Origin of the sequence: Amycolatopsis melonis, assembly GCF_040064235.1 — a bacterium.
GTDB classification, from domain to species: domain Bacteria; phylum Actinomycetota; class Actinomycetes; order Mycobacteriales; family Pseudonocardiaceae; genus Amycolatopsis; species Amycolatopsis melonis.
On sequence record NZ_JBDZYD010000012.1, the window covers coordinates 1 to 54,406 of the forward strand.

Here is a 54,406-nt window from a genome sequence, read left to right on the forward strand (position 1 = left end):
GGATGGGACCGGCGGGCGGCTGGAAGCGGCGGGCCGGGGGGGGATCGGACGGGGGGTGACGGGACTGGCGGGCGGCCGGAAGCGGCGGGGCGGGGGGATGGGACTGGCGGGGTGACGGAACCGGCGGCGCAGGGGGCGGACGGGGTGATGGGACCAGCGGGGCGGCCGGAACCGGTGGCGTGGGTAATCGAGGTGGGGGCGGGACCGGGAGGGCGGCCGAATCCGGCGGCGCGGCACGCGGGACATCTGGACCCTGCGTGAGCTGGCCGATGGGGACGTGAGGGGTGATGGGACCGGCGGCGCGGCCGAATCCGGCGGCGCGGGAAACGAGGTAGTGGAGTGACGGGACCGGCGGAGGTGGCCGGAACCGGTGGCGCGGGAGATCGGACGGGGGTGATGGGCTCGGCAGGGCGGCTGGAACCGGCGGGGCGGGGATCGGGTGGGCGGTGACGGAACCGGCAGCGCGGCCGGAACCGGCGGCGCAAGAAATCACATGACCCGAGCGATATCCTGGGTTCGTGGCCGTCGTCGCGGAGTACCGCCGATTTACCGGCCCCCTGGCCCTTCTCGGGTGCCAGTGGGGTTCCGGTGCCACGTCCGCGGTCGGCGCTGCCTGAGCAGCGGTGCCGGCTGTTCCGCAGCGGCCGCCGTCCTCGCCGGGTGCCCGGGCCAGGGGGAGAACTCTCTCACCAGCCCGTTCACCCAGGAGGTTCCGTCATGCCCGCCACCCTCACCCCGGCCCAGCTCGCCCGTGACCTCGCCGTCCGGGATCTCACCGATCCCGGTGCGGGGCCGCATGCCCTCCAGCTCGTCGTCGACCGGGCCGTCGCCGCCTTGGCCGCCCGGTGGGGCTGCGAGGTGCGGTGGTGCCGCGGCGACCGGGTCGTCACCGTTGCCGACAACTACGACCACCTCGGCTACGACCCCGCCGACGTCACCCGCGACGCCCGCTACACCCGGTACGTCGACGACGGCCACGTCCTGCGCAGCCACTCCACCGCCCTGGTCCCCGCCGCGCTGCGGGAACTGGCCGCGCGCCCGGCCCGCGATGTCCTGCTCGTCTGCCCGGGCGTCGTTTACCGGCGCGACAGCATCGACCGGCTGCACAGCGGCACACCACACCAGCTCGACCTCTGGCGCGTCACCCGCGGCACCCTGACGCGCGCCGACCTCGAGGACATGGTCGCCACCCTCCTGCAGGGACGGCGATGGCGGCTGGAACCGCGGCGGCATCCGTACACAGTGGACGGTGCGCAGGTCGACGTCGAGCACGACGGCGCGTGGGTGGAAGTCGCCGAGTGCGGACTGGCCCATCCCGCCGTGCTCGCGCGGGCCGGGCTGGACGCGTCCTGGTCTGGGCTCGCCCTCGGCATGGGGCTCGACCGGATGCTGATGCTGCTCAAGGGCATCCCCGACATCCGCCTGCTGCGCGAACCCGACCCGGCGGTCGCCGTCCAGCTCACCGATCTCGTGCCCTACCGGCCGGTGTCCGCGCTGCCGCCGGTGCGCCGTGACCTGTCGATCGCCGTCGCCGCGGACGACCGGGCGGAGGACCTCGGCGACCGGGTCCGCGACGCCCTCGGCGACGACGCCGGTGTCGTGGAATCGGTCGAGATCAGGCAGGAGACGCTGTGCGCGCGGCTGCCGCAGCGGGCCCGCGACCGGCTGGGTGCCCGCCCGGACCAGAAGAACCTCCTGGTCCGGCTCGTGCTCCGGCCCCTGGACCGGACGCTGTCCGACCACGAGGCCAACGTCCTGCGCGACCGCGTCTACGCGGCGCTCCACCAGGGAACCACCCACCAGTGGGCCGCCCCGCACGGGCCCGGTGCCGCCGAGACCGCCGCGGGGTAACCGGAGCGCCCGCCGGCAGGCCACCCCGCACGGGCCGCCCCGCACGAGACCGCCGCGGGGTAACCGGAGCGCCCGCCGGCAGGCCGCCCCGCACGGGCCACCCCGCACGAGACCACCGCCGGTGACCCGAGCGCCCGCCGGCAGGCCGCCCCGCACGGGCCACCCCGCACGAGACCGCCGCGGGTGACCCGAGCGCCCGCCGGGAGGCCACCTCCTAGAGTGGGGCCATGACTGATCGGCTCTACTTCCGGCAGCTGCTCGCCGGGCGGGACTTCGCCGTCGGGGACCCGGTCGCCACGCAGATGGTGAACTTCGCCTACCTCATCGGCGACCGGGAAACCGGGGACGCGGTGATCGTCGACCCGGCCTATGCCGTGCGGGATCTGCTGGACGTTCTCGCGGCGGACGGGATGCGGCTGACCGGGGTGCTGGCCACCCACCACCATCCCGACCACGTCGGCGGCGAGATGCTCGGCTTCTCGCTGCCCGGCATCGCCGAGCTGCTCGCGATCGAGCAGGTGCCGGTCCACGTCAACGGCGCCGAAACCGAATGGGTGCGGCGGGTCACCGGTGTCTCGGGCACCGACCTGCGTGCGCACGACCACGACGACGTCCTGGAGGTCGGGGCGATCCCGATCCGGCTGCTGCACACACCCGGGCACACGCCGGGCAGCCAGTGCTTCCTCGTCGAGGACAAGCTCGTCTCGGGGGACACGCTGTTCCTCGAAGGCTGCGGCCGCACCGACTTTCCCGGCGGCGACGTCGAGGAGATCTACCGCAGCCTGCAGGCGCTCGCCGGCCTGCCGGGTGACCCGGTCGTCTATCCCGGGCACCAGTACTCGGCCGAGCCGTCGGCCGCGCTGTCGGCGGTGAAGCGGACCAACTTCGTCTACCGGCCGCGGTCGCTCGACGAATGGAAGCTCATGTTCGGCGGCTGAGCCAAGCCGTTCCACGGGCTGAAACACGCCGTGTTCACGGAGTGGGCACGGATTGACTTCGCCTCCCGGGGACCGGAGGGTCGGGCCACGCATTTCCCGAACGTCCCCGTCCCCGGGAGAAATCCGTGTCGATTTCCACCACGGGCGTGCTTCCGCGCGCCCGCTCCGCCGACCGGCCGCGCAAGGCCGTGCGGCGCCCCGATCTCAAACGCTGGATCAGCCCGGTGGTGCTCGTCGCCGCCTGGCAGATCGCCAGTGCCACCGGCGTCCTGCCGCCGGACAAGCTCAGTTCACCGTGGACGGTCGTGCAGGCCGGCGTCGAAGTCGCGCGCAGCGGCGAACTCGGCAACGCCTTCGCCGTGTCGCTCGGCCGCGTCGGTGCCGGGTTCGCGCTCGGCGCCGCCGCCGGTGTCCTGCTCGGCATCGTCTCCGGGCTCTCCCGCTGGGGCGAGGCGCTGGTCGACCCGCCCGTCCAGATGCTGCGCACGCTGCCGTTCCTCGGCCTGATCCCGCTGTTCATCCTGTGGTTCGGCATCGGCGAAGAGACGAAGATCGTGCTGGTCGCCCTCGGTGTGGCCTTCCCGCTCTACCTCAACGTCCACTCGGGAATCCGCGGCGCCGACCCGGACCTGGCCGAAGCCTCGCGTGCCCTCGGGTTCAGCAGGGCCGAACGGCTCTGGCACGTCGTCCTGCCCGGCGCGCTGCCGCAGGCCCTCGTCGGGCTGCGGCAGTCGCTCGGCCTCGCCTGGCTCGCGCTCATCGTCGGCGAGACGGTGAACGCCGACGCCGGCGTCGGCTACCTCATCAACAACGCGCGGGAGTTCCTGCGCACCGACGTCGTGGTCGTCGGCCTCGTCCTCTACGCCGTGCTCGGCCTGGTCACCGACGCCCTGGTGCGGCTGCTCGAACGGAAGGTGCTGCGGTGGCGGACCCGGTAGCCGAGGTCCGTGACCTCACCAAGCGGTTCGGCGAGCGGACCGTCCTCAAGGGACTGAACCTGACCGTGGCACGCGGCGAGTTCGTCGCCCTGCTGGGCCGCAGCGGGTCCGGCAAGTCGACGCTGCTGCGGGTCCTGGCCGGCCTCGACGGCGCCGTCGAAGGGCACGCGGACGTGACCGGGACCGTCTCGGTCGCCTTCCAGCAGCCGCGGCTGCTGCCGTGGCGGAAGGTGTGGCACAACGTCGTCCTCGGCCTGCACCAGGACGGCGTCGCGAAGTCGCGCAACCGGGCGCTGGCGGCCAAGGCGCTCGCCGAGGTCCAGCTCGCCGAGCGCGCCGACGCCTGGCCGCTCACGCTGTCCGGTGGCGAGGCCCAGCGCGTCTCGCTGGCCCGCGCCCTGGTCCGTGAACCCGATCTGCTGCTGCTCGACGAGCCGTTCGGCGCCCTCGACGCGCTGACCCGGCTCGCGATGCACCGGCTGGTGGCCGACCTCTGGCGGCGCCACCGGCCGGGCGTGCTGCTCGTGACCCACGACGTCGACGAGGCCCTGCGCCTGGCCGACCGGGTCCTGGTACTCGACGGCGGCCGGATCGTGGCCGCCCACCGGCCGCGCGAAGCGGCCGTCCTCGACGACGTCCGCCGCCGCGTGCTGGCCGACCTGGGAGTGACCGAAGATGTTGTGGCGTAAGACAATGGTGGCGGTCGCGGCCGCGCTGGTGGTGACCGCGTGCGGGACGGCGACCGGCGGTGAGGCCCCGGTGCCAGGACCGGTGAGCGCGGCGGACCTGGCGAAGGTGACGCTCAAGGTCGGCGACCAGAAGGGCGGCGTCAAGTCGCTGCTCACCGCGGCGAACCTCCTGCAGGGAGCGCCGTACAAGATCGAGTGGGCGACGTTCACCTCCGGGCCGCCGCTGCTGGAAGCCGCCTCCGCCGGGGCGATCGACACGGGCCGGGTCGGCAACACGCCGCCGATCTTCGCGGCCGCGGCGCAGGCGAAGATCAAGGTGATCAGCGTGTCACGCAGCAACGTCGAGCGCGAAGCCCTCCTCGTGCCGCCGGACTCGCCGCTGCAGGACGTCGCCTCGCTGAAGGGAAAGACGATCGGCGTCGCGAAGGGCAGCTCCGCGCACGGGCAGCTGCTGAACACCCTGCACCGCAACGGGTTGTCGACCAAGGACGTCAAGCTGAGCTTCCTGCAGCCGTCGGAGGCCTACGCCGCGTTCACCCAGCACACGATCGACGCCTGGGCGATCTGGGACCCCTACACCGCGCAGGCCCAGCTCGAAGCCCACGCCCGGGTGCTGGCCGACGGCCGGGGCGCGTCGAACGGCCTGGGCTTCCTGGCCGCGAGCACCGCGGCACTCGGCGATCCCGGCAAGAACGCGGCCCTGCGCGACTTCGCGGTGCGTGTGGTGAAGGCGCAGAAGTGGGCCGACACGCACCGCGACGCCTGGGCGCAGGCGTGGGCCAAGGAAACCGGCCTGAAGCTCGACGTCGCGCAGAAGGCCGTCGACGCGGGGCGCGATCTGCCGGTCGTGCTCGACGACTCCGTGGTGGCGTCCGAGCAGCAGCTCGCGGACGCCTTCACCGACGAAAAAACACTGCCAGGGAAGGTGGACTTCGCCGCGTATGTCGACCGGCGGTTCGCCGCGGACCTGGACCAGGCGAGGAGCAACGGATGAGCATCAGGCTGCACTGGTTCCTGCCCACCAGCGGCGACGGCCGCACGATCGTGGAACGCTTCCACGCCAACCGGTCCGCGGGCCCGGCGGCGCAGCGCGACCCCGACCTGGACTACCTGGCCCAGGTCGCCCGCGCCGCCGAACGGCAGGGCTTCGAAGCCGTGCTGACCCCGACCGGCACGTGGTGCGAGGACGCCTGGCTCACCACGGCCGCGCTGATCCGCGAGACGTCGCGGCTGAAGTTCCTGGTCGCGTTCCGCCCCGGCGTCATCTCGCCGACGCTCGCCGCCCAGATGGCGGGCACGTTCCAGCGGCTGTCCGGCGGCCGGGTGCTGCTCAACGTCGTCACCGGCGGCGACGCGGTGGAGCAGCGGCGCTTCGGCGACTGGCACGACCACGACGCCCGCTACGCGCGCACCGACGAGTTCCTGACGATCGTGCGCGGGGTCTGGTCGGGCGAGCCGTTCACCTTCGCGGGCGAGCACCTGCGCGTCGAAGGCGCGACGACGCTCGCCGTGCCGGACCCGCTGCCGCCGATCTACTTCGGCGGCTCGTCTCCGGCCGCGCTGCCGGTCGCGGCGCGGCACGCCGACGTCTACCTGACCTGGGGCGAGCCGCCGGCGCAGGTGGCGGAGAAGATCGGCAGGGTCAGGGCACTGGCGGGGGACCGGGACCTCCGGTTCGGCGTCCGGCTGCACACGATCTCGCGTGACACCTCGGCCGAGGCGTGGGCGGAGGCGCAGAAGCTGCTGGACGCGCTCAGCCCCGAGCAGGTCGCCAAGGCGCAGGCGCAGCTGGCCGCGAGCGAGTCGGTGGGCCAGCAGCGGATGGTCGCGCTGCACGGCGGGAAGGCCGCGGGCAGTGCCCGCGGGCTGGAGATCCACCCGCACCTGTGGGCGGGCATCGGCCTGGTCCGCGGCGGCGCGGGCACCGCGCTGGTCGGCAGCCACGCCGAGGTCGCCGACCTGATCGAGGAGTACCACGCGGCCGGGGTGACGGAGTTCGTGCTGTCGGGCTACCCGCACCTGGAGGAGGCGTACTGGTTCGGCGACGGCGTCCGGCCGGAGCTGGCCCGCCGCGGCCTGCTCGCCGGCGTCCCGGCCCTGCCCCGGCCGTCCCACCCGGAACGGAACGTCGCGGCGCTCTGACCGGTGGCCAGTGCGTGAAGGCCACCTCGGGGGAAGCCGAGGTGGCCTTCACGCACTACTGCTGGGACTCGGCGAGCAGCCGCAGCGCCAGTTCCTTGAGCTGCGGGCTCGCCGTCGCGGCGTTGCCCGAGTCGAACGGCGGATGAGGGTCGTATTCGACGGCGAGCTGGATCGCGCGGGCGACGTCCTCCCCGGCGAGCTTGCCCGCGAGGAACAGCGCCATGTCGATGCCCGCCGAGACCCCCGCCGCGGTGATCACCTTGCCCACCCGGACGTACCGCTCCGGCACGTACCGCACGCCGAACGTGCTCTCCAGATAGGGTGCCGCGGCCCAGTAGGTCGTGGCCCGCTCCCGCAGCAGCCCGGCGGCGCCGAGGATCAGCGCGCCGGTGCACACCGACGTCGTCCAGGTCGTGTGGCGGTCGACGCGGCGGATCCAGTCCAGCAGCACCGGGTTCTGCATTGCCGCGCCCGTGCCGCGGTTGCCCGCGCCGGGCACCAGCAGCACGTCGAGACGGTCCACTTCGGACACCGCGCGGTCGGCGACCACCGCCGTGGCGCCGGTGTCGGTGCGGACCGGGCCGCGGCGTTCGCCGATCATGGTGACCGTCGCGCCCGGCAGCCGGGACAGCACCTCCGCCGGGCCGGTCGGGTCGAGCAGGCTGAACCCGTCGTAGAGCAGGACGCCGATCTTCGGGCCGCGGCGTCCTTCCGCGGCCGCCGCCGTGCCGATGCCGGCAGCGGGAAGTCCCAGTGCGACGGCCGCGGTGAGCACGGTCCGGCGGGTCGTCTGTGTGTCGCTCATGCCCCCGGAGTCTGGCCGGGCGCGCCGGCCGCCGGGCGCGGCATGTCCGTCATCCTGCGAAGTGTGTCCCCGGTGACGCCGTAGTGATCGAGGAACGCCTTGCGCAGCGACTCGGCCGTGCCGAACCCGCACCGCCGCGCGACGGCGGCCAGCGGCAGTTCGCTGCCGCGCACCAGGTACGCGGCGGCTTCGGTGCGCACCGCCCGCACCGCCCGCGCCGGGGTGGTGCCGACGTGGGTGGCGAACAGCCGCGTCAGGTGCCGCGCCGTCAGCCCCGCGCGGGCGGCCAGCGCGGGCGGGCTCAGGTCCGCGTCCAGGTGCCCGGCGATGTACCCGAGCAGGTCCCGCACGACGCCGTTGCCCGGCGACGGCGCGGCGAGGAACATGCTGATCTGGGCCTGGTCGGCGGGCCGGTGCAGGTAGGTGACCAGCTCGCGGGCGACTTCGCGGGCGAGCGTCGGCCCGTGGTCGGCTTCGACGAGCGCGAGGGTCAGGTCGAGCGCGCTGGTGACGCCGGCGGAGGTGTAGACGTCGCCGTCGCGCAGGTACAGCGGCGCGGGATCGACGGTCACGGCGGGAAAGGCGGCCGCGAGCAGCTCGCCGTAACCCCAGTGCGTGGTGACCCGCCGCCCGTCGAGCAGCCCGGCCGCGGCGAGCACGAAGGTGCCGGTGCACACCGACGCGACCCGGCGGCTGCGCGCGGCCAGCCGCCGGATCTGGGTCAGCAGCGGCTCGTCGACGACCGCGGCGCGGGCACCGGCGCCGCCGACGACCATGAGGGTGTCCAGCGGGCCGGTGACGGCGGCGAGCCGCCGCGCCCCGGCCAGCACGATCCCGGCGGAGCTGCGCGCCCCTTCGCCGGACACGGTGGCCAGCTCGACCCGGTACGGCGGCGCGGCACCGTGCGAGTTCGCGATTTCGAACGCCCCGCTCGGGCAGGCGACGTCGAGGATCTGGACCTGGTCGTATGCGGCGATGACGACCCGCCGAGGTGCGCTTTCCTTCCCCACGAACGGAATCTAGCGTGCGCGGCAGACCACCCGGCCGGAGATCCGCTGGTTCGGCGTTCAGGATGCCGGGCCCAGCAGTCCCGGCGGGGCGAACAGCGGGTAGGTGACGAGCACGCCGCCGTCCGTGCGGGTCACCGAGGACGGCCGGAACAGGGCGCGCTGGCCCGTGTAGAACGTCGTTGCCGCGTCTTCCTCGCCCGTCAGCAGCACGCGGCGGCGCGGCTGTCCCGCCGGGTCCTCGCCCGGTACCTCCGGGAACGCCGCGATCCGGACCGGCTGCAGTGCCGCCAGCGCGGCGAGTGTCGCGATGAGCCGCGGGTCCGCGCGGCCCTCGCGCAGGACCGCGGCGGCGTCCGGGGCCGCGGTGATCCGGGCCGACGCGAGCAGGGACGCGCCCGCGCGGGCGCGTGCCGGGGCCTCCGGGGGGACGGCCGGGTCGGCCGGGGGCAGGCCCAGGCGCCAGACCGTGACGCGCCGGCCGCCGGTGCCGAAGACCGCCGTGGCGGAAGCGCCGTCGGGTGCCGGGCCCGCCGGGTCGCCGGTGAACACGGCCCACTCCGCGGACGGGCAGCCGGCCGCGCAAGCGGCGGGGGAGGTCAGCATGCCGGTCGGCCAGCCCGCGTGTGCCAGCTCGGCCCAGGCCGCGTCGTCGACGAGCAGCCGGGCGCCGGAAGCGTTGGCGCGCAGCCATTCCTGCGCGCCGGTGAGCGGCCCGGCCCGGTCGGCCGACGGCTGCAGCACCGGAAAGGCGAAGCCCCACGAGGCCACGGTGATCGCGGCGAGCGCCGCCGCGAACCCGGCGCGGCGCGGGCGCGCCGTGTCCACCCGGTGTGCCGGGGCGCGCTGCCGGACGACGGCCTGGACGATCCCGGCTACCAGCAACGGCGTCACCGGCAGCAGCAGCGCGAGCACGGCGGTGGCGGGGACGCCCGGAACGAGCAGCGTCGCCGCGAGCAGCAGCCCGGAGACCGCGAAGGGCCGCAACGCCGTGACAGCGAGCGCGGCGGGCAAGGCGACGGCCGCCAGCACCGCCCACGCCGGATCGAGGGCGAGCCAGTCGGCGAGGGACGGACGGCCGGGCAGCGCGAGGTGCGGCCGGAGCGCGCCGGCCGCCGGGCCGAACGCGATGCCGAGCCCGAGGTTCAGCAGCACCGCCACCAGCGCCGCCCGGACCGGGGCGCGGCGGACCAGCAGCCAGCCCGCGACCGGCAGGAAGAACAGCGCCAGCGGCGAGGTCAGCACCGCGGCCAGCAGGCAGCCCGAGGCCACGACGTCGTGGCGGATCCGCGCGTCCGGCCGGGTGATCAGCACCAGCGCACCCAGCACCCAGACCGCCGCGAGATGCTCGACGACGACCAGCCGCTGCAGGCCGAGTGCGAGCGGCGACGCCGCGAGCAGCAGCGCCGAGGCCGCCGCCGCCCAGCGCGTCAGGCCCAGCCGGCGGCCGAGGAACCACACCAGCACGACGCCGGCGACGCCCGCGGCGAGCATGGTCTCCCGGACCGCCACCAGGGCCGTGGCGGAGCGGCCGGACGCGTCGGTGACCATCGTCCACGCCGAGAGCTGCAGCCAGCCGAACGGACTGACCCCGGCGCCGCCCGTGCCGGTGAACGACGTGAGGTGGGCGAGCGCGTAGGCGTGGGCGACGTTCGCCGCTTCCGCGGGCCATGCCGGTTCCGGCGCGGCGAGGAAGAGCACCCGCAGGCCGCCGGCCAGTGCCAGCAGCGCGAGGAGGATGTCGAGCGACAGCAACCGGTGTGCGGCCCGGGAAGGGCTGTGCTGCGCCATTGGACGGATCGTAGCGGGTCGGGCAGGCCCGTCCAGCCCGGGACACCGGGACTCAGCCGGACGGCGTAGTGGCCGGGAAACCGTTGTCCCGCAAGATTATTTCTCACTGTCCGGAGTGGATCCGGACAGTGTCCGGGTCAATGCGAGTGCCACCGTGCGGACGGCGGGGGCCACCCGTTCGGTCCGCATCCGGTTGGCCCAGCCGGAAATCGACACCGCCGCCACCGCGACGCCGCGGGTGTCGAGCAGCGGGCTGGCCGCACACACGACCCCGACGCCGGATTCCTCGCGCTCCAGGGCGATCCCGTCCTCGCGGACCCGGGCGAGCTGACGGCGCAACAGCCCGGGAGCCGTGATGGTCCGCGCGCTCATCCGCGGCAATCCGGCGTCGATCACCTGGTTCACCACGGATTCCGGAGAGAACGCCAGGATCGCCTTGCCGACTCCGGTGGCGTGGGCGGGAAACCGGCCGCCGATGCGCGAGGGCAGGGTCGGTGCGTCCGGGCCGCGCAGCACGTCGAGGTACACCACTTCGGTGCCTTCGAGAATGGCGAGGTGGACGGTGTTGCGTGTCGCCTCGCGAAGGTCGGCCAGGTACGGCCGGGCGGCTTCGACGAGCCCCCGCCGCGGCGAGGCCAGCTGCCCGATTTCGAACAGCCGCAACCCGAGCCGGACCGCGCCGCCGCCGTCGCGTTCCAGCAGGCCGGTTCCGGTCAGGTGCCCGACCAGCCGGTGCACGGTCGTCTTCGCCAGCCCGGTCCGGCGGGCCAGCTCGGAGACGCCGAGAGTCTCGTCGCCCGGCCGGAACGCCTCCAGGAGCGCGGCGAGCCGGGCCGCGACGAGCCCGTCGCCGCTCGCGCCGTCGTTCCGCCCAGCGGTACGCATGGGTTGAGTGTGCCCGATCGCCGGGGTGACTGTCAGCAGGCGAACGGAGGTGGGTCAGTGGTCGTCGGCGCCGAGGACGAGCTTGACGCAGTGCGCGACGAGCCGCTCGCGGGAGACCTTGAGCGAGCCGTCGAGGTAGGCGATGAAGACGTTGCTCAGCGCGCCGACCAGCCCGATGGCGGTCATCTGCCGGTCGGTCTCGTCGCCGTGGGTCAGCTGCTCGCCGACGAGCGCGGCGAACACCGGCAGCAGGTGCAGGCCCCGCCGGGTGAGCGCGGGATCGGTCAGCGGCGCGAGCAGCAGGACCCGGCCCTTGCGGGGATCGTCGACGATCAGCTCGACGAACGCGCGGACGGCGTTCTCCGCGCGCAGGAGCGGGCTCGGGGCGTCGCGGACGGCGTCGACGAGTGCCTGCCGGGCCTGCTCGCCGACGTGCTCGTACACCGCCGCGACGAGTTCTTCGCGGTCGGTGAAGCTTTCGTAGAAGTAGCGTTCGGTCAGCTTCGCGTGCCGGCACACCGCGCGGACGCTGGTGCCGGCCGAGCCCTCGGTGCCCAGCAGTTCCAGGCCCGCGGCGACCAGCTGCCCGCGCCGCTGCGCCTTCCGGTCGTCCAGCGTCGTGCCCGCCCAGGTCCGGCCCGGCATCACAGCTCCTTGGTTGACTACAACTGTTGTCAGATCCTAGCCTGACAACAGCCGTAGTCAGTTCCGGACCCGACGAGGAGCGCGCCGATGACACCCGAACCGCTGGGTCCCGACTCGCTGACGTGGAAGTACTTCGGCGACTGGCGCGGCCTGCTCATCGGCCTGTGGGCCGGGTCGATGCAGAACATGCACCCCGGCCTCGGCGCCGGCGTCGAGCAGCACTCGCGGTTCTTCGAAGAGCGCTGGCAGCGGCTGTTCCGCTCGCTCTACCCGATCGGCGGCGTGGTCTACGACGGCCCGCGCGCGCACCGGACGGCACTGGAAGTGCGCGGCTACCACAACCGCATCAAGGGCGTCGACGCGCAGGGCCGCCGCTACCACGCCCTCGACCCGGACACCTACTACTGGGCGCACGCGACGTTCTTCGTCAGCACGATCCTCATCGCCGACCACTTCATGGGCGGGATCGGCGAAGCGGAGAAGCGGCAGCTGTTCGACGAGCACGTCCAGTGGTGGCGGATGTACGACATGACCATGCGGCCGGTGCCGGAGAGCTGGGAGGACTTCCAGCGCTACTGGAAGCACATGTGCACCGAGGTCCTGGAGGACAACAAGGCCACCCGCGACGTCCTCGACATCGGCGGGCTCGGCAGGCCGCCGTTCCTGCCCTGGCTGCCGGACGCGCTGTGGCGCCCGGTCCAGCGGGTGATCGCGCGCAACTTCGTCTGGCTGACCATCGGCCTCTACGACCGCGAGGTCCGCGACCTGCTCGGCTTCCGCTGGACCGAGCGTGACGCGCGGCGGCACCGGCGGTTCGGCAAGCTGGTCAACGCCGTGTTCAAGCTCGTCCCGCACGACCGCCGCTACCACCCGCGGGCCCGCGCCGGCTGGCGCCGCGCGCGGGGCGAGGTGGCTCCGGACGCCCCCGTGGTCGAGACTCCACGCAGGAACCTGCCCCCGCTTTCGGAGCGGGGCAAACCCGAGCACTACGCGCCGAACGTCTAGGAGGCCTTCGTGAAGCTGGGATTCCACATCGGGTACTGGGGCAGCGGCCCGACCCCGGGCGCGCTGGAAGCCGTCCGCAAGGCCGAGGAGCTCGGCTTCGACTCGGTGTGGACGGCGGAGGCGTACGGCTCGGACGCCTTCACCCCGCTGGCCTGGTACGGCTCGTCGACCAGCCGGATCCGGCTCGGCACGAACATCGTCCAGATGGCCGCGCGGACCCCGACGGCGACGGCGATGAGCGCGCTGACCCTCGACCACCTCTCCGGCGGCCGGTTCGTGCTCGGCCTCGGCGCGTCCGGCCCGCAGGTCGTCGAGGGCTGGTACGGCCAGCCGTACCCGAAGCCACTGGCCCGGACGCGGGAGTACGTCGACATCGTCCGGCAGGTGATCGCCCGCGAGGCGCCGGTGACCCTCGACGGCGACCACTTCCAGCTGCCGTTCAAGGGCGGCACCGGGCTCGGCAAGCCGCTCAAGCCCACCGTGCACCCGCTGCGCAAGGAGATCCCGATCTTCCTGGCCGCGGAGGGCCCGAAGAACGTCGCACTGGCCGCGGAGATCGGCGACGGCTGGCTGCCGCTGTTCTTCTCGCCCAAGAGCAACGGCTTCTACAAGGCCGCGCTCGAAGAGGGCTTCGCCCGCCCCGGCGCCAGGCACACCCTGGAGACCTTCGAGGTGCCGTGCTCGCTGCCGGTGATCGTGCACGACGACGTCGAGGAGGCGGCGAGCTGGATCAAGCCGTCGCTCGCGCTGTACATCGGCGGGATGGGCGCCAAGAGCGTCAACTTCCACCACGACGTCTTCGCCCGGCTCGGCTACGAGGACGTCGCCGACAAGGTGCAGGAGCTGTTCCTGGCCGGCCGCAAGGAGGAGGCCACGGCCGCGATCCCGACGTCGCTGGTGGAGGACACCTCGCTGATCGGACCGCCGGAGAAGATCCGCGACGAGCTGCAGGCCTGGGAGGAGACCGTGGTCACCCAGCTGCTGCTGCGCGGTGACGCCGCGTCGCTGGAGAAGATCGCCCGCGCGCTCGGCTGACGGGCCGCTCCGTGGCCGCCGTCACCTCGATGGCACGATTCCCCTCGACACCACCGGGTGCGGGACGGGCACTGCCGTCCCGCACCCGGTCCGCACTGGCGAGGAGGCCCTGTTGGCGACGCTGTCCGGCCGGACGAGGTTCCGCTATTCGCTCGGCTCGTTCGTCACCGGGTCCTTCGGCACGGTGCCCGGCCTCGTCCTGGTGAAGTACCTGACCGACACGATGGCGGTGCCCGCGGGCTGGGCCGCGGCGATCGTGTTCGTGCCCAAGGCCTGGGACGTGCTGTTCAACCCGGTCGCCGGACGGCTGTCCGACGCCGACCTGATCCGGACCGGCAGCAGGCGGCGGTTCCTGCTGGTCGGCGGCATCGGCGTGGCGATCCTGTTCGCGGCGATGTTCGCCCACCCCGGCTTCGGGAGCCCGCTGCCGGACGCGCTGTACGTGGCGGTCACGTTCGCCGCGTGCGCCACGGCGTACGCGCTGTTCCAGGTGCCGTTCAACGCGCTGCCCGCCGAGCTGACCGAGTCGGCGACCGAGCGCACGAAGCTCACCAGCGTCCGCATCGGCGTGCTGGCCGTGACGATCCTGGTCTGCGGTGGCGGGGCACCCGCGATCACGGCGGGGATCGAGGGGGTCGCGGGCTACCGGATCATGGCCGTGGTGATCGGGCTGATCGTGCTGGCCGCGACGCTGCTGGTGTACTTCGGCCTCAAGGACGCCCCGGTCGGCTCGCTGCGGCCGAACACCGTGAGCCTCAAGGAACTGGTGCGCACCCTGGCCGCCTGGCGGCCGTTCCGCTGGCTGCTCGGGACCTACTTCATCCAGGCACTCGGCATCGGCACGGTGCTCGCCGCGATCCCGTTCTTCGCCCAGCGCATCCTCGGCGACGAGCGCCTCGGCACGATCCTGTTCGTCATCTTCGTCGGCCCGGCGCTGGTCACCATGCCGCTGTGGCCGCGCCTGGGCGACCGGGTGGGCAAGCTCAACGGCTTCCGCATGGCCACCACGGCGTTCGCGGTGGGGCTGCTCGGCCTGGTCTTCGCCCGCGAGCTGCCGCTGGCGGCGTCGTTCGTCTTCGTGGCGCTGTGCGGCGTCGGCTACGCCGGGATTTCGGTGTTCCCGCTGGCGATCCTGCCCGACCTGATCACCGCCGAGGAGGAACGCACCGGCGAGACCAGGGCCGGGATCGCCGCGGGCGTGTGGACCGCGGGGGAGACGCTCGGCCTGGCCTTCGGCGGCGGCCTGTGGGCGCTCATCCTCGCCTTCGGCGGGTACGTGTCGAGCACGGACGCGACGGCCGACCAGCCGCACAGCGCGATCCTGGCGATCCTCTTCGGGGCCTCGGTCGTCCCCGGTGTCCTCATCGGACTGGCCCTGCCCCTGCTGCGGCGCCAGGTACTGGAGCCGCGTCCGTGAAGCCGCCCGAGGACGTCCTCGCGGAACTGCGCGCGCTGCGCGCGGGCGACCTGCCGACGCACGGCGGACGCACGCTGGCGTACGTGTACGACAGCGGTCTGTCCGAAGTGGACTCCCTCGGCGCGGCGGCGCACGCGCTGGCCTCGTCGGCGAACGGCCTCGACCCGACGGCCTTCCCCAGCCTGCTGCGGATGGAGAACGACCTCGTCCGGGCGGCGGCCCGGCTGCTCGGCGACGTCCCGGGTGTGGTCGGGTCGGTGACCTCGGGCGGCACCGAGTCGTGCCTGCTGGCGGTGCTTGCCGCGCGTGAGGACCGGCCGTCGCCGTCGATCGTGCTGCCCACGACCGCGCACGCGGCGTTCCACAAGGCGGCGCACCTGTTCGGGCTGCGCCGGATCGACGTCCCGGTCGACCCGGTGACCTTCCGCGCGGACCCGGCGGCGATGGCCGCAGCCATCGACGACTCGACGGTCCTGGTGGTGGCGAGCGCGCCGTCGTACGCGCACGGCGTGCTCGACCCGATCACGGAGATCGCGGCCGCGGCGGCCGCCCGCGGTGTCCGGATGCACGTCGACGCGTGCATCGGCGGCTGGGTGCTGCCGTACTTCGCGCGCCTCGGCGCCGACATCCCGCCGTTCGGCTTCCGCGTCCCGGGCGTGACGAGCATTTCGGTGGACCTGCACAAGTACGCGTACTGCCCGAAGGGCACGTCGGTGCTGCTGCACGCTTCCGCCGAGCTGCGGCGTTCCCACTACTTCGCGAGCGCGTCGTGGCCGGGCTACACGATGCTGAACACGACGATCCAGAGCACCCGCTCGGGCGGCCCGCTCGCGGCGGCGTGGGCGGTGGTCGAGCACCTCGGCGAGGACGGCTACCTGCAGCTGGCTTCGGTGACGCGGGAGGCGGTGGCCCGGATCCGTGAGGGCATCGGGGAGATCGAGGGGCTGCGCGTGCTCGGCGACCCGGTGTCGACCCTGCTGGCGTTCACCGGCGACGACGGCTTCGACCTGTTCACGGTGGCCGACGAGATGAAGGCCCGCGGCTGGTACGTCCAGCCGCAGTTCGCCTCCGGCGCGTCCCCGGTGAACCTGCACCTGACGGTGACGGCGGCCAACCACGGCAGCGAGCCGGAGTTCCTGGCGGACCTGGCGGCGTCGGTGGCCGCCGCGCGTGCCGCGGGCCCGGTGACGGTGGATCCGGCGGTGGCGGAGTTCGTGGCGGCCCTCGATCCGGCCACGCTGACCCCGGAGCAGTTCGCGGGCCTCCTCGCGGCGGCGGGCCTGGGTTCCGGCGCGGGCCTGCCGGACCGGATGGCCCCGGTCAACGCGCTCCTGGCCACGGCACCACCGCCGTTGCGGGAACGGCTGCTGCTGGAGTTCCTCGGCGCCCTCTACACGCCGTGACCGGCGTCGTCCCGGCCGGGAGAGCCGCTATCGGGTGAGCGGCGGCGTTCGCGGAGGCGGCGCACGGACTCCGGGAGTACCGTCCGTTTTGGACACACCCCGGAAGGACCAGCCGATGACCATCCCGCACGTCGAGCACGCCGGCCACGACCACATCCACCGCGAGGGCTGCGGCCACACGGCCATCCCGCACGGTGACCACGTGGACTACGTGCACGAAGGACATCTGCACCGGGCCCACGACGGGCACTTCGACGAGTGCGAAATCAGCGGGCACGTCCCGCACAGCGGCCACGACCACAGCCACGGCGATGGCTGCGGCCACGTGGCGGTCCCCCACGGCGACCACGTCGACTACCTCCACGACGGCCACCGCCACGCGGCCCACGAGGACCACTACGACGATCACTGACCGGGCGACCGGGGAAGCCCGGCCGGGTGGTCTGCCGGGCGGGCTGGGCATCTGCTGAAGGGCACCTTGCTTGCGTCACATGCGAGGAAGGTGCCCTTCAGCACGCGCCGCTCAGTGGACGTGGACCGGGTCCCACTCCGGGAACGGGTCCGGCCCGCTCGCGACGTCGCCGAGGCACTCGCGCAGTGCCGTCAGCAATGCCTCCCCGGCGAGGCCGACGCCGATGAACACCAGCTCCTGCCTCGGCTCTTCCGCCACGCCCTGGGGCTCGAACCGCGCCACCGTGCCCGCCTGGGACCACAGGCCGGTCACGCCGGGGCGGGATGCCAGCGTGAAGAATCCCTTGGAGCGCAGCACCGTCCCGAACTCGCCCGAATCGAGCCGCCGGGCGACGAAGTCCCACAACAGCGCCGGGTCGAACGCCTCGGCAGCGCGGAAGACCACGCTGGAGATGCCGTACTCCTCGGTCTCGGGCACGTGGTCGCCGTTCAGCTCGGCGACCCAGCCCGGGGCCTCCTGTGCCTTGACCGGGTCGAACCGGCCGGTGCCGAAGACCCGCTCCAGCGGGACCTGCCCGAAGCTGCCGGTGACCACGTCCGCCGCCGGGTTGAGGCGGCGGAGGATCGCCACCAGCTCGTCGACGTCCCGCGGCTCGATCAGGTCCGTCTTGTTCAGCAGCAGGACGTCGGCGAACTCGACCTGGTCCATCAGCAGGTCGCTGACCGTCCGCTCGTCGCCCTCGTACTGGTCGATCCGGCGCTCCACCAGCGAGTCGCCGCCGGCCAGCTCGCGGCGGAAGTTCGCCGCGTCCACCACCGTCACCATCGTGTCGAGGTGGGCCACCTGCTCCAGGAACGTGAACGTCGCCGCCACCGGCATCGGCTCGGAGATCCCGCTCGACTCGATCAGGACGTGGTCGAAGCGGTCGTCCGCGCACAGCGCCGCCACCTCCTCCAGGAGGTCCTCCCGCAGGGTGCAGCAGATGCACCCGTTGGTCAGCTCGACCAGCCGCTCCTGCGACCGGACGAGCGCGGCGTCGATGTTGACCTCGCTCATGTCGTTGACGATCACCGCGACCCGCAGCCCCGCCCGGTTGGCGAGGATGCGGTTCAGCAGTGTCGTCTTGCCCGCGCCGAGGAACCCCGACAGCACCGTGACCGGGACGGTCACTTCGCCAGCCGCTGGAAGTGCTTGATCAGCCGGCGGGGGACGAGCTTCGTCTCGCCGTCGACCTTGATCGGGACCAGGTCGGGCACCGCGGCCTTCCACTGCGACCGCCGGGACCGGGTGTTGCTGCGCGACATCTTCCGCTTGGGGACGGCCATCAGCGGGTGCCTCGCTTCCCGTAGCGGCGGTGGAACTTCTCGACCTGGCCGGCGCTGTCCATGATCCGCTGGGTGCCGGTCCAGAACGGGTGCGACCACGAGCTGATGTCGACCAGGACCAGCGGGTAGGTGTGGCCGTCGGACCACTCGATGGTCCGGTCGGAGGTGATGGTCGAGCGGGTCAGGAACGCGTCGCCGGTCGACGAGTCCTTGAACACCACCGGGTGGTAGTCGGGGTGGATCCCGGATTTCACTGTTCGTCCTTTCGGTTGGCCGCGGTCGCGTCGTGCCGCGCCGGGTCGGTTTCGGTGTCCTCGCACGGTTCCTCGTGCCAGTTCCCGAACGGGTCGGGGTAGCGCAGCCAGGCTTCCGCGCCTTCGGCCAGCTCTTCGTCGGTGAGCAGGGCGCCGCGCAGGGCGGCCTCGACCTCCTCGGGGGTCGCCTGGTCGGTGACGACGACCAGTTCCTGCGCGCGGTCGCCGTGCACCGGGTCCCAGCGCAGCGACGCCAGCGTGCGGCGCTCGGGGGAGACGTCCGTCCACGCCGGACCGTCCGGCGAGGCGAGCCACGGCCCGGCGTGGCCGATGCCGAGGCCGCCGCCCGCCGACTCGATCCAGAACGCGACGTCGGGCTGGCTGGCCACCCACGCGCGCCCGCGGGTGCGGACGACGCCGTCGAGCAGGACGTCGAGCGCGTCGTGCAGCCGCTCCGGGTGGAACGGCCGCTGCGCGGTGAAGGTGAGCAGCCCGATGCCGCAGTCGGTGTGCAGCGGCGGCTCGCCGCGCAGCAGCGCGCCGTGCATGTCGGTGACCTCGCCGCGCCGCGCGTTCGCCGGGACCGCGTCGAGCACGCTGTGCCCGTCGACGCGGGCCAGCTCGACCCGCGGGATCGACGGGGCGACGCGGTCGAGGATCGCGGACGCCTTCGCGGCGTTCCACGCGTCGGGGGCCGCGCCCGCGAGCACGAGGACGTCGGCGAACTCGGCCTGGGCCAGCGCGACCTGGGCGACCGTGCGCTCGTCCTCCGGGCTGCCCTGCAGGTTCCGCTCGGCCAGCACGTCGTCGCCGGTCACGTCGGCGAGCCAGGTGGCGCAGTCGACGACGGTGAGGACAGCCCGCAGGTCGACGTCGTCGCCGACGGGGTGGTCGCCGACCAGAACGTTCCGGATCGCCCAGCTCACCGGCTCGGGCTCCATGGCCTCGTCGAGCCGGACGACGATCCGGGTCACGCCGGGCTCCCGCGCCAGCCGGCGCAGTAGCGGCAGCAGGTCCTCCCGCAGGGTGCAGGACACGCAGCCGTGCGCCAGCTCCAGCACGGTCAGCTCGTCGCGCTCGCCGAGCCGCAGGCGGCGCCGGACCACGCCGGAGTGGATCTCGCGCAGGTCGTGGTGCACGACGGCGGTGCCGGGCCCGGCGGCGCGCAGCAGCTCGGCGAGCGCGGCGTTCGGTCCGGCGGCCAGGCCGCTGACGAGGACGAGCGGGACGCGGGGGCGGGGGATCGGCTCGGGGGTCACACAGGCTCCAGGAATCCGGGCGGGGTACTGTGCCCAGCGTAGATGACAATGAAAACCACTACCAACTCGGGCGGGTCCCGCCCGGGGCGAAGGAGGTGAAGCTGCCATGGCGAAGAGCACCGACGTCCGGCCGATCATCAAGCTGCGGTCCACCGCGGGCACCGGCTACACGTACGTGACGCGGAAGAACCGCCGCAACGACCCGGACCGGATGGTCCTGCGCAAGTACGACCCCGTGGCGCGCAAGCACGTCGAGTTCAAGGAAGAGCGCTGATGGCCAAGAAGTCCAAGATCGCGAAGAACGAGCAGCGGAAGGTGATCGCCGCGCGCTACGTCGAACGCCGCCGCGCGCTCAAGGCGACCATCGCCTCGCCCAAGTCGTCGCCGGAGGAGAAGGCCGAGGCGGTCGTCGCGCTGCAGAAGCTGCCGCGCGACGCGAGCCCGACGCGCATCCGCAACCGGGACGTCTCGGACGGCCGTCCGCGCGGCTACCTGCGGAAGTTCGGGCTGTCGCGTGTCAAGATGCGGCAGGCGGCGCACAACGGTGAGCTGCCCGGCGTCTCGAAGTCGAGCTGGTGAGCCCGATGCCGAAGCCGAACCGCGACCGTCCCGGCAAGCGCAAGGTGAACCTGTTGCACGCCAACCGGATCACCGAGGTCGACTGGAAGGACGTCGACCTGCTGCGCAAGTTCATCTCCGACCGCGGCAAGATCCGCGCCCGCCGGGTGACCGGGCTGACCCCGCAGCAGCAGAAGCAGGTCGCCACGGCGATCAAGAACGCGCGGGAGATGGCGCTGCTGCCGTACCCGTCTTCGGGACGCGCGAGCTGACCCGGGTCATGCCACCCGGAGGGAGATCCGGGTGGCATGACCCACGCTGAGCTGGCGCGGGCCTCGTCCACCAATAAGATCCCGGCCATGGACGACCCGCACTACCTCTCCGGCCTCCAGCTCAGCGGCCGCCGCGTCGTGATGATCGGCGGCGGGACCGTGGCCCAACGGCGGCTGCCCCGGCTGATCAGCGCGGGCGCCCGCGTCGAACTGGTGTCGCCGCACACGACGCCGTCGGTGCAGGGGATGGTGGACGCGGGCGAGCTGGTCTGGCACGAGCGCCGCTACGCCGACGGCGACCTCAAGGCCGCCTGGTACGCCCTGGCCTGCACGAACGACCCCGAGGTCAACGCCGCGGTCTGCGCCGAGGCCGAGCGGGAACGCGTCTTCTGCGTCCGCGCCGACGAAGGCGAGTCCGGCACCGCGGTGACCCCGGCGTCCGGGCGGCACGGCGGCCTGCTCTTCGGCGTCCTGTCCGGCGGCGAACCGCTGCGCTCGGCCGCGGTCCGCGACTCCATCCTGGACGGCCTGCACAACGGCACCGTCGAGGACGGCCGTCAGCCGCACCCGGAAGGCACCCTGCCCGGCGTGGCCCTGGTCGGCGGCGGGCCGGGCGACCCGGAACTGATCACCGTCCGCGGGCGGCGGCTGCTCGCGCGCGCGGACGTCGTCGTGGTCGACCGGCTGGCGCCCCGCGAGCTGCTCGACGAGCTCGCGCCCGAGGTCGAGGTCGTCGACGCGGCGAAGATCCCGTACGGCCGCGCGGCCAGCCAGGACGTGATCAACCAGACGCTGGTCGAGCGGGCCAAGGAGGGCAAGTTCGTCGTCCGGCTCAAGGGCGGCGACCCGTACCTGTTCGGCCGCGGCTTCGAGGAGGTCCTCGCCTGCGCCGCGGCGGGCGTCCCGGTGACGATGGTCCCGGGCATCACCAGCGCGTTCGCGGTCCCGGCCGTCGCCGACGTCCCGGTGACCCACCGCGGCGTCGCCCACGAGGTCGTGGTCGTCTCGGGCCACGTCGCCCCCGGCGACGACCGGTCACTGGTCGACTGGGACCTGCTGGCGAAGATGCGCGGCACGATCGTGCTGATGATGGGCGTCGAGCGGCTCCCGCAGTTCGCGAAGGCCCTGCTGGACGGCGGCCGCCCGGCGGACACGCCGGTCGCGATCGTCGAGGACGGCACCATGCGCACCCAGCGCACCCTCCGGTCCACTTTGGACACGGTGACCGCCGACGCGGCGGCCGCGGGAGTCCGCCCGCCCGCGGTGATCGTGATCGGCCCGGTCGCCGGGCTGGCCCCGGAGGGGAATCACCCGTGATCCCACGGGCATCACACGTGATCCGGCGGGCATCACACGTGATTCGCGGGGCATCGGCCGTGATGCCTCTCCAGTCACGCGTGATGCCCCTCGGGACACGCGTGATGCCCGGCTGATCACGGCCGGCTGGGCTGGAAGAACTCGAGCACCTTCCGGGCGGCGCCCGGCGAGGTGACCATCTCCTGCATCTTCGCCGACATCCGGGCGGCCTCGCCGGTCCGCTCGAACATCTCGCGTTCGTACTCCGCGACGGCGGCGGGGATGTCGCCGGGGTGCGCGGCCAGCGCGCGGCCGAGGACCGCGCCGTCGAGCAGGGCCATGTTGGCGCCCTCGCCGACCGGCGGCATCAGGTGCGCCGCGTCGCCGACCAGCGTGACGTCCGGCCGTGACGGCCAGGTCAGGCCGACCGGGAGCGTGTTGATCGACCGGGGCACGACCGTGTCGTCGCAGGCCGCGATCAGGGCCTTGACCCCGGGTGCCCAGCCGTCGAACTCCGCCAGCAGCCGCTCGCGGGCGGCGGCCGGGTCGCCGAACGGGATGCCGCACGTGGTGATCCAGTCCGACGGCGTGTCGTGGAAGCTCAGGTAGACGCGGATGCGGCCGTCGCCGTTGCGCTGCGCCCCCAGCGACTGCCGGTCGCCGAGCACCCAGTAGTTGCCGCGGCCGACCATCGCCGCGAGGTCCGGGTGCGTGCGGCCGGCGTCCGGGATGCCCAGCTCGACGACGTGCTGGCCGGTGTGCACCGGGCGGGCGGCGGTGAGCAGCGGCCGGACCCGGGAGTTCTCGCCGTCGGCGCCGACGAGCAGGTCGTACGTCGTGCTGGTGCCGTCGGCGAAGTGCAGCACGCCGTCGCCGGCGTGCGCGACCGCGTGGCCCCACCGGACCGTGCCCTCGGGCAGCGAATCGAGCAGCAGGTTCCTCAGGTCGGCGCGGTCGATCTCGGGCCGCGCCATCGGCGCGTCGTCCGGCGTGTCCTCCTGCAGCAGGAGGGTGCCGTCCGGCTCCAGCAGCCGCATGTCCTGCCCTTCGCCGCGGGCGAGCGCGTGGAACTGCTCCAGCAGCCCGGCTTCGCGCAGGGCCTGCTGCCCGGAGTGGATGTCGAGCATGCCGCCCTGCCCGCGGGCGTCGCGGGACGGCTCCCGCTCGTACACGACGGCCTCGATGCCGTGGACGTGCAGCACGCGGGCCAGTGCCAGCCCGCCCGGGCCTGCGCCGGCGATGGCGATCGTCATGGGGATCCCCCTTCGATACGGTGTATCTGTCAATACACTGTATCGAACCATGCGATGTATGGTCTGCGCCATGCTGATCTGGGAACGGCCCGAGCCGCCGGACCGGCCGACGCCGGCTCCGCTGAGCCGCGAGCGGATCGTCCGCGCGGCGATCCGGCTGGCCGACGCCGACGGCCTCGACGCGGTGTCGCTGCGCAAGGTGGCGGCCGCGCTGGACGTCGGGCCGATGCGGCTGTACGGCTACCTCGGCACCAAGGAGGAGCTGCTCGACCTCATGGTCGACGCGGTACAGGCGGAGATCCGGCCTGCCGGGGACGGCTGGCGTGAGGTGCTGCGTTCCCTGGCCGAGGCCATCCGGCGGGCCGTGCACCGGCACGAATGGTACGCCGACCTCATCGGCGGGCGGCCGCAGTTCGGGCCGAACGCGCTGGCCCGGTCGGAAGCGCTGATGGCCGGGCTGGACGGCATCGACGTCGACAGCGTCATGCCGGCCGTCTCCGCGGTCGACTCCTACGTCGCCGGCGCGGTGCGCAAGGAGATCGCCGAGCGGCGGGCCGAGCGGGCTACCGGGATGGACAAGCACCAGTACCAGGTCGCCTACGGGCCCTACCTGGAACGGGCCTTCGCCACCGGCCGGTTCCCCGCGCTGGAGAAGGTCGTCCGCGACGCCGTCCACCTCGACGCCGACGAGACCTTCCGGATCGGCCTCGACTGCGTCCTGGACGGCATCGCCGCCCGGCTCGCGGCGCCGGGTCAGCCGTCGTAGCAGCTCGCCGCGAAGTCCTGGATGGCGTCCGAGAGCCGGGTCGGGTCGAACCGCAGCTCGACCGGGCTGCGGGCCTGCACGAACTCCGCCTCCGGCATGTCGACCGCCAGGGTGTCCGCGTCGCCGAAGGGGTGGATCGGGTCGCCCTGGTGGCCGATCACCAGGGCCCGCGTGGTGATCTTGCGCCGCACCGACTTCGGCGGCGCGATCCGGCCGAAGAGCACGCCGTGCAGCAGCGCCGCCATCGGTGCCGGGCGCTGCGAGAGCGTGTCCGTGACGACGTCGACCCACTGGTTGCCGTGCGGCACCAGCGAAGCCGCCAGCGCGACCGCCTGCACCGTGAACGGCAGGAAGCGGGCCGCCATGAGCAGCGGGGCGAACGTGACCAGCCCGGCGACGATCGCGTTGTCCAGCACCGGCATCTCGACGACCAGCCCGCGCACCCGCTCCGGCGCCAGCACCGCCACCTCCAGCGAGACGTTCGCGCCCAGCGACGTCCCGCCGATCACCGCGGACTCCACGTCGAGGTGGTCCAGCAGCGCGAGGGTCTGCTCGGCGAACGCGGGCATCGAGTACCGCCACGACTCGGTGGGGCGGTCGGAGTCGCCGTGGCCGAGCAGGTCGAGCGTGACCACCCGGAAGCCGGCGCGGGCCAGCCGCCGGGCCAGCGGGGCGTGCATCCGGCGGGTGAGCATGATGCCGTGCGTCAGGACGACGACCTTGTCGCCGCTGCCGAACTCGGTGTACCAGAGCCGGTGGCCTTCGTGCTCGAACGAACCGGTCAGCTCGATCGGGCGCGGCTCACGGCGAGGGGGCGCGGCCGGGGGTTCCGGCTCGATCACGGTCGCGCTGCTGCCGGCCGGGCTCATGTCTCCCACCGTCCTCCCCGTCTCGGCGTCGGTCTGTTCAGGCTGTGGTCTCTTCAGGAAAGCATCCGGCGCGCACCCCGGCACGCTGACCCGGGGGTCAATTGACAGGGTGCCAATGGCGGATTGTCGGACCCATGGGTCAAGATGACCCCATGACCGCTACTGCTGACAGTCTGCCCGACCTCGTCTCCCTGAAGGTCGACGTCGACGGCCCTGTGGCCGAAGTGACGCTCCTCGGCCCGTCGAAGGGCAACGCGATGGGCCCGGACTTCTGGCGCGAGCTGCCGCTGGTGTTCCGCGCGCTCGACGCCGACCCGCAGGTCCGGTCCGTGGTGCTGACCGGCAGCGGTGCGAACTTCTCCTACGGCCTCGACCTGCCCGCGATGATGGGCGACTGGGCGCCGATGCTGGGCGGGGACAACCTGGCGGGCCCGCGCACGGCGTTCCTCGACCAGGTCCGGTCGCTGCAGGCGGCGGTCAGCTCGATCGCGGAGTGCCGCAAGCCGGTCGTCGCGGCGGTGTCCGGCTGGTGCATCGGCGGCGGGGTCGACGTCATCGCGGCCGCCGACATCCGGCTGGCCAGCGCGGACGCCAAGTTCAGCGTGCGCGAGGTGCGCGTCGCGATTGTCGCCGACCTCGGCAGCCTCCAGCGGCTCGCGTCCATCGTCGGCGAAGGGCACCTGCGTGAGCTGGCCCTGACCGGCAAGGACATCGACGCCGCCCGCGCCGAGAAGATCGGCCTGGTCAACGACGTCTACGACAACCAGGACACCCTGCTGAAGGCCGCGCGCGAGCTGGCCGCGGAGATCGCCGCCAACCCACCGCTGGTGGTGCAGGGGACCAAGCAGGTGCTGGCGACCAACACCGAGCGCCAGGTCGCCGACGGCCTCCGGTACGTCGCGGCGTGGAACTCGGCGTTCCTGCCCAGCAAGGACCTCGGCGAGGCGGTCCAGGCGTTCCTGGAGCGCCGCAAGCCCGAGTTCAAGGGCGAATAGAGGAGGCAGCGTGACCGCTCCGGAAGTCCACCACGCGTTCCGCGCCGCGCGGGACTACCTGCTGGCCCACCGCGAGGACTACGACACGGCCTACCGCGACTTCGCGTGGCCGCGGTTCGACGAGTTCAACTGGGCGATCGACTGGTTCGACGTCGTCGCGCACGACCCCGCCAACGCGGAGCGGGACGCGCTGTGGATCGTCGAGGAGGACGGCACCGAGAACCGGTGGACCTACCCGGAGATGTCGGGCCGGTCCAACCAGGTGGCGAACTGGCTGCGCGGCCTCGGCGTCCGCCGCGGCGACCGGCTGATCCTCATGCTGGGCAACCAGGGCGAGCTGTGGGAGACCATCCTCGCCGCGATCAAGCTCGGCGCGGTCATCATCCCGGCGTCGACGCTGCTGGGCCCGGCCGACCTGACCGACCGCGTGGAGCGGGGCGCGGCCCGGCACGTCGTGGTCCGCTCGGTGGACGCGCCGAAGTTCGACGGCGTGGCCGGTGACTACACGCGGATCGCGGTGGGGGAGCCGGTCGAGGGCTGGCACGCGTACGCGTCGGCGTTCGCCGAATCGCCGGAGTTCGCCCCGGACGGCCCGACGAAGGCGGGCGACCCGCTGCTGCTGTACTTCACCTCGGGCACGACGGCGAAGCCGAAGCTGGTGCAGCACACGCACGTGTCCTACCCGGTGGGTCACCTGTCGACGATGTACTGGATCGGGCTGGAGCCGGGCGACGTCCATCTGAACATTTCCTCGCCGGGGTGGGCGAAGCACGCGTGGAGCAACTTCTTCGCGCCGTGGAACGCCGAGGCGACGGTGTTCCTGTACAACTACGGCCGGTTCGACGCGGGCGCGCTGATGGCGCAGATGGACCGCTGCGGCGTCACCAGCTTCTGCGCGCCGCCGACGGTGTGGCGGATGCTCATCCAGGCCGACCTGACGGCGCTGAAGAACCCGCCCCGCAAGGTGGTGGGGGCAGGCGAGCCGCTCAACCCGGAGGTGATCGACCAGGTCGAGAAGGCGTGGGGCGTCACCATCCGCGACGGCTTCGGCCAGACCGAAAGCAGCGTCCAGATCGCGAACACGCCCGGCCAGCCGGTGGTACCCGGCTCGATGGGCCACCCGCTGCCGGGCTTCGTGGTGGCACTGGTCGACCCGGTCAGCGGCGAGCGCGCAACGGAGGGCGAGATCTGCCTGGACCTCGCGCACCGCCCGGTGGGCCTGATGACGGGCTACGCGGACGACGACGAGCGCACGTCGGCGGCATTCGCGAACGGCTACTACCACACCGGCGACGTCGGTTCGATCGACGAACGCGGCTACATCACGTATGTCGGGCGCACGGACGACGTGTTCAAGGCCTCGGACTACCGCATCTCGCCGTTCGAGCTGGAGAGCGTGCTGATCGAGCACGAGGCAGTGGCAGAGGCGGCGGTGGTCCCGGCCCCCGACCCGATCCGCCTGGCCGTCCCCAAGGCGTACGTGGTGCTGGCGGCCGGATTCTCCCCGGACGCGGAGACGGCTCGCTCGATCCTGGCGTACTGCCGGGAGCATCTGGCGCCGTACAAGCGGATCCGGAGGCTGGAGTTCGCGGAGCTGCCGAAGACGATCTCGGGCAAGATCCGCCGCGTGGAACTGCGCGGCCGCGAGAACGACCCGGGGCGTGGGGCGGGGACGGAGTTCCGGGAGGAGGACTTCCCGGACCTCAAGTCCTGACCGGGCCGGGTTTTCGAGCGCCCCAAGGTGGCCTTCGGTGCGTTGAGCGCACCGAAGGCCGCTTTGGGGCGCTGGGGGGCGCTGCGGCTACGCACCGGAGGCCGCCTTGGGGCGCCGGGGGAGCGCCGCGGCTACGCACCGGAGGCCGCCTTGGGTGCGTTGAGCGCACCGAAGGCCACATTCGGGCGCCCGGGTCCTTCCTACCGGCGCGTTCCCTCGACCTGGCGCCCGTCCTCGGTGGAGCAGGCCGTCACCGGGTCGTTGGCGCCGCTGCCGCACGTCCACTCACCCAGGGCGATCGGGCCCGGCCCGTCCGGGGAGTTCGCCTCGGCCGGGGTCAGCTTGGCGAAGTAGTCCTTCAGCAGGTTCGCCGCCGCGGTGCAGTCGACCTTTCCGTGGGCCGTCACCACCGTCTTTGCCCCGCCCGTTCCCGGCACTTCGCCGCACGGCACGCCTGGGACCGTGCTCTCCGCGGCCGCCTGGGCCGCGGTCGGTGCCGCCGCCGGGGGTGGGGTGGTGCCGCAGCCTGCCAACGCGGCGGTCGCGAGCAGCAAGGGGTACGCGAGTGTCTTCATGGGCCCTTCAGGAGCAGGAACGGATCACTCGGACGGCACGACGGCGGCGAACACCGTCTGCTCGCCCTTGGTACAGGTCGTGCCGCCCTGGGCGGCGGGCGGGCCGGATGTGCACAGCCAGCCGTCGACGGTCTCGTTCACCGCGTCGTTCGAGCCGGCGCCCTGGCGGCCGGCGATCTTGCGGTGGAAGTCGCCGACCAGCTTCGTCGCCGTGGCGCAGCTGACCCCCGCGGCGCCGCTGTCGAACACGTACAGCGTCAGCCCGCTGGCGGCGGTCACGGTGCCGCACGACCCGGGCACGGTCGGCGGCGGCCCCGACGGCTTCGACACCGGGGGCGGCGCGGACGAGCCCTCGCTCGGCGGCGGTGGCGGGGGAGTGCCGGTCGGCGTCGTCACCGGGGTGGACGCCGACGGCGAAGAGGGGGAAGGCGGTGCTTGGGCGGCGGGTTCGCCGGAGCAGGCCGCGAGGGCGGGCACGGCGAGGCAGGCCGCGAGCAACGGCCGCCACGTCCTCGTGGTGGTCGGGTGGGGCACCGCGATCCTTCCTCCCCGGCTCGGCTGACCCGGACATTCTGGCCCCTCCGGGCCGGGGCCGTGTGGACCGACTCGCCCACAGGTGTGCCGGAGATTACTCCAGCCGGGTGGCGGCCCGCTCCGGTGGCTCCACACTGTATGTCCACAATGGACGATTAACATTCCGTTCACGCTCCGAAACCTCACGCTGCCATGAAGAATCGATCGGTCTAATTCACGCCGTGCCGGTTAACAACCCGGCCCCGCGGGCCGAAGATCTTGGTGGAGGCCGAAGAGCTTCCCGTCCCCGAAACCGTCCCGAGCCCGTGAGAGCGATGAACGCCGAAGCCGAGAGCAGCACCGAAGACCCGTCCAGCCCGCCGACCGTCCCGAGCACCGTCGTCTGGTGCGGCGGCCGTCCGTACGTCCTCGAGGGACGTGCCGGCCGGGCCCGCTGGATGGGCACCGACTACCGCGGCCGCCCCGAGTCGCTGAGCAGCGCCGAGCTGCAGCGCCGGGGCTGGAGCCACCACCGCGCGAGCTGAGCCCGGTGTCCGGGCATGCCCCGCCGTGGACTTCGGCACGGGGCATGCCCGGACCGGGCTGCCGGGCCCGGTCCGCTGTTTAATGACCTGGTGAGCACAGCCGCCCCCGAACCCGCCGCCCCGGCGGACGCCGCCGAGCCTTCGCTGCTGCGGCAGGCCCTCAACGTCCCCAACATCCTCTCCCTGCTGCGGCTGGCCGGCGTGCCGGTGTTCCTGTGGCTGCTGCTCGGCCCGGAGGAGGACGGCTGGGCGCTGGCGGTGCTCGTCTTCAGCGCCCTCACCGACTGGCTCGACGGCAAGCTGGCCCGCTGGCTCAACCAGATGTCCCGGCTCGGGCAGCTGCTCGACCCCGCCGCCGACCGGCTCTACATCCTCGCGACGCTCGCCGCGTTCCTCGTCCGCGAGATCATCCCCTGGTGGGTCGTGGTGCCGCTGGTGCTGCGCGAGGCCGTGCTCGGCGTCTGCGTCGTCACCCTGCGCCGCCGGGGGTTCGCCCCGCCGGAGGTCACCTACATCGGCAAGGGCGCCACCTTCGTCCTGATGTACGCCTTCCCGTTCCTGCTGCTCGCGCAGGGCGGCTCGGCCGTCGCCGCGGTCGCGCGGCCGATCGGGTACGCCTTCACCATCTGGGGCGCCGTCCTCTACGTCTGGTCCGGCGTGCTCTACGTCGTGCAGGCGCGCAACGCCCTGCGCGGCGCCACCGGCGACTGACTTTCCCGGGTCGCGGCGGGCGGTTGCGCCGTGTGGGTGTAAGACTGCGCCCAGCACGTTTTCGCCAGTGAGGGCATGAAAGGGGACCGGCGGTGTCCGCTCCTGAAGAGCTTCGCTACACCGAGGAACACGAGTGGGTCGCCACCCGCGAGGAGACGCTCGTCCGCGTCGGCATCACCGAGTACGCGCAGGACCAGCTCGGCGACGTCGTGTTCGTCGACCTGCCCGAGGTCGGCCGCCAGGTGAGCGCGGGCGACGTCTTCGGCGAGGTCGAGTCGACCAAGAGCGTCTCCGAGCTGTTCGCGCCGGTCGACGGCGAGATCGTCGCGGTGAACGACGCGGTCGCCGACTCGCCGGAACTGATCAACAGCGACCCCTACGGCGAGGGCTGGCTGATCGAGATCCGCCTCGACGACCCGGCGGGCCTGGACGCCCTGCTCGAAGCCGAGGCGTACGACGCGCTGACCAAGGGCTGAGCCGCGCTGCGCCGGTTCGGGGAGCCGGGGCTCGGAGAATCGATCAGGCACGGTACGTTGGCAGCTACACGTTCTTGAGTACTGGCAACACAGCATGTGTGGAGGAGAGCTCAGGTGAGCACGAACGACGGGCCCGGCGGCGTTCCCCCGGAGCAGTCTCCGGAGCGGACCTCTGTCTTCCGGGCCGACTTCCTGGCCGAAGCCGAAGGCCACGAGCCCGCCCCGGCCCCGGAAGCACCGGTCCAGGGTGTCGACGCCCTGCCGCCGGGTTCGGCCCTGCTGGTCGTGAAGCGCGGGCCGAACGCGGGTTCGCGGTTCCTGCTCGACCGCGACACCACCAGCGCCGGGCGGCACCCGGACAGCGACATCTTCCTCGACGACGTCACGGTCTCGCGACGGCACGCCGAGTTCCGGCGTGAGGGCGGCGAGTTCGTCGTCATCGACGTCGGCAGCCTCAACGGCACCTACGTCAACCGCGAGCCGGTCGACCAGGCCGTGCTGGCCGGCGGCGACGAGGTCCAGATCGGGAAGTTCCGCCTGGTCTTCCTGACCGGCCCGGGGCACGGGGGCCAGGGGGCGCAGTGACGGCGGCCGGACGGCCACAGAGTCATGGGCTGAGCATCGGGGCCGTGCTGGCGCAGCTGCGCACCGACTTCCCCGATGTCACCATCTCCAAGATCCGGTTCCTGGAAGCGGAAGGCCTGGTCACGCCGGGCCGCACGGCTTCGGGGTACCGGCAGTTCGCCCCGGCGGACGTGGAGCGTCTCCGGTTCGTCCTGGCCGCCCAGCGGGACCACTACCTCCCGTTGAAGGTCATCAAGGAACAGCTGGACGCGGCGGACTCGGGTGCCGGGCCCGCCGCGGCCCTGCCCCGCCCGCCGCGCCGGCTGGTGCCGATCGACACGGCGGCCGAGAACGTCGGCCTGCCCGTGGCGGACGACTTCGCCACCGGCCAGGAGCAGCGGCTGACCCGGGAGGAACTCCTGGAGCAGGCGGGCATCGACGCGGCCGCGCTGGCCGAGCTGCAGCAGTACGGCCTGGTCCGGCCCGGTCCCGCCGGGTTCTTCGACCCGGACGCGGTCCTGGTGGCGCGGACGGTGAAGGCGATGACCGAATTCGGTATCGAGCCGAGACACCTGCGTGCCTTCCGCGCCGCGGCCGACCGCGAGGTCGGGTTGCTGGAGCAGATCGTGACGCCGGTGTATCGGCACCGTGATCCGGAAGCCAAGGCACGCGCCGACGAGGTGGTCAGGGAGCTCGCGGCACTGTCCGTGACGCTCCACACGCTCCTCGTCAAGGCCGGAATCCGTGGCGTCTCCGGGTGTTGAGCGTAACGGGGCAGTGAGATCCTCTTTGCGGTCCCATGTCAATGACTGAATGTTCGGCACCGCATGCCGTACCGTGAAGGCACGGGTTTGCGGCAGGCGAACCGAGAGAGTCCGGACAGCGAGCACAGCGCGCGGATGACGGGTAGCGTCGACAGTGGCGGCGCGAAACCGGTTGAGCGCTGAAGCCCGTGTGCACGAGAGGGAGGCGAAGCCCGATGAGCGAAATGCGCGTCGTCGGTGTGCGGGTCGAGCTGCCCGCGAATCAGCCGATCTTGTTGCTGCGGGAGACCGAGGGTGAACGGTATCTGCCGATCTGGATCGGCTCGGTCGAAGCCACCGCCATCGCCTTGGAGCAGCAGGGAGTCCGCCCCGCTCGTCCGCTCACGCATGACCTGCTGAAAGAGGTCATCGGAGCGCTCGGCCGGGAGCTGGAGCAGGTCGTCATCACCGACCTGAAGGAAGGCACGTTCTTCGCGGAACTGGTCTTCGACGGCGACATCCGGGTGTCCGCCCGGCCGAGCGACTCGGTCGCGCTGGCCCTGCGGATCGGCGTCCCCATCCACGCCGTGGACTCGGTGCTGGAGGAAGCCGGCCTGATCATCCCGGACGAGCAGGAGGACGAGGTCGAGAAGTTCCGCGAGTTCCTCGACTCCGTGTCGCCCGAGGACTTCCGCGGAGCCGACACGTGATCGCTTGCCTTGACGTGGACGTCAACGTCTAGCGTCGCAGGCATGCGGATCGGAGAACTGGCGCAGCGCACGGGTGTCACCACCCGTGCGCTGCGGTTTTACGAGGACCAGGGGCTGCTGCGGGCCCGGCGCTCGGCCAACGGCTACCGCGAGTACGACGAGCACGACCTCCAGCTGGTCAAGGAGATCCAGACCCTGCAGACGGTCGGGCTGACGCTCGAGGAGACCCGGCCGTTCGTCGAATGCCTGCGCAGCGGTCACGAGACCGGCGACGCCTGCGCCAGTTCGATCGAGGTCTACCGGCGCAAGCTCGAAGAAGCGGACGCCCTTCTCGCGCGGCTCGGCGGCATCCGGGCCGAACTGGCCGGGAAGCTCGCCGCCGCCCTCGCCCGCCAGGCACCCGATCCGTGCGTCGTGCCCGCATCCCCGCGCCCGTGAAGGAAGCCGCCATGCCCGAAAACAGCCTCGTCACCGACGTCACCGACGCGACTTTCGCCGAAGTGCTCGGCAGTGACGTTCCCGTGCTCGTCGAGTTCTGGGCCACCTGGTGCGGCCCGTGCCGGATGGTCGGCCCGGTGCTGGCGCAGCTGGCCGCCGAGCGGGCCGGGACGCTCGCCATCCGCAAGATCAACGCCGACGAGAACCCGGAGACCACCCGCGCCTACCGGGTCATGTCGCTGCCGACGATGATCCTCTTCCGCGACGGCGAGCCGGTCGAGACGATCGTCGGCGCGTTCCCGAAGGCCCGCATCGAAGAACGCCTCGACCGCGTGCTCACGGCTTCGTCGCTTTGACGAAGGTGTCGGCGACCTCCCGGCCGTACTTCTCCAGATCCAGCGACGGGTCGGCCGCGTACGCCGCGGCCACCCCGTCGATGGCCTGCGCGATCGACATCGCCATCACCTCGGGCGTGAACTCGCCGAACACCCCCTCGGCCTGGCCCTGCTTGAGCTGACGGGCCAGGCCGTGCACGCGCAGGTCGTCGACCAGCACCTTCGTCATCGACCAGCCCTCGGCATCGTCGGTGTTGGCCGCGAGCTCGGTCAGCACGCGGACGCACTCGGGGTAGGCGCGCAGGAACGCGATCGACGTCTCGATGTGCGCCCGCAGGTAGCCGGCCCGGTCGGCCGGGTCGAGCCCGCCGCCGGTGCGTTCGGCGAGGAACTGGTTCTTCGTCTCGACGACCGTGCTGAGCACCGCCTGCATCAGGCCGGCCTTGTTGGTGAAGTGGTAGGAGATCAGCCGGGTGCTGCTGAGCCCGGCCCGCTCCTTGATCCTGGCGAAGGTGGTCTTCCGGTAACCGAGGTCGGCGAGGACGCCGATGGTGGCGCCGACGATCTGCGCCCGGCGCACGGCCTCGGTCGGGCTCAGGCCCAGCTCGGCCATGAGGTCGGTGTTTACTTGCATGAGTAAAAAATTACTCGGCTGAGTAAAAGCCGTCAACGGGTTTGAATCACGCCGTAGGGGGTACGGCGAACGGATCAACCGCTCATCCGTCCGTTGCGGCTTGCCGCGCGTCGCGTTGACCGGTTCAGTCCGGGCGCTTACCGTCGAAGCAGGTAAATCGCCACGGTGTGATTCACGGTCTGGGGCCGGACCGTGGTGATTGATCTCCGGCGGGTCCCGCTCCTGGGACCGTCCGGCTGTCATTCGCCGGCCGTCAGGTCGGGCGAGGGGAGGCTTGCGTGGTCGAGGCTGGTTCCGAGAAGCAGCCTGTCGAGGTCGCGACTGGTGAGCAGGGCGAACTGTTCCCCGACAACTCGCTGCCCGACGAGCTGGTGGGCTACCGCGGCCCGGCCGCGTGCCAGATCGCCGGGATCACCTACCGTCAGCTCGACTACTGGGCCCGGACGAAGCTGGTCGCGCCGAGCATCCGCACCGCACACGGCTCCGGTTCGCAGCGGCTCTACTCCTTCAAGGACATCCTCGTCCTCAAGGTCGTCAAGCGCCTGCTCGACACCGGGGTCTCCCTGCAGAACATCCGGGTCGCGGTCGACCACCTCCGCCTCCGCGGCGTCCGCGACCTCGCGCGCGTGACACTGTTCTCCGACGGCACCACCGTCTACGAGTGCACGTCCCCGGAGGAGATCGTCGACCTGCTCCAGGGCGGCCAGGGCGTCTTCGGCATCGCGGTCAGCGGAGCCATGCAGGAAATCAGCGGCACCATCCACGAGTTCCCGGCCGAACGCGCCGACGGCGGCATCGTCGAGACGCACGAACCGGACGAACTCACCCAGCGCCGCAACGCCCGCCGGACCGGGTGATCAACGCCCGGGCGGACCGGGTAAGGTCGTCGGTGCGGTCGACGAATCCGCGCGGGAGAGTCCGAGCCTCACCTTGAGCTCGGCGCCGAAGGAGCAAGTCCTCCCCGGAACCTCTCAGGCACCCTGGACCGCGCGGACGAGACGCCTCTGGAAAGCGGGTCGTCAGGACACAGCCTGATGGCCCCGCCGACGGTGCAAGCCCGGCTCAACCTGCGGGCGAAACTCTCAGGCGCCCCTCGGGGTCAGACAGAGCGGGGAGGACTACCTCCGGGGTTGGGGGAGCTGTGCTCGCGGAGAGCGCTCGCCCTCGCCCCTCCGGTGTGTCCTGTGGGGTGCAACCCCCACGCCCCGCCCGGCGGGCTCCGCCCCCGGACCCCCGGCCTCGGTCGCCTTTCGTTCTACAGTCGCCTTGGGTGGACACTGCCGTTCGGAGGAGGCCATCGTGGAGCCGTCACTCGCCTCGCTGGAACAGGGCCTTCCCTTTGCCGACCGGCACATCGGGCCCGGCCCCGCCGAACTCCGGCGCATCCTCGACGTCATCGGCGTCGCCTCCCTCGACGACCTCGCCGAGCAGGCCGTCCCGCCGTCGTTGCGGGCGTCCGCCGAACCCCTCGACCTGCCGCCGGCCGCCACCGAAGCCCAGGCGCTGGCCGAACTGCGGTCACTGGCCGCGCGGAACCGGCCCGGTGCCGCCATGATCGGGCTCGGCTACCACGACACCGTCACCCCGCCCGTCATCCGGCGCAACGTGCTCGAGAACCCGGCCTGGTACACCGCCTACACCCCCTACCAGCCCGAAATCTCCCAGGGGCGGCTCGAAGCCCTGCTCAACTTCCAGACCATGATCGCCGACCTCACCGCGCTGCCGGTCGCCAACGCCTCCCTGCTCGACGAGGCCACCGCGGCCGCCGAGGCGATGACCCTCGTGCGCCGGGCCGGGAAGTCGGCGTCGGACCGCTTCGTCGTCGACGAGGACACCCTGCCGCAGACCCTCGCCGTCCTGCGGACCCGCGCCGAGCCGCTGGGCATCGAAATCGTCGTCGAAGACCTCTCCCAGGGGCTGACCGGGCTCGGCCTCGGCGGCGACTTCTTCGGCCTGCTGCTGTCGTACCCTGGCGCGTCCGGCGCGGTCCGCGAACTCGACCGCACCATCGCCGACGCCAAGAAACACGGCGCCGCCGTGGTCGTCGCCGCCGACCCCCTCGCGCTGACCCTGCTGCGGCCGCCCGGCGAACTCGGCGCCGACGTCGCCGTCGGCTCGACGCAGCGGTTCGGCGTCCCGCTCGGCTTCGGCGGCCCGCACGCCGCCTACCTCGCGGTGCGGAAAGGCCTGGAACGGCAGCTGCCCGGCCGCCTGGTCGGCGTGGCGAAGGACGCCGACGGCGCCCCCGCCTACCGGCTCGCCCTCCAGACCCGCGAGCAGCACATCCGCCGCGAGAAGGCGACGTCGAACATCTGCACGGCGCAGGTCCTGCTCGCGGTGCTGGCGTCGATGTACGTGGTGTACCACGGCCCCGAGGGACTGCGCTCGATTGCGCTGCGCGCCCACCGGATGGCCACCGTGCTGGCCGCCGGCCTCACCGAGGGCGGCGTCGACGTCGTGCACGGCGAGTTCTTCGACACCGTCGTCGCCGCGGTACCCGGCCGGGCCGACGCCGTCGTCGCGGCGGCGCGGGACCTCGGTGTCCTGCTGCGCCGGATCGACGGCGACCACGTCGGCATCGCCTGCGACGAAACCACCACCCGCGACCGGCTTGCGCTGGTGTGGAAGGCGTTCGGCGTCTCGGTGTCCGATGTGGACGGACTGGACGCGGACACCGCGGACGCGCTCCCGGCGCCACTGCGGCGCACGAGCGGCTACCTGACGCACCCGGTGTTCCACGCGCACCGGTCGGAAACGGCGATGCTGCGCTACCTGCGGCGGCTCGCCGACGCCGACGTCGCCCTCGACCGCAGCATGATCCCGCTCGGCTCGTGCACCATGAAGCTCAACGCCACCGCGGAAATGGAGCCGGTCACCTGGCCGGAGTTCGCCGGGCTGCACCCGTTCGCGCCTGCCGAGGACGCCGCCGGCCTCCTCGAAGTCGTCGCCGACCTGAGCGCGTGGCTGGCCCGGATCACCGGCTACGACGCGGTTTCCCTGCAGCCCAACGCCGGTAGCCAGGGCGAGTTCGCGGGCCTGCTCGCCATCCGCGCCTACCACCGCTCCCGCGGCGAGCACGCCCGCGACGTCTGCCTGATCCCGGCGAGCGCGCACGGCACGAACGCGGCGAGCGCGGTGATGGCGGGCCTGCGCGTGGTCGTCGTCCGCTGCGACGACGACGGCAACATCGACCTCGCGCACCTGAAGTCCACTGTGGACGACCATCGCGGCGACCTTGCCGCGATCATGCTCACCTACCCGTCGACGCACGGGGTCTACGAGGACACCGTCGGCGAGGTCTGCGCGGCGGTGCACGACGCGGGCGGCCAGGTGTACGTCGACGGCGCCAACCTGAACGCGCTGATCGGCGTCGCGCAGTTCGGCCGGTTCGGCGCCGACGTCTCGCACCTGAACCTGCACAAGACGTTCTGTATCCCGCACGGCGGAGGCGGTCCCGGCGTCGGCCCGATCGGGGTGCGCGCGCACCTGGCGCCGTTCCTGCCGAACCATCCGCTGCAGCCGGCCGCCGGGCCGGCCACCGGCGTCGGCCCGGTCAGCGCGGCGCCGTGGGGCAGCGCGTCGATCCTGCCGATCTCGTGGGCGTACCTCCGGATGATGGGTGCCGGCGGCCTGCGCCGCGCGACGCTCGTCGCGGTGGCCGCCGCGAACTACGTCGCCCGGCGGCTCGGTGACCACTATCCGGTGCTGTACGCGGGCCGCGGGGGTTTCGTGGCCCACGAGTGCATCCTCGACCTGCGCCAGATCACAAAGGAAACCGGCGTCACGGTCGACGACGTGGCGAAACGCCTGGCGGACTACGGCCTGCACGCGCCGACGATGTCGTTCCCCGTCGCGGGCACGCTCATGGTCGAGCCGACCGAAAGCGAGGACCTGGCGGAGCTGGACCGCTTCTGCGACGCGATGATCGCGATCCGCGCCGAGATCGACCGCGTCGCGGCGGGGGAGTGGCCGCTGGCGGAGTCGCCGCTGCGCCAGGCGCCCCACACGGCACGCTGCGTGGCGGGCGAGTGGAACCGGCCGTACAGCCGCGAAACGGCCGTCTTCCCGGCGGGCATCGGCGCGCCGAAGATCTGGCCGCCGGTCCGCCGCATCGACGGCGCCGCCGGCGACCGCAACCTGGTCTGCTCGTGCCCGCCCCCGGAGAGCTTCGCCGAAGTGCGCTGAAGGGCACCTTCCGTGCATGTGACGCAGGGAAGGTGCCCTTCAGCTCTGCGTACCCACAGGAACGCCGGGTAGGTTGACGCGCATGGCGAGGACGCAGGGTCCTGATCGGACGTCCGTGGTCGTGACCGGTGGCAGCGGGTTCATCGGCCGGGCCCTCGTGCGCGGCTTCCGCGACCGGGGTGTCCCGGTCACCGTCGTCGACCGGCTGCCCTTCCCGGACGGCGGCGCGGGCGTCCGCGTGGTGACCGGCGACCTCCGCGAGGCGGCCGTCCGGGAGGAGGCCGTCACCCCGGAGACGGCGGGCATCGTGCACCTCGCCGCGCTCACCTCGGTACTGCGCTCGGTCGAGCTGCCCGAGGACACCTTCGCCGACAACGTGCTCGTCACCCAGGAGCTGCTGGAACTCGCGCGGCGCCACGCCGTGCCGAAGTTCCTGCTCGCCTCGACCAACGCGGTGATCGGCAACGTCGGCACCGCGACCATCACCCCGGACCTCCCGCTGCGGCCGCTGACGCCCTACGGCGCGACCAAGGCGGCGTGCGAAATGCTGCTCTCGGGTTACGCCGGCGCGTACGGCCTGACGGCGTGTGCGTTGCGGTTCACCAACGTCTACGGTCCGGGAATGTCCCACAAGGACAGTTTCGTGCCGCGCATGATGCGTGCGGCGCTCGGCGGAACCGGGGTGAAGATCTACGGCGATGGACGGCAGCGCCGCGACCTCGTGCACGTCGACGACGTCGTCCGCGCCGTCCTGCTGGCGTGGGACAGCGGCTACTCCGGCCCGGCCATCGTCGGTGCCGGGCGGTCGGTGTCGGTGCTGGAGATGGTCGAAGCGGTGCGCGAGGTGACCGGCGCCGAGCTGCCGGTCGAGCACGTCGAAGCCCCCGCGGGGGAGATGCCCGCGGTGGTCGTCGACGTCTCGGGCAGCGCGGAGACGATCGGGTACCGGCCGTCGGTCTCGCTTACCGACGGGCTGGCGACGGCGTGGAAGTACTTCTCCGGCCTGACGACGTGACGGCATTTCTCCGGCGGCACTGGCTGCTGCTCCTGCTCCTCGTCCCGGCCATCACCCTCCGGGTGCTGACCTGGCTGGCCTACCGCCCGGCACTGCTGTTCATCGACTCGTTCCGCTACCTCGACAACCTGCACGCCCTGCGCGCCGACCAGCTCAACCCGATCGGCTACGACCTCGTCCTGCGGCCGCTGCTGGCCGTCGGCGGGCTCGCCTGGGTCGCGGCCGTGCAGCACGCGGGCGGCATCCTGATCGCGATCGGGATGTACGCGCTGGTCCTGCGTTTCGGCGGCCGCCCGTGGGTCGGCGCGCTCGCCGCCGCACCGGTCCTGCTCGACGCCTACCAGCTGCAGATCGAGCAGAACATCATGTCGGAGGTGACGTTCGAGGCCGTGCTCCTCGGGCTTCTGTGGCTGCTGCTCGGCCGGGGCGCCCCCGGCTGGAAACGCGCCGGGGCCGCGGGCCTGCTGCTCGGCTTCGGCGTGCTGACCCGGCTCATCGGCATCTCGCTGGCCTTGCCGCTGCTGGTGTTCCTGGCCGCCGCCGGGGGCGAGTGGCGTCAGTGGGCGGGCTGGCGCCGGGCCGGGATCGGCCTGCTGGGCCTGCTCGCCGTGCTCGTGCCCTACTCCGCGCGGGTGCACGCCGAGACCGGCAAGTGGGGGCTGACCGGGCCGTCGGGGAACATGCCCTACGGCCGCACCGCCGCCGTCGCCGACTGCGCGAATCTCCACCTTGCTCCCACCCTGCAGGTGTTCTGCCCGGCCGAACCCCGCGAGACGCGGCTGGTGGACAACTACACCCACGCCGACCTCGATCCGAACTGGCCGGGCCCGCTGCCGCCGGGCGCCGACAAGGCGGCACTCGCCCGCGAGTTCGCGATCGCCGTGCTGAAGGCCCAGCCCGATGACGTCGCCGAGGCGGTGCTGGACGACTTCGCCAAGAGCTTCGCCTGGACCCGTGAACAGGACCCGGCCGACGTCCCGCTGGACCGGTGGCAGTTCCAGCTGTCCTACCCGCAGTGGGCCGACCAGTCGCTGATCGACCTGGTGACGCTGCAGAACGACGGCGTCACGGCGAGCGTGAACCAGCCACTGGCGAAGATCCTGCGCGACTACCAGCTCGGCGGCGGATACGTCCCGGGCGCGGTGCTCGGCATCGGCGCGCTGCTGGGGCTGCTGACGGTGGTCCGCCGCAAGCGGCCCCTCGACCCCGCCCGGGCGGGTGCGCTGCTGGCGGCGTCGAGCGGGCTGCTCCTGCTGTTCGCCTCGGCGGTGTTCGAGTTCTCCTGGCGCTACCAGCTTCCCGCGCTCGTCCTGCTGCCGGTGGCCGGGGCGCTCGGCTTCACGACGCTGACCTCGGCCAGCCGCAAACGCCTCGCCGCGTTCCCGGACGACGTCGACACCGGCGCCCTCGACGACTTCCGCCGCCGTCACCCGGACGCCAGGTTCGCCCCGCTGACCGTCGTCATCGCGGCCTACAACGAAGCCGGCGGGATCGGCGAAGTGCTGGAGAAGATGCCGGACACCTGCCTCGGCATGCCGGTGGACGTCCTCGTCGTCGTCGACGGTGGCACCGACGACACGGCCGCCATCGCCGGATCGCACGGCGCGTACGTCTGCGTCGCGCCGCGCAACCGCGGCCAGGGCGCGGCGCTGCGCCTGGGCTACCACCTCGCGGCCGAGTGCGGCGCCGAGTACGTCGTCACGACCGACGCCGACGGCCAGTACGACAACAGCGAGCTGGAAGCGCTGGTCAGCCCGGTCGTCGACGGCTCGGCCGACTTCGTCACCGGTTCCCGGCGGCTGGGGCACGAGGAGGCCGACAGCCGCGTCCGGTGGCTCGGCGTGCGGGTGTTCGCCGTGCTCGCGTCGATCCTCACCGCGCGGCGGATCACCGACACGTCGTTCGGCTTCCGGGCGATGCGGGCGGAGCTGGCCTGCTCGGTCCCGCTGCACGAGCCGCAGTACCAGTCCTCGGAGCTGCTGCTCGGCGTCACCGCGCGCGGCGCCCGGGTGCTCGAGCTGCCGATGAGCATGCGCCTGCGGAAGGCGGGCAAGAGCAAGAAGGGCGGCAGCCTGGTCTACGGCGCCAACTACGCCCGTGTCATGACCGGGACGTGGTGGCGGGGGTACGTGCTGCGCCGCGGGCGAACACGAGCCGGTCGAGCAGGGTGAACTTGACGGCGAACACCACCGCGTAGCTCGCGACGTAGGCGCCGTCGACGAGCACGACCCACCAGAAGTGCGGCAGGTCCGCGCGGGCCAGCAGCGCGCCCGCCAGCGTCGTCAGGCCGATGGAGACCAGCCCGCCGAACCCGATGACGGCGAGGTAGGGCAGCAGCTCGCGGCGGACCAGCGGCCGCCCGGTCCGGCCCCACACCCAGCGGCGGGTGACCAGGAAGTTCAGCACCGCCCCGGCAGCCCAGGCCAGCGTGCTCGCCACGGCCGGGACACCGCCGGCGGCAAGGACGGCCAGCAGGACGACCTGGCTGAGGACGGTGGCGGCGACCGACGTCGCGGCGGCCCGGGCCAGCCGCGCCCAGCCGCGGCTTTCGTCCGTTGTGCGAGGCCGCACGCCGTTGGTTACGGTCGTCATGGCCTCCATCCTCCCCGTGGGCCGGCCGCGCCGCCGTCCGGCCCCTGCACGCATAGGAGATTCACAGGTCCTTGCCAGGTCTTCATCAGTGGGTGATCGATAGCGTCGGGGGCGTAAACGATCAGGAAAGGCGGCACAATGCGGGTGCTGGTTCTCGGCGGTGACGGATATCTGGGCTGGCCGACCGCGCTGCACTTGTCGGACAAGGGTCACGAAGTGGCCGTTCTCGACAATTTCGCCCGGCGCGGTCACGACGCGGAACTCGGTGTCGAAAGCCTGGTCCCGATCGAATCCCTCGCCGATCGCATCACCGCGTGGAAGGAGGTCTCCGGGCAGACGATCACCAGCTACGAAGGCGATCTTCTCGACGCCGAGTTCCTGTACGAGGCGGTGCGGGACTTCGGGCCGGACGCCGTCGTCCACTACGCCGAACAGCGGTCGGCGCCGTATTCCATGATCGACCGCGAACACGCCGTGTACACCCAGCACAACAATGTGGTCGGGACATTGAACCTGCTGTATGCGATCGCCGAGATCGACCCGGCGATCCATCTGGTCAAACTGGGCACGATGGGCGAATACGGCACGCCGAACATCGACATCGAAGAAGGCTGGCTCCAGCTGGAGCACAACGGACGTTCGGACCGCGTGCTGTTCCCGAAACGGCCAGGTTCCTTCTACCACCTGACCAAGGTCCACGATTCCCACAACATCGAGTTCACCTGCCGCGCCTGGGGGCTGCGCGCCACGGACCTCAACCAGGGCGTCGTGTACGGCCAGCAGACGCCGCAGACGGCGCTGGACCCGCGGCTGGCGACCCGGTTCGACTACGACGCGGTGTTCGGCACGGTGCTGAACCGGTTCGTCATCCAGGCGGTGCTGGGCCAGCCGCTGACCGTCTACGGCAAGGGCACGCAGACCCGCGGCCTGATCGACATCCGCGACACGGTGGAGTGCATCCGCCTCGCCGTCGAGCACCCGGCCGAGCCGGGCGAGTTCCGCGTGTTCAACCAGATGACCGAAAGCCTGCCGGTGGCGGGCATCGCCGAGCTCGTCGCCGACTGCTTTCCGGGGCCGGTGCAGATCGAGCACCTGGAGAACCCGCGCACCGAGGCGCCGGAGCACTACTACAACGTCAAGCACACCGGGCTGGTCGAGCTGGGGCTGCGGCCGCACCTGCTGTCGGACACGCTGATCGAGTCGATGTTCGACATCGTGGGCGCCAACAAGCACCGGGTGAACCCGGAGAAGCTCCGCCCGGCGGTCCGCTGGCGCGGCGCGCTCAAGAGCTGACGGGGGTGTGGCTCCCGCGGGAGCCCCACCCCGGGCCGGTCAGCCGGGGAGCTTGTCGAGGAAGCCGTGCACCTTGGCGATCTTCCCGTCCGCCAGCTCGACGACGTCGAAGCCGATGGCGACCGGCTCGGCGCCCGGCGTGCCCAGGTGCCAGTGGAAGCGGGCCAGGTGGTGGTGGGCGTCGGGCTCGGCGGGCAGGCTGAAGGCCAGGCCGCCGAACTGCGCCTGCGCCCCGGCGACGAACCGGTCGATCCCGTCGTGCCCGGTGACGTCGCCGAGGGGATCGGTGTAGCGGGCGTCTTCGGTGAAGACGTCGGCGACCAGCGCCCGGCGCTTGTCCGCGTCGGTCTCGTTCCACACGGCGAGGTACTGCTCCACGACGGTACGGACGTCGGTCACGGCTGGGTCCTTTCGTTGGGGGACAACGGGTTTCGTCGTCCGGTGCTGGGACCCACCCTGACGGTGCGGCGGCGGACCGTCGATTACGCGGGAGGTAATGCCCCGGCATTACCCCGGAAGTAATGGCAGCCGCCCGGTGATCGCCGTAGCGTCAGCCGGGTGACGACCATGGTGCAGGCGCGGCAGCGGCCGGTCGGGGAGCTGCTGCGGGAATGGCGCGACCGGCGCCGGATCAGCCAGCTCGACCTGGCGATCTCGGCGGACATCTCCACCCGCCACCTCAGTTTCGTCGAGACCGGCCGGTCGAAGCCCAGCCGGGACATGGTGCTGCGCCTCGGCGAGCACCTCGACGTGCCCCTGCGGGAGCGCAACCGGCTGCTGCTCGCCGCCGGATACGCCCCCGCCTACACCGAGAACGCGCTGGCCGACCCCGAGATGTCCGCGGTGCGCCAGGCGGTCCGGCAGCTGCTCGCGAGCCACGAGCCGTACCCGGCTGCCGTCGTCGACCGGAACTGGGACCTCGTCGACGCCAACGCCAGCGTCGGGTTGTTCGTCGCCGGGGTCGCGCCCGAGCTGACCACCAACGTGCTGCGCGCGACCCTGCACCCGGAAGGGATGGCGCCGCACATCCGGAACCTGGGGGAGTGGCGGGCCCACCTGCTCGGCAGGCTGCGACGGCAGGTGAGCCAGACCGCGGACGCCGGTCTCGCCGAGCTGCTGGAGGAGCTGCGCGGCTACCCCTGCGACCAGCCGGTGCCCGAGGTCGAGGTGCCGGGACCGGGGGACATCTTCGTGCCGCTGCGGTTCCGCCACGAGGGCACCGACCTGACGTTCTTCAGCACGGTCGCGACGTTCGGCACCCCGCTGGACGTCACGGTGGCGGAACTGGTGATCGAGTCGTTCTTCCCCGCCGACCCGGCGACGGCCGCATACCTGCGCGAGCGGGCCGCGCGAGTGGGATGATGGGGTTCCGCGCAGCATCCGAAGTGAGGATCACCGGTTGATGGCCGTCCCGCCTTCGCTCGCCCTGTCCGACGGAGTCCGCATCCCCCAGCTGCTGTTCGGTGTCGCGGGCCTGTCCGCGGCCGAGACCGGCCGGGCCGTCCGCATCGCCCTCGACACCGGCTACCGCGGTTTCGACGTGCCACCGGGAGCCGAGGCGGCGGTGAGCGCGGCACTCGGCGCGGTGCCCAGGGACGAGCTGTTCCTCAGCGTGCACGTACCCGCGCAGGGCTACGACGCCGCCCGCCGCGCGGCCGACCAGGCACTGGCGGCGCTGCAGGTGGACCGCGCCGACCTGGTGCTGCTGGACGGCACGAAAGGCGCCTTCACCGACACGTGGCGGGCGCTGGCCCGCCTGCGCGCCGACGGCCGGGCCCGCGCACTCGGCGTGGCGGGCTTCGGCGTCGCCGAACTGCGCCGGCTGATCGACGCCACCGGTGCGGCGCCCGCGGTCAACCAGGTGGAGCTGCACCCGTGGCTGCAGCAGCTGCCGCTGCGGGAGTTCCACACCAAGCACGGCATCGTGACGGCCGCGACGAGCCCGGCGGCGAACGCGGGCCTGCTGGCCGACGAGACGGTGACGGCGCTCGCGGCCAAGTACGGCAAGACCCCGGCCCAGATCGTGCTGCGCTGGCACGTGCAGGACGGCACGGTCGCCGTCACGGCCCCGCCGACCACGACGAGGATCCGCGAGCACTTCGGGATCTTCGACTTCGAGCTGGCCGACGACGACCTCGCCGGGGTGGCCGAGCTGGACAACGGCACCCGCGTCTAGGGTCCTGCGACAGCCTCGCGACGCCTTCGGGTGGCTCCCGGACGACGTGAATGACTCATTCCTGTCGTCCGACGACAGGAATGAGTCATTCACTACATCGCAGCGGGGCGCCCGCGTCTAGGCGGCCTTGATGCCCGCGGCGGCGAAGTCGGCCTGCTGGGCGGGCTGCTCCAGGTACTCGCGGAAGGTCTGGGCGGCCCGCAGCGCGGTGTCGTCGATGCCCGGCCCGGCCAGCCCGATGAACGGGTAGTCCGCCGAGCGCGCGGTCGCGACCGACTGGGCGGGCGCGCCGATCATCTCCGGCTTCTTCGTGGTCAGCTCGCTGACCCAGTACGACGATTCGGGCAGCCACCCGGCGGGCAGCCCGCCGATCGAGTCGAGGCTGGCCCGGCCGACGAGCGCGTCGAGCACCTGCGACGACGCCTTGGCCTCGATGGTGACGTGCACGCACTGGCCGTGGACGACGGTCGCGGCCTGGTTCCACCGGTCGGCGGCGACGGTGAGCGGCTTCTGCACACTCGGGGTGACGACGATCCGCATCTGCGTGGTGCCGCTCTGGCAGGCACTGGCCTGCGCCTCGGCCCGGCTGTTCAGCTCGTTGTCGGCCCAGTTCCAGCCGACGACACCGAGCCCGATGAGGACGGCGAGCACGAGACAGGCGATCGGCCAGGTGGCAATCCGCCGTCGCGGAGCCTTCTTGCCGACGATCCGGTGCGACCCGGTGGCCTCGCCCTTCCCGACGACGCGGTGGGAGCCGGTGCCCTCGCTGCGACGCTGCGGCCCGGTGGTTTCGGTACGCGCGGCGCGCTTGGGCCCGGTGGATTCGCCGCGGGTGGTCTTGCCGCGCCCGGTGGTCCGGCGGGAACCGGTGTCTTCGGTGCGGTCGAGGGTGCGCAGCGAGCCGGAGGAATCGTCGGCCCGGGTGATCACCTCGGTCCGCTCGGCGGCGGCTTCGGCAGCGGGAGCCCGGCCACGACGACGGCGACCGCCTGGGGCGGGCTCATTCGGCTCGGCGGTGACGGGGTAGGCGCCGGAGGTTTCGCCTCGGCGGCCGGTCGGATACGAGCCGGACGGAGTGCCACGGCCCGCGGCCGGGTACGCCGCGCCCGGCTCGCCGACGGTCTCGACGGGGTAGGCCCCGGAGGCCTCACCCCGGCGACCGGCGGGGTACGCGCCGGAAGCGGGCGTGCGCCGCGTGGTGATCGGGTAGTCGCCCGAAGCCTCGCTGCGGCCCGCGACCGGGTACGACCCCGACTGCTCGCCGCGGCGGGGGATGCGGGAGGAGCCGGTTGCGCGGCCCGCGATGCCGAACGCGTCGGAGATGGAGCTGCGCCCCGGGGTGCGGAAGGCACCCGGGCGCCCGGCCGGAGCTGCGCCGTCGCCGCGGGGGGAACCGGGGTGCGGACGGCCCTCGGCGGGGACGTTCGGCGTGCGGTCCTGAGGGTGCGGCACCGGCTCCTCGTCCCGGTAGTGTCGCCCCATCGTCATCCTTTCGCGGGTCTGCGCACGTCAAGCACGCGCTGCGATGCAATCAAACCGTTATCACCCTAACAGGTGAGTATCGGAGAGAGAATAATCTGACTCACAGTTGCTTGTGTTCAGGGTGCTGCGCTGACCAGGCGATGGCAGTGCGCAATCAGGCGATGACGCAACGGCGCCGCCCGCCGCGCGAACCCGCCTTGGGCGCGTGCGTATTCCGCCCGCCCGGCCGCCGTCTCGATCGGCACCGGCGGGTAGCCGAACGCCGTCAGGTCGTACGGGCTCGCCCGCATGTCCAGCGTCCGGATCTCGACCGCCAGCTCGAAACAGTCCGCGACGAGCTCCGCCGGTACGAACGGGTCGAGCTTGTACGCCCATTTGAACAGGTCCATGTTCGCGTGCAGGCACCCGGGCTGCTCCAGGGCGATCTGCGTCTCACGCGTCGGCGTCAGCTCGTTGCGCGGCCGCGCGTCCGGGGTGAAGAACCGGAACGCGTCGAAGTGCCCGCAGCGGATGTCGAGCGACTCCACGACCGCGTCGGTGCCCGCCGACCCCAGCCGCAGCGGCACCTGGTTGTGCCGCACCGAATCCGCCGGCTCGCGGTAGACCATCGCCCACTCGTGCAGCCCGAAGCAGCTCAGCCGCGGCGCGCGGGACGCCGTCGCCGTCAGCAGGGACAGGACGAACCCGGCCGTCCGTACCTTTCCCTCGCCGATGCTCGCGGGATCCAGCAGGACGCCGTCCGGGGTCGAGACGTATCCCTTGCGGTCCAGGAAACGCCGTGCCGCGGGCCCGGCGAGCGCGACGCCGGGCCCGGGCTGCCACCGCTCCAGGTGCGAGGGCCGGAACGAGTAGTACGTGAACAGGAAGTCCAGCACCGGGTGCTTCTCGCCCCGCGCCCGGCGCTGCTGGTGCGGGACCGTCCACCGCCGCATCCGCTCGACGTGCGCGGCCTCGCGGGCCAGCCAGTCGGGCTCGGCGAGCACCTCGGTACCGGTCATGCGCCCACGTGGGTGCCGTCGCGCACGGTGCCGACGTACTCCTCGACCAGGTCTTCGAGCGCGACGACGCCGACGGCCTTCCCCGCCGCGTCGAGGGCCCGCGCCAGGTGGCTGCGTTCCTTGCGCATGGCCGAAAGCGCGACGTCGAGCCGGGCGTCGGCACGCAGCTCGGTGAGCGGCCGGGTCTTCGACGGCGGCACGATCGTCGCCGGGTCCTGCCCGGCGAGGTCGAGGACGTCCTTGACGTGGATGTAGCCGGTCAGCCGCCCGTCGTCGGTGCACACCGGGAACCGCGAGAACCCGGTCGAGGACACCGCGCGCTCGACGTCGCCCAGCGTCGGCCCGCACGGCAGCGTGGTCAGCTCGGCCGTGGGCACCAGCACGTCGGCGACGGTCTTCTGCACCGACGACAGCGTCTGGGCCAGGCGCCGGTGCTCGGACTGGTCGAGCAGGCCCTCCCGGCGCGACTCGCTGAGCAGCTCGGCCAGCTCGTCGGAGGTGTAGGCCGTCTCCAGCTCGTCCTTCGGCTCGACGCGGAACGCGCGCAGCAGCGAGTTGGCCACGAAGTTCAGCAGCCAGATGAACGGGTTGGCCAGCTTCACCCACGCCACGTGCACCGGCACCAGCCACAGCGCGAGCCGCTCCGGCTCGGCGATGGCGAGGTTCTTCGGCACCATCTCGCCGATCAGCACGTGCAGCACGGTGATGAAGGCCAGCGCGATGGCGAACGAGATCGGGTGCAGCAGCGCCTCGGGCAGGCCCAGCAGGTCGAAGCCCGCCGACAGCCGGTGCGCGATGGCCGGCTCGCCGAGACGTCCGAGCAGCAGCGAGCAGATCGTGATGCCCAGCTGCGCGCCCGCGAGCATCAGCGACACGTGCCTGCTGGCGTTGATGACGATCTTCGCGCGGGTCTTCCCCTGCTCCAGCAGCGCTTCCAGGCGGTCGCGCCGCGAGGAGATCAGCGTGAACTCCGCGCCGACGAAGAAGGCGTTGGCCAGCAGCAGGACCACGACGAGGGCGATGTTCAGCCAGTCGGTCACGAGGTCACCTCGGCTTCGGCGTGGACCGGGGCGACCTCGACCTCGGCGATCCGGCGCTTGTCCATCGTGGTCACGGTGAGCCGCCAGCCGTCGACCTCGGTGGCGTCGCCCTCGGCCGGGATCCGGCCCAGCCGCTCGAGGATCAGCCCGGCGATGGTCTCGTAGTCGCCGTCGGGCATCCGGAACCCGGTGACGTCGGTGACCTCGTCGGCGCGCAGCTGCCCGGACACCAGCCAGCTGTCCGTGCCGACCTGCTGCGACGCCGGCGCTTCCCGTTCGTCGTGCTCGTCGCGGACGTCGCCGATGATCTCCTCGACGACGTCCTCCAGGGTCACCAGCCCGGCCGTGCCGCCGTACTCGTCGACGACGATGGCCAGCTGGAACCGCGAGTCGCGCAGGCGGTTGAGCAGGTCGTCGCCGGGCAGCGACTCGGGCACCGTCGGCACCGGCCGCATGACCGAGCCGATCGGCACCGACGCCCGGTCGGCGGCGGGCACGGCGAAGGCCTGCTTGACGTGCACGGCGCCGCGGACGTCGTCGAGGTCCTCGGCGTGCACGGGGAAGCGGGAGAACCCGGTGCGGCGCGAGATGTCGATCAGGTCCGCGACCGTGTCGTCGACGGCGAGGGACTCCAGCTGCACGCGCGGGGTCATGAGTTCCTCGGCGGTGCGCTCGCCGAACCGCAGGGAGCGGTCGAGCAGCTCCGCGGTGGACGTGTCGAGCGTGCCGCTTTCGGCGCTGGACCGCACGATCGAGCCCAGCTCCTGCGGCGAGCGGGCCGAGCGCAGTTCCTCCTGCGGCTCGACGCCGAACTTGCGGACCAGGAAGTTCGCGCTGTTGTTCATCAGCGTGATGAGCCAGCGGAACAGCGCCGAGAACCGCGAGTGGTAGCCGGCGACCGCGCGCGCGGTCGGCAGCGGCCGGGCGATCGCGAGGTTCTTCGGCACCATCTCGCCGAGGATCATCGACAGCGAGGTGGCCAGTACCAGCGCGAGCACGATCGACGCGCCACCGGCGAACCCCGCGGGCAGCCCGAGCAGCGTCAGCAGCGGCCGGACGAGCTCGCCGATCAGCGGCTCGGCGAGGTACCCGGTGACCAGCGTGGTCAGGGTGATCGCGACCTGGGCGCCGGAGAGCTGGAACGACAGCGTCCGGTGCGCCTTCTGGACGGTCAGCGCGCGGCGGTCGCCGACCTGGCGGACGTTGGCCTCGACGGTGCTGCGTTCGAGCGCGGTGAGCGAGAACTCGGCGGCGACGGCGAGGCCGGTGCCGACGGTCAGCAGCACGAAGAGGAGGACGCCGAGCACGGCGAAGAGGATCTGGATCATTCCGCACCCGCCCGGGCGGCGGGGGATGAACCTATCGGACAGCCGGGTCGGTCACCCGGCCCGGTACTGTCACCGGGTGACTGCGCTGCGCGCACGAAACGGTCACTCCTAGCAGGAAATCGACGTGTACTGCGGTTATGCGGACCAGCTTAACGGGTGGACCGCGTCCCCCGCTCGTGCCGCGGGTGTGTCGGCGCGCTCATCGCGGTGCGCGTCAGGCGGCGCCGGGCCGGTGCCGCCGCACGGTCTCCTCGACGAGGTCGAGCACCGGCCCGAGCCCGGCCGCGGGCAGCCCCATGGCCAGGTGCGAGACGAGTCCTTCGAGGACGAGTTCGAGGAACGCGGTGAGGACGTCGACGTCGACGTCGTCCCGCAGGTTCCCGGCTTCGCGCTGGCGCAGCAGCCGCAGCCGGGTGGCGGTGGTCAGCTGCTGGGACCGCTCGGCCCACCGGCCGCGGAACTCGGGGTCGGTGCGCAGCCGCCTGCTCACCTCCAGCCGCGTCCCGAGCCAGTCGGCGGGGTGGTCGCCCCCGGCCAGCAGGTCCCGCATGACCTGCACGAGCCCCTGTTCGGCGACGACGTCGGCCATCTTGAGGGCGTCGTCCTCGGCGAGGGCGAGGAAGAGCGACTCCTTGTCGCGGAAGTGGTGGAAGATGGCCCCGCGCGAGAGGCCGGTGGCTTCCTCGAGACGCCGGACTGTGGCACCTTCGTAGCCGTAGCGCGCGAAGCAGACGCGCGAGCCGTCGAGGATCTGGCGCCGGCGTGCGTCGAGGTGATCCTGGCTTACGCGTGGCATCCTGAAATCCTGGCACCGGAGGCCGGGATCTCGCAATCCGTACGTACGTACTGTGACCCGGAGTGCAGGGGAACCGGACCGCAGGCCCCATCGTCTGAACGTTGCGGCGATTCGCTGACACGAAGTGAGACGGTTGGCTAGTCTCTGCCACATCACGGTGGGTGAACTGAGGGGAAGGTGCGCGGCGTGATCATCGGCGAAGCCGGACAGGCGGCGAGGGCGCTCTGGGGCGACGTCTTCGAGAACGCGCCCCGCGTGTACGGCGGCGGAGGCAAGGGCGGCCAGTTCAAGATGGACCCCGAGGAACTCGCCGCGGTGATCGGCCAGTGGGAGGACCTGCTGGACAAGGTCGTGGACGACGGGAAGAAGATCGAGCGGATGACCGCCGCCTTCGGGATCGCCCCTGGCAAGGACCCGGCGAGCGGCAGCTACGCGGACACGACGATGAACTCGCTCAGCGCCCTGCAGCAGCAGAACGACTCGATGCGGAAGTACGCGCAGGACTACGTGAAGAAGCTGAAGGAAGCGCAGTCGAAGACCGTGGCGACCGACCAGAGCCTGTCCGACACGTTCAAGTCGCGGAAAGCATGAGCCGCAGCCGAACGGCCGCCGCGACCGTCGCCGGGGCCGCTGCCTGTCTCCTGCTGTCCTCCTGCACCGGCACCACTCCCGGCTCGGCGAACCCGGTGCCGACTTCGCCGGCTTCGGCGACGCCGTCGGGCAACCAGGCGGACTCCGACGTCCCGAAGGTCGCGGGGGCGCCGCTCGACGCGGGCAAGTACGCCACCGATCCGTGCGGTCTGGTCCCGGCGGACGTCCTGACTTCGCTGAAGTACACCGACCCGGGGCAGTACCGCCCGAAGGGCAACACGGTGGACACGCAGGCGGGCCCGTCCTGCGACTGGACGCTGCGCGGCGAAGGCACCGGGCTGCAGGTGATCGTCGGGACCGGCAACCGTGAGCGGGGAGCCGGCGGTCTCGCCGGGTACTACGCCGCGTACCGCGAGGGAAGGCCGATCAAGTTCCTGGAGCGGGCACCGGACACCGAGGGCTATCCGACGATCTACGTCGACATTTCCGACCGCCGGGCCCGGGGGAACTGCGCGATCGCAGTGGGGGTGGCCGACGACCTCGCGATCGGGGTCCAGGCGGAGGGCTACCGGGGACAGGACGATTCCTGTGCGGCCGCGACCCAGGCCGCGGCCGCGGCGATCAAGACACTCAAGGGGGCATGACGAGTGGACGGCAAGCAGATCTACGACAACTTCAGACAGGGCGACACGACGGGCCTGCAGCAGATGGCGCAGACCGTCCAGGAACTCTCCGACGCCTACATGGAACGCGGCGCGTCGATCAAAGCGCTCCAGGCGCGGATGGTGAACTCCTGGACCGGTGACGCCGCGGACGCGGCGAACGCGGGTGCCGGGCCGATGGAACGGGCCTTCTTCGACAGCTCCGAGCCCCTCGACGCCACCCGGGCCTCGGTCAACACCCAGGCCGCCGTCTTCGAGGACTCGAGCAACACCGTCGTCGAAGTGCCGCCGAAGCCGGACAAGCCGAATCCCTGGACCACCGGTCTCAAGGCCGCCATCCCGATCGCCGGGCCGTTCATGGCCAAGGACGACATCGACAACTACCAAGAGGGCATGGCCCGCTACAACGCGGCGAACGAGACCAACGTCCGCGTCATGGAGCAGTACAGCGACAGCACCAGCAGCAACAAAGCCGTGCTGCCCACCGACTACGGCGTCCTCGAGTCCGACGGGGCCGCCATCTCCGTGAACAAGCCCGACGGGCCCGGGCCCGTCATCGTCGACCGGCACAAGTGGTATCCGGAAAAGAACGGCGGCGACCCGGGCGACCACACTTCGACCACCAGCGTCGACACCACGCACACCGAAGGCACCGACCGGCCCGGTGGCACCGATCGCCCGGGCGGCACCGACCGTCCGGGCGGCACGGATCGTCCCGGTGGGACGGATCGCCCAGGTGGCACGGACCGGCCCGGCGGAACCGAACGGCCGGGCGGCATCGACCGGCCCGTCGTGCCCGGCCGGACCAATGACGACGACACCCACACCACCCGGACCACCACGCCGAACCGGCCCGGGCGGCAGACCGTCGACCCGCGCGGGAACACGCCGCCGGACGCCGAGGGGATCGACTTCTATCCCACCGGGACCGGTGGTGGCCAGAACTACTCCAACACCTACGGCAGCGACCCCACCTCGGGCGGGCGCGGCCCGAACAGTGGCAACGCCGGGAGCAGGCTGCTCGACTCGAACGGCCGGGCCGTCGGCGGCGGCTCCGGGAGCGCCGCCGAGCGCGGGCTCGGCAGTGGCCGTGGCTCCGGCATGGGCAGCCTCGGCAACGCGGCCGCCGCGGAAGCCGCCGCCGCGCGGTCGGCCGCCGGGCGGGCCGGGCAGCCGCTGGGGCCGATGGGCCCCGGCGGGCGCCGGGGTGAGGGCGAGGAAGATGACGAGCACCAGCGGCCGGACTACCTGATCGAGGCGGACCCGGACGCGATCTTCGGCACCGACCAGCGGACCAGCCCGCCGGTCATCGGCGAGTAGGCGGGTGGACGTGGCAACAGGCCGGGTGGACGTTCCGGTCGAGGCGCTGGCCGCACTGGCCGAGCGTGAACTGGCCGGCCGGTTGCACATCACCCTGCGGCCGGAGCCGGTGTGGCTGCCGGACGAGGAACGCGACGAAGCCGGCAAGCGGATCGACGCCGCGCTGGCCGAGGCCGGGCTGGTCGACGCCCGCGGCCGGGCGACCGTCGACATCCTCGACTGGCTGCCGCTGCTGGTCAGCCCGGCGCGGGAGTGCTACGGCTGGGTCGGCACCGGAGGCCAGACCTACGGCGTGCTCGCCGCGGCGAAAGGCCTTCAGGCGGTTCTCGCCGTCTCCGACGGCACCCACGTCGGTGTGCAGGAGATCGACCGGAACCGGCTCGCCGAGTCCCTCGTCGAGCAGCTGCCGCCGGTCGGTCCCGGCGGCGGCCGCCCGCGCACCGTGCGGGTGGCCGACCTGAGCGAGGCCGCCCGCCGCGGCCAGAATGCGTACCCGCTGGACCCGGCGATCGCGGACGTCGTCAGCCTGGTCCAGCGGCCGGTGTCCGGCAGCGGGGAACTCTACGTCGGACGCCGCGACGAGGTCGGCCGTCACACCTGCCTGCAGCAGCCACTGCACTACGCCGACACCGACTGGGGCCGCTACCTCAGCTACACCTCGGGCGCGGGTGACGACGCCGTGATCCACATCGGCCCGGCGGGGCCGCGGGAACTGGCGGACACGCTCGCCGAGCTGGCAGGCACCCTCGCCTGAGCGGGAAACCGCGGGCGGGGGACTGCCGTCGGCGCTAATGTGACAGCGCTGTTGTATCTCGCCGGAAGGACGCACCGATGACTGGGCTGTACCCCGAGATCGAACCGTACGAGCACGGCATGCTCGACGTCGGCGACGGGCACCGGATCTACTGGGAGACCTGCGGCAACCCGGCGGGCAAGCCCGCACTCGTCGTGCACGGCGGGCCCGGTTCGGGCTGCTCGCCGGGCGTCCGCCGGTTCTTCGACCCCGCGCGCTACCGGATCGTCCTCGCCGACCAGCGCGGCTGCGGCCGCAGCACCCCGCACGCCGGTGCCCCGGTCGCCGACCTCTCCGCCAACACCACCGACCACCTCGTGGCCGACTTCGAGCGGCTGCGCACCCACCTCGGCATCGAGAAGTGGCT

The 54,406-nt window shown here is 72.4% G+C and carries 60 protein-coding genes and 1 riboswitch (1 of these 61 cut by a window edge); of the genes, 39 read left to right on the forward strand and 21 right to left on the reverse strand.

The window, feature by feature from the left end; genetic code table 11:
• Positions 1 to 717 precede the first annotated feature (717 nt).
• From srmL to ABJI51_RS29720, 6 genes are all read left to right on the forward strand, one after another.
• Positions 718 to 1,851, forward strand: coding sequence for a PheS-related mystery ligase SrmL (srmL, locus tag ABJI51_RS29695; protein ID WP_348954345.1), 1,134 nt, complete (start codon positions 718 to 720; stop codon positions 1,849 to 1,851).
• 227 nt (positions 1,852 to 2,078) lie between these two features.
• A complete protein-coding gene (locus ABJI51_RS29700) occupies positions 2,079 to 2,789 on the forward strand; it encodes an MBL fold metallo-hydrolase (RefSeq protein ID WP_348954346.1) in 711 nt (236 codons plus the stop codon).
• Between the two features lie 125 nt (positions 2,790 to 2,914).
• Positions 2,915 to 3,727, forward strand: coding sequence for an ABC transporter permease (locus ABJI51_RS29705; RefSeq protein WP_348954347.1), 813 nt, complete (start codon positions 2,915 to 2,917; stop codon positions 3,725 to 3,727).
• Entirely contained in the window at positions 3,712 to 4,416 is a 705-nt protein-coding gene (locus ABJI51_RS29710) for an ABC transporter ATP-binding protein (protein ID WP_348954348.1), read from the forward strand. The genes ABJI51_RS29705 and ABJI51_RS29710 overlap by 16 nt, the downstream gene beginning before the upstream one ends.
• Complete coding sequence (locus tag ABJI51_RS29715) at positions 4,403 to 5,410, forward strand: ABC transporter substrate-binding protein (RefSeq protein WP_348954349.1); 1,008 nt, start codon at positions 4,403 to 4,405, stop codon at positions 5,408 to 5,410. Before ABJI51_RS29710 ends, ABJI51_RS29715 begins: the two co-directional genes overlap by 14 nt.
• Positions 5,407 to 6,558, forward strand: a complete 1,152-nt coding sequence (locus ABJI51_RS29720; protein WP_348954350.1) for an LLM class flavin-dependent oxidoreductase — start codon at positions 5,407 to 5,409, stop codon at positions 6,556 to 6,558. Before ABJI51_RS29715 ends, ABJI51_RS29720 begins: the two co-directional genes overlap by 4 nt.
• Before the next feature lie 55 nt (positions 6,559 to 6,613).
• Here ABJI51_RS29720 and ABJI51_RS29725 read toward each other — a convergent pair whose 3' ends face one another.
• The 5 genes from ABJI51_RS29725 to ABJI51_RS29745 all read right to left on the reverse strand — a co-directional run bounded on the left by ABJI51_RS29725 (position 6,614) and on the right by ABJI51_RS29745 (position 11,691).
• A complete protein-coding gene (locus tag ABJI51_RS29725) occupies positions 6,614 to 7,363 on the reverse strand; it encodes a DJ-1/PfpI family protein (protein WP_348954351.1) in 750 nt (249 codons plus the stop codon).
• Positions 7,360 to 8,373 carry a GlxA family transcriptional regulator gene (locus tag ABJI51_RS29730; protein ID WP_348954352.1) on the reverse strand — a complete coding sequence of 338 codons (1,014 nt, stop codon included), beginning with the start codon at positions 8,371 to 8,373 and terminating at the stop codon, positions 7,360 to 7,362. Before ABJI51_RS29730 ends, ABJI51_RS29725 begins: the two co-directional genes overlap by 4 nt.
• A 57-nt stretch (positions 8,374 to 8,430) precedes the next feature.
• Positions 8,431 to 10,161 carry a glycosyl transferase gene (locus tag ABJI51_RS29735; RefSeq protein WP_348954353.1) on the reverse strand — a complete coding sequence of 577 codons (1,731 nt, stop codon included), beginning with the start codon at positions 10,159 to 10,161 and terminating at the stop codon, positions 8,431 to 8,433.
• A 96-nt stretch (positions 10,162 to 10,257) separates the two neighbouring features.
• The gene (locus tag ABJI51_RS29740) at positions 10,258 to 11,046 is read right to left on the reverse strand and encodes an IclR family transcriptional regulator (RefSeq protein ID WP_348954354.1); all 789 of its coding nucleotides are present in this window, start codon (positions 11,044 to 11,046) and stop codon (positions 10,258 to 10,260) included.
• Positions 11,047 to 11,100: 54 nt separating this feature from the next.
• The gene (locus ABJI51_RS29745) at positions 11,101 to 11,691 is read right to left on the reverse strand and encodes a TetR/AcrR family transcriptional regulator (protein ID WP_348954355.1); all 591 of its coding nucleotides are present in this window, start codon (positions 11,689 to 11,691) and stop codon (positions 11,101 to 11,103) included.
• An 87-nt stretch (positions 11,692 to 11,778) separates the two neighbouring features.
• On the opposite strand from ABJI51_RS29745, the gene ABJI51_RS29750 reads away from it, so the two are divergent.
• The 5 genes from ABJI51_RS29750 to ABJI51_RS29770 all read left to right on the forward strand — a co-directional run bounded on the left by ABJI51_RS29750 (position 11,779) and on the right by ABJI51_RS29770 (position 16,963).
• Entirely contained in the window at positions 11,779 to 12,696 is a 918-nt protein-coding gene (locus tag ABJI51_RS29750) for an oxygenase MpaB family protein (protein ID WP_348954356.1), read from the forward strand.
• Between the two features lie 9 nt (positions 12,697 to 12,705).
• Positions 12,706 to 13,731 carry an LLM class F420-dependent oxidoreductase gene (locus ABJI51_RS29755; protein WP_348954357.1) on the forward strand — a complete coding sequence of 342 codons (1,026 nt, stop codon included), beginning with the start codon at positions 12,706 to 12,708 and terminating at the stop codon, positions 13,729 to 13,731.
• A gap of 112 nt (positions 13,732 to 13,843) precedes the next feature.
• Positions 13,844 to 15,148 (forward strand): MFS transporter, encoded by a 1,305-nt coding sequence (locus ABJI51_RS29760; protein ID WP_348954358.1) that lies wholly within the window; start codon positions 13,844 to 13,846, stop codon positions 15,146 to 15,148.
• Entirely contained in the window at positions 15,145 to 16,551 is a 1,407-nt protein-coding gene (locus ABJI51_RS29765) for a pyridoxal phosphate-dependent decarboxylase family protein (protein WP_348954359.1), read from the forward strand. Before ABJI51_RS29760 ends, ABJI51_RS29765 begins: the two co-directional genes overlap by 4 nt.
• Before the next feature lie 115 nt (positions 16,552 to 16,666).
• Positions 16,667 to 16,963, forward strand: coding sequence for a hypothetical protein (locus ABJI51_RS29770; RefSeq protein ID WP_348954360.1), 297 nt, complete (start codon positions 16,667 to 16,669; stop codon positions 16,961 to 16,963).
• A 111-nt stretch (positions 16,964 to 17,074) separates the two neighbouring features.
• On the opposite strand, the gene ABJI51_RS29775 is transcribed toward ABJI51_RS29770, so the two are convergent.
• The 4 genes from ABJI51_RS29775 to mrf are packed head-to-tail and all read right to left on the reverse strand — an operon-like array spanning position 17,075 to position 19,801.
• Positions 17,075 to 18,133, reverse strand: a complete 1,059-nt coding sequence (locus ABJI51_RS29775; RefSeq protein WP_348954361.1) for a GTP-binding protein — start codon at positions 18,131 to 18,133, stop codon at positions 17,075 to 17,077.
• Positions 18,130 to 18,288 carry a 50S ribosomal protein L32 gene (rpmF, locus tag ABJI51_RS29780; protein WP_348954362.1) on the reverse strand — a complete coding sequence of 53 codons (159 nt, stop codon included), beginning with the start codon at positions 18,286 to 18,288 and terminating at the stop codon, positions 18,130 to 18,132. Before rpmF ends, ABJI51_RS29775 begins: the two co-directional genes overlap by 4 nt.
• Positions 18,288 to 18,542, reverse strand: coding sequence for a type B 50S ribosomal protein L31 (locus ABJI51_RS29785; RefSeq protein ID WP_348954363.1), 255 nt, complete (start codon positions 18,540 to 18,542; stop codon positions 18,288 to 18,290). The genes rpmF and ABJI51_RS29785 overlap by 1 nt, the downstream gene beginning before the upstream one ends.
• Positions 18,539 to 19,801 (reverse strand): ribosome hibernation factor-recruiting GTPase MRF, encoded by a 1,263-nt coding sequence (mrf, locus tag ABJI51_RS29790; RefSeq protein ID WP_348954364.1) that lies wholly within the window; start codon positions 19,799 to 19,801, stop codon positions 18,539 to 18,541. The genes ABJI51_RS29785 and mrf overlap by 4 nt, the downstream gene beginning before the upstream one ends.
• Positions 19,802 to 19,907: 106 nt before the next feature.
• Here mrf and rpmG point away from each other — a divergent pair, with 106 nt between their 5' ends.
• The 4 genes from rpmG (at position 19,908) to cobA (ending at position 21,948) form a co-directional block, all read left to right on the forward strand.
• A complete protein-coding gene (gene rpmG / locus ABJI51_RS29795) occupies positions 19,908 to 20,075 on the forward strand; it encodes a 50S ribosomal protein L33 (protein WP_348954365.1) in 168 nt (55 codons plus the stop codon).
• Complete coding sequence (rpsN, locus tag ABJI51_RS29800) at positions 20,075 to 20,380, forward strand: 30S ribosomal protein S14 (RefSeq protein WP_348954366.1); 306 nt, start codon at positions 20,075 to 20,077, stop codon at positions 20,378 to 20,380. Before rpmG ends, rpsN begins: the two co-directional genes overlap by 1 nt.
• Entirely contained in the window at positions 20,377 to 20,631 is a 255-nt protein-coding gene (gene rpsR, locus ABJI51_RS29805) for a 30S ribosomal protein S18 (protein ID WP_348954367.1), read from the forward strand. Before rpsN ends, rpsR begins: the two co-directional genes overlap by 4 nt.
• A gap of 87 nt (positions 20,632 to 20,718) precedes the next feature.
• A complete protein-coding gene (gene cobA, locus ABJI51_RS29810) occupies positions 20,719 to 21,948 on the forward strand; it encodes a uroporphyrinogen-III C-methyltransferase (RefSeq protein WP_348954368.1) in 1,230 nt (409 codons plus the stop codon).
• Positions 21,949 to 22,064: 116 nt separating this feature from the next.
• On the opposite strand, the gene ABJI51_RS29815 is transcribed toward cobA, so the two are convergent.
• Positions 22,065 to 23,180 carry an FAD-dependent oxidoreductase gene (locus ABJI51_RS29815; RefSeq protein ID WP_348954369.1) on the reverse strand — a complete coding sequence of 372 codons (1,116 nt, stop codon included), beginning with the start codon at positions 23,178 to 23,180 and terminating at the stop codon, positions 22,065 to 22,067.
• 70 nt (positions 23,181 to 23,250) lie between these two features.
• Between ABJI51_RS29815 and ABJI51_RS29820 the strand changes: the two genes are divergently transcribed.
• Complete coding sequence (locus ABJI51_RS29820) at positions 23,251 to 23,946, forward strand: TetR/AcrR family transcriptional regulator (protein ID WP_348954370.1); 696 nt, start codon at positions 23,251 to 23,253, stop codon at positions 23,944 to 23,946.
• Here the strand turns inward: ABJI51_RS29820 and ABJI51_RS29825 are convergent.
• The gene (locus tag ABJI51_RS29825; RefSeq protein WP_348954371.1) at positions 23,934 to 24,815 is read right to left on the reverse strand and encodes an alpha/beta fold hydrolase; all 882 of its coding nucleotides are present in this window, start codon (positions 24,813 to 24,815) and stop codon (positions 23,934 to 23,936) included. The two genes, ABJI51_RS29820 and ABJI51_RS29825, sit on opposite strands and share 13 nt — an antisense overlap.
• A 152-nt stretch (positions 24,816 to 24,967) precedes the next feature.
• Here ABJI51_RS29825 and ABJI51_RS29830 point away from each other — a divergent pair, with 152 nt between their 5' ends.
• Positions 24,968 to 25,810 (forward strand): crotonase/enoyl-CoA hydratase family protein, encoded by an 843-nt coding sequence (locus ABJI51_RS29830; protein ID WP_348954372.1) that lies wholly within the window; start codon positions 24,968 to 24,970, stop codon positions 25,808 to 25,810.
• 10 nt (positions 25,811 to 25,820) lie between these two features.
• A complete protein-coding gene (locus ABJI51_RS29835) occupies positions 25,821 to 27,524 on the forward strand; it encodes an AMP-binding protein (RefSeq protein ID WP_348954373.1) in 1,704 nt (567 codons plus the stop codon).
• A gap of 200 nt (positions 27,525 to 27,724) precedes the next feature.
• On the opposite strand, the gene ABJI51_RS29840 is transcribed toward ABJI51_RS29835, so the two are convergent.
• Positions 27,725 to 28,099, reverse strand: coding sequence for a hypothetical protein (locus ABJI51_RS29840; protein ID WP_348954374.1), 375 nt, complete (start codon positions 28,097 to 28,099; stop codon positions 27,725 to 27,727).
• A gap of 24 nt (positions 28,100 to 28,123) precedes the next feature.
• Positions 28,124 to 28,378: a hypothetical protein gene (locus ABJI51_RS29845; RefSeq protein ID WP_348954375.1), complete on the reverse strand. Its 255-nt coding sequence runs from the start codon at positions 28,376 to 28,378 to the stop codon at positions 28,124 to 28,126.
• A 1-nt stretch (position 28,379) separates the two neighbouring features.
• On the opposite strand from ABJI51_RS29845, the gene ABJI51_RS29850 reads away from it, so the two are divergent.
• The 9 genes from ABJI51_RS29850 to trxA all read left to right on the forward strand — a co-directional run bounded on the left by ABJI51_RS29850 (position 28,380) and on the right by trxA (position 33,155).
• On the forward strand, positions 28,380 to 28,661 hold the full coding sequence (locus ABJI51_RS29850) for a hypothetical protein (protein WP_348954376.1): 282 nt from the start codon (positions 28,380 to 28,382) through the stop codon (positions 28,659 to 28,661).
• Positions 28,662 to 28,947: 286 nt separating this feature from the next.
• A complete protein-coding gene (locus tag ABJI51_RS29855; protein ID WP_348954377.1) occupies positions 28,948 to 29,157 on the forward strand; it encodes a hypothetical protein in 210 nt (69 codons plus the stop codon).
• A 90-nt stretch (positions 29,158 to 29,247) separates the two neighbouring features.
• A complete protein-coding gene (gene clsA / locus ABJI51_RS29860) occupies positions 29,248 to 29,868 on the forward strand; it encodes a cardiolipin synthase ClsA (protein ID WP_348954378.1) in 621 nt (206 codons plus the stop codon).
• Positions 29,869 to 29,960: 92 nt separating this feature from the next.
• On the forward strand, positions 29,961 to 30,344 hold the full coding sequence (gcvH, locus tag ABJI51_RS29865; RefSeq protein WP_348954379.1) for a glycine cleavage system protein GcvH: 384 nt from the start codon (positions 29,961 to 29,963) through the stop codon (positions 30,342 to 30,344).
• 114 nt (positions 30,345 to 30,458) lie between these two features.
• A complete protein-coding gene (garA, locus tag ABJI51_RS29870; protein WP_348954380.1) occupies positions 30,459 to 30,929 on the forward strand; it encodes a glycogen accumulation regulator GarA in 471 nt (156 codons plus the stop codon).
• Positions 30,926 to 31,672 (forward strand): transcriptional regulator FtsR, encoded by a 747-nt coding sequence (gene ftsR, locus ABJI51_RS29875; RefSeq protein ID WP_348954381.1) that lies wholly within the window; start codon positions 30,926 to 30,928, stop codon positions 31,670 to 31,672. The genes garA and ftsR overlap by 4 nt, the downstream gene beginning before the upstream one ends.
• 215 nt (positions 31,673 to 31,887) lie before the next feature.
• Positions 31,888 to 32,361 (forward strand): bifunctional nuclease family protein, encoded by a 474-nt coding sequence (locus ABJI51_RS29880; RefSeq protein ID WP_004559569.1) that lies wholly within the window; start codon positions 31,888 to 31,890, stop codon positions 32,359 to 32,361.
• Between the two features lie 42 nt (positions 32,362 to 32,403).
• Positions 32,404 to 32,799 (forward strand): MerR family transcriptional regulator, encoded by a 396-nt coding sequence (locus ABJI51_RS29885; protein ID WP_348954382.1) that lies wholly within the window; start codon positions 32,404 to 32,406, stop codon positions 32,797 to 32,799.
• Between the two features lie 11 nt (positions 32,800 to 32,810).
• Positions 32,811 to 33,155 carry a thioredoxin gene (gene trxA / locus ABJI51_RS29890; RefSeq protein ID WP_348954383.1) on the forward strand — a complete coding sequence of 115 codons (345 nt, stop codon included), beginning with the start codon at positions 32,811 to 32,813 and terminating at the stop codon, positions 33,153 to 33,155.
• Here the strand turns inward: trxA and ABJI51_RS29895 are convergent.
• On the reverse strand, positions 33,136 to 33,768 hold the full coding sequence (locus ABJI51_RS29895; protein WP_348954384.1) for a TetR/AcrR family transcriptional regulator: 633 nt from the start codon (positions 33,766 to 33,768) through the stop codon (positions 33,136 to 33,138). The genes trxA and ABJI51_RS29895 overlap by 20 nt on opposite strands.
• A gap of 278 nt (positions 33,769 to 34,046) precedes the next feature.
• Here ABJI51_RS29895 and ABJI51_RS29900 point away from each other — a divergent pair, with 278 nt between their 5' ends.
• The 4 genes from ABJI51_RS29900 (at position 34,047) to ABJI51_RS29915 (ending at position 41,139) form a co-directional block, all read left to right on the forward strand.
• Positions 34,047 to 34,625 carry a MerR family transcriptional regulator gene (locus ABJI51_RS29900; RefSeq protein WP_348954385.1) on the forward strand — a complete coding sequence of 193 codons (579 nt, stop codon included), beginning with the start codon at positions 34,047 to 34,049 and terminating at the stop codon, positions 34,623 to 34,625.
• A gap of 42 nt (positions 34,626 to 34,667) precedes the next feature.
• Positions 34,668 to 34,766, forward strand: a riboswitch (glycine riboswitch).
• 301 nt (positions 34,767 to 35,067) lie between these two features.
• On the forward strand, positions 35,068 to 37,953 hold the full coding sequence (gene gcvP, locus ABJI51_RS29905) for an aminomethyl-transferring glycine dehydrogenase (protein WP_348954386.1): 2,886 nt from the start codon (positions 35,068 to 35,070) through the stop codon (positions 37,951 to 37,953).
• A gap of 82 nt (positions 37,954 to 38,035) precedes the next feature.
• Positions 38,036 to 38,968, forward strand: a complete 933-nt coding sequence (locus ABJI51_RS29910) for an NAD-dependent epimerase/dehydratase family protein (protein ID WP_348954387.1) — start codon at positions 38,036 to 38,038, stop codon at positions 38,966 to 38,968.
• Positions 38,965 to 41,139, forward strand: coding sequence for a glycosyltransferase family 2 protein (locus tag ABJI51_RS29915; protein WP_348954388.1), 2,175 nt, complete (start codon positions 38,965 to 38,967; stop codon positions 41,137 to 41,139). The genes ABJI51_RS29910 and ABJI51_RS29915 overlap by 4 nt, the downstream gene beginning before the upstream one ends.
• On the opposite strand, the gene ABJI51_RS29920 is transcribed toward ABJI51_RS29915, so the two are convergent.
• Complete coding sequence (locus tag ABJI51_RS29920; RefSeq protein WP_348954389.1) at positions 41,069 to 41,560, reverse strand: GtrA family protein; 492 nt, start codon at positions 41,558 to 41,560, stop codon at positions 41,069 to 41,071. The two genes, ABJI51_RS29915 and ABJI51_RS29920, sit on opposite strands and share 71 nt — an antisense overlap.
• A 138-nt stretch (positions 41,561 to 41,698) precedes the next feature.
• Between ABJI51_RS29920 and ABJI51_RS29925 the strand changes: the two genes are divergently transcribed.
• Positions 41,699 to 42,853 carry an NAD-dependent epimerase/dehydratase family protein gene (locus tag ABJI51_RS29925; RefSeq protein ID WP_348954390.1) on the forward strand — a complete coding sequence of 385 codons (1,155 nt, stop codon included), beginning with the start codon at positions 41,699 to 41,701 and terminating at the stop codon, positions 42,851 to 42,853.
• A 39-nt stretch (positions 42,854 to 42,892) separates the two neighbouring features.
• Here ABJI51_RS29925 and ABJI51_RS29930 read toward each other — a convergent pair whose 3' ends face one another.
• The gene (locus tag ABJI51_RS29930) at positions 42,893 to 43,252 is read right to left on the reverse strand and encodes a nuclear transport factor 2 family protein (protein WP_348954391.1); all 360 of its coding nucleotides are present in this window, start codon (positions 43,250 to 43,252) and stop codon (positions 42,893 to 42,895) included.
• 168 nt (positions 43,253 to 43,420) lie between these two features.
• Between ABJI51_RS29930 and ABJI51_RS29935 the strand changes: the two genes are divergently transcribed.
• On the forward strand, positions 43,421 to 44,215 hold the full coding sequence (locus ABJI51_RS29935) for a helix-turn-helix domain-containing protein (RefSeq protein ID WP_348954656.1): 795 nt from the start codon (positions 43,421 to 43,423) through the stop codon (positions 44,213 to 44,215).
• A 40-nt stretch (positions 44,216 to 44,255) separates the two neighbouring features.
• Positions 44,256 to 45,029, forward strand: coding sequence for an aldo/keto reductase (locus ABJI51_RS29940; RefSeq protein ID WP_348954392.1), 774 nt, complete (start codon positions 44,256 to 44,258; stop codon positions 45,027 to 45,029).
• A gap of 117 nt (positions 45,030 to 45,146) precedes the next feature.
• On the opposite strand, the gene ABJI51_RS29945 is transcribed toward ABJI51_RS29940, so the two are convergent.
• From ABJI51_RS29945 to ABJI51_RS29965, 5 genes are all read right to left on the reverse strand, one after another.
• A complete protein-coding gene (locus tag ABJI51_RS29945) occupies positions 45,147 to 46,511 on the reverse strand; it encodes a hypothetical protein (RefSeq protein ID WP_348954393.1) in 1,365 nt (454 codons plus the stop codon).
• A 116-nt stretch (positions 46,512 to 46,627) separates the two neighbouring features.
• Entirely contained in the window at positions 46,628 to 47,509 is an 882-nt protein-coding gene (locus tag ABJI51_RS29950; protein ID WP_348954394.1) for a 3-methyladenine DNA glycosylase, read from the reverse strand.
• The gene (locus tag ABJI51_RS29955; RefSeq protein WP_348954395.1) at positions 47,506 to 48,549 is read right to left on the reverse strand and encodes a hemolysin family protein; all 1,044 of its coding nucleotides are present in this window, start codon (positions 48,547 to 48,549) and stop codon (positions 47,506 to 47,508) included. Before ABJI51_RS29955 ends, ABJI51_RS29950 begins: the two co-directional genes overlap by 4 nt.
• Positions 48,546 to 49,877 carry a hemolysin family protein gene (locus ABJI51_RS29960; protein WP_348954396.1) on the reverse strand — a complete coding sequence of 444 codons (1,332 nt, stop codon included), beginning with the start codon at positions 49,875 to 49,877 and terminating at the stop codon, positions 48,546 to 48,548. The genes ABJI51_RS29955 and ABJI51_RS29960 overlap by 4 nt, the downstream gene beginning before the upstream one ends.
• 214 nt (positions 49,878 to 50,091) lie before the next feature.
• Positions 50,092 to 50,673 carry a TetR/AcrR family transcriptional regulator gene (locus ABJI51_RS29965; protein WP_348954397.1) on the reverse strand — a complete coding sequence of 194 codons (582 nt, stop codon included), beginning with the start codon at positions 50,671 to 50,673 and terminating at the stop codon, positions 50,092 to 50,094.
• Positions 50,674 to 50,859: 186 nt separating this feature from the next.
• Here ABJI51_RS29965 and ABJI51_RS29970 point away from each other — a divergent pair, with 186 nt between their 5' ends.
• From ABJI51_RS29970 to pip, 5 genes are all read left to right on the forward strand, one after another.
• On the forward strand, positions 50,860 to 51,264 hold the full coding sequence (locus tag ABJI51_RS29970) for a hypothetical protein (RefSeq protein ID WP_348954398.1): 405 nt from the start codon (positions 50,860 to 50,862) through the stop codon (positions 51,262 to 51,264).
• The gene (locus ABJI51_RS29975; RefSeq protein ID WP_348954399.1) at positions 51,261 to 51,908 is read left to right on the forward strand and encodes a DUF3558 domain-containing protein; all 648 of its coding nucleotides are present in this window, start codon (positions 51,261 to 51,263) and stop codon (positions 51,906 to 51,908) included. The genes ABJI51_RS29970 and ABJI51_RS29975 overlap by 4 nt, the downstream gene beginning before the upstream one ends.
• 3 nt (positions 51,909 to 51,911) lie before the next feature.
• Complete coding sequence (locus tag ABJI51_RS29980) at positions 51,912 to 53,246, forward strand: WXG100 family type VII secretion target (RefSeq protein WP_348954400.1); 1,335 nt, start codon at positions 51,912 to 51,914, stop codon at positions 53,244 to 53,246.
• Between the two features lie 25 nt (positions 53,247 to 53,271).
• Positions 53,272 to 54,000, forward strand: a complete 729-nt coding sequence (locus ABJI51_RS29985; RefSeq protein ID WP_348954657.1) for an ESX secretion-associated protein EspG — start codon at positions 53,272 to 53,274, stop codon at positions 53,998 to 54,000.
• Between the two features lie 77 nt (positions 54,001 to 54,077).
• Positions 54,078 to 54,406 carry the 5' end (the start) of a prolyl aminopeptidase gene (gene pip / locus ABJI51_RS29990; protein WP_348954401.1) on the forward strand. 631 nt of this gene lie beyond the right edge of the window, so 329 of the gene's 960 nt are visible here — the first part of the coding sequence; the start codon lies at positions 54,078 to 54,080; its stop codon lies off the right edge, out of view.

Excerpts from the sequence above, each read along its gene's own strand:
- srmL (WP_348954345.1), top strand. The coding sequence starts at position 718 with ATGCCCGCCACCCTCACCCCGGCCCAGCTCGCCCGTGACCTCGCCGTC.
- ABJI51_RS29740 (WP_348954354.1), bottom strand. The coding sequence starts at position 11,046 with ATGCGTACCGCTGGGCGGAACGACGGCGCGAGCGGCGACGGGCTCGTC.
- cobA (WP_348954368.1), top strand. The coding sequence starts at position 20,719 with ATGGACGACCCGCACTACCTCTCCGGCCTCCAGCTCAGCGGCCGCCGC.
- ABJI51_RS29975 (WP_348954399.1), top strand. The coding sequence starts at position 51,261 with ATGAGCCGCAGCCGAACGGCCGCCGCGACCGTCGCCGGGGCCGCTGCC.
- ABJI51_RS29770 (WP_348954360.1), top strand. The coding sequence starts at position 16,667 with ATGACCATCCCGCACGTCGAGCACGCCGGCCACGACCACATCCACCGC.
- ABJI51_RS29945 (WP_348954393.1), bottom strand. The coding sequence starts at position 46,511 with ATGGGGCGACACTACCGGGACGAGGAGCCGGTGCCGCACCCTCAGGAC.
- ABJI51_RS29700 (WP_348954346.1), top strand. The coding sequence starts at position 2,079 with ATGACTGATCGGCTCTACTTCCGGCAGCTGCTCGCCGGGCGGGACTTC.
- ABJI51_RS29820 (WP_348954370.1), top strand. The coding sequence starts at position 23,251 with ATGCTGATCTGGGAACGGCCCGAGCCGCCGGACCGGCCGACGCCGGCT.
- ABJI51_RS29745 (WP_348954355.1), bottom strand. The coding sequence starts at position 11,691 with ATGCCGGGCCGGACCTGGGCGGGCACGACGCTGGACGACCGGAAGGCG.
- ABJI51_RS29880 (WP_004559569.1), top strand. The coding sequence starts at position 31,888 with ATGAGCGAAATGCGCGTCGTCGGTGTGCGGGTCGAGCTGCCCGCGAAT.
- ABJI51_RS29735 (WP_348954353.1), bottom strand. The coding sequence starts at position 10,161 with ATGGCGCAGCACAGCCCTTCCCGGGCCGCACACCGGTTGCTGTCGCTC.
- rpmF (WP_348954362.1), bottom strand. The coding sequence starts at position 18,288 with ATGGCCGTCCCCAAGCGGAAGATGTCGCGCAGCAACACCCGGTCCCGG.
- ABJI51_RS29910 (WP_348954387.1), top strand. The coding sequence starts at position 38,036 with ATGGCGAGGACGCAGGGTCCTGATCGGACGTCCGTGGTCGTGACCGGT.
- ABJI51_RS29950 (WP_348954394.1), bottom strand. The coding sequence starts at position 47,509 with ATGACCGGTACCGAGGTGCTCGCCGAGCCCGACTGGCTGGCCCGCGAG.
- ABJI51_RS29920 (WP_348954389.1), bottom strand. The coding sequence starts at position 41,560 with ATGACGACCGTAACCAACGGCGTGCGGCCTCGCACAACGGACGAAAGC.
- ABJI51_RS29935 (WP_348954656.1), top strand. The coding sequence starts at position 43,421 with ATGGTGCAGGCGCGGCAGCGGCCGGTCGGGGAGCTGCTGCGGGAATGG.
- ABJI51_RS29750 (WP_348954356.1), top strand. The coding sequence starts at position 11,779 with ATGACACCCGAACCGCTGGGTCCCGACTCGCTGACGTGGAAGTACTTC.
- ABJI51_RS29855 (WP_348954377.1), top strand. The coding sequence starts at position 28,948 with ATGAACGCCGAAGCCGAGAGCAGCACCGAAGACCCGTCCAGCCCGCCG.
- ABJI51_RS29885 (WP_348954382.1), top strand. The coding sequence starts at position 32,404 with ATGCGGATCGGAGAACTGGCGCAGCGCACGGGTGTCACCACCCGTGCG.
- ABJI51_RS29715 (WP_348954349.1), top strand. The coding sequence starts at position 4,403 with ATGTTGTGGCGTAAGACAATGGTGGCGGTCGCGGCCGCGCTGGTGGTG.
- ABJI51_RS29815 (WP_348954369.1), bottom strand. The coding sequence starts at position 23,180 with ATGACGATCGCCATCGCCGGCGCAGGCCCGGGCGGGCTGGCACTGGCC.
- ABJI51_RS29825 (WP_348954371.1), bottom strand. The coding sequence starts at position 24,815 with ATGAGCCCGGCCGGCAGCAGCGCGACCGTGATCGAGCCGGAACCCCCG.
- ABJI51_RS29960 (WP_348954396.1), bottom strand. The coding sequence starts at position 49,877 with ATGATCCAGATCCTCTTCGCCGTGCTCGGCGTCCTCCTCTTCGTGCTG.
- rpmG (WP_348954365.1), top strand. The coding sequence starts at position 19,908 with ATGGCGAAGAGCACCGACGTCCGGCCGATCATCAAGCTGCGGTCCACC.
- ABJI51_RS29725 (WP_348954351.1), bottom strand. The coding sequence starts at position 7,363 with ATGAGCGACACACAGACGACCCGCCGGACCGTGCTCACCGCGGCCGTC.
- ABJI51_RS29925 (WP_348954390.1), top strand. The coding sequence starts at position 41,699 with ATGCGGGTGCTGGTTCTCGGCGGTGACGGATATCTGGGCTGGCCGACC.
- ABJI51_RS29965 (WP_348954397.1), bottom strand. The coding sequence starts at position 50,673 with ATGCCACGCGTAAGCCAGGATCACCTCGACGCACGCCGGCGCCAGATC.
- trxA (WP_348954383.1), top strand. The coding sequence starts at position 32,811 with ATGCCCGAAAACAGCCTCGTCACCGACGTCACCGACGCGACTTTCGCC.
- ABJI51_RS29840 (WP_348954374.1), bottom strand. The coding sequence starts at position 28,099 with ATGAAGACACTCGCGTACCCCTTGCTGCTCGCGACCGCCGCGTTGGCA.
- ABJI51_RS29720 (WP_348954350.1), top strand. The coding sequence starts at position 5,407 with ATGAGCATCAGGCTGCACTGGTTCCTGCCCACCAGCGGCGACGGCCGC.
- ABJI51_RS29940 (WP_348954392.1), top strand. The coding sequence starts at position 44,256 with ATGGCCGTCCCGCCTTCGCTCGCCCTGTCCGACGGAGTCCGCATCCCC.
- ABJI51_RS29895 (WP_348954384.1), bottom strand. The coding sequence starts at position 33,768 with ATGCAAGTAAACACCGACCTCATGGCCGAGCTGGGCCTGAGCCCGACC.
- rpsN (WP_348954366.1), top strand. The coding sequence starts at position 20,075 with ATGGCCAAGAAGTCCAAGATCGCGAAGAACGAGCAGCGGAAGGTGATC.
- ABJI51_RS29830 (WP_348954372.1), top strand. The coding sequence starts at position 24,968 with ATGACCGCTACTGCTGACAGTCTGCCCGACCTCGTCTCCCTGAAGGTC.